The sequence below is a fragment of the Bacillus sp. FSL P4-0248 genome, assembly GCF_038593305.1.
GTDB lineage: Bacteria > Bacillota > Bacilli > Bacillales > Bacillaceae > Bacillus > Bacillus safensis.
In genome coordinates this window covers 3,048,300-3,105,970 of the sequence record NZ_CP151983.1, presented here as the reverse complement: position 1 = coordinate 3,105,970, position 57,671 = coordinate 3,048,300, and the positions used below count along the sequence as shown (strand labels likewise).

55 protein-coding genes and 1 tRNA gene (2 of these 56 cut by a window edge) are annotated in these 57,671 nt (G+C 43.3%); 48 read left to right on the top strand and 8 right to left on the bottom strand.

The annotated features are described in order from the left end of the window. From NST65_RS16075 to NST65_RS16035, 9 genes are all read left to right on the top strand, one after another. A protein-coding gene (locus NST65_RS16075) for a tetratricopeptide repeat protein (RefSeq protein WP_024423555.1) crosses the window boundary here: on the top strand, window positions 1-53 show its final stretch. It extends 1,405 nt beyond the left edge of the window; 53 of the gene's 1,458 nt are visible here — the last part of the coding sequence; its start codon lies beyond the left edge, outside the window; the stop codon is at window positions 51-53. A gap of 364 nt (window positions 54-417) precedes the next feature. After that, window positions 418-1,803 (top strand): C40 family peptidase, encoded by a 1,386-nt coding sequence (locus tag NST65_RS16070; protein ID WP_101676505.1) that lies wholly within the window; start codon window positions 418-420, stop codon window positions 1,801-1,803. Between the two features lie 234 nt (window positions 1,804-2,037). Continuing rightward, window positions 2,038-2,988 (top strand): thioredoxin-disulfide reductase, encoded by a 951-nt coding sequence (trxB, locus tag NST65_RS16065; RefSeq protein WP_087976242.1) that lies wholly within the window; start codon window positions 2,038-2,040, stop codon window positions 2,986-2,988. Between the two features lie 357 nt (window positions 2,989-3,345). Further along, the gene (locus tag NST65_RS16060; RefSeq protein WP_034281027.1) at window positions 3,346-3,810 is read left to right on the top strand and encodes an 8-oxo-dGTP diphosphatase; all 465 of its coding nucleotides are present in this window, start codon (window positions 3,346-3,348) and stop codon (window positions 3,808-3,810) included. A gap of 39 nt (window positions 3,811-3,849) precedes the next feature. Next, window positions 3,850-4,737, top strand: a complete 888-nt coding sequence (rapZ, locus tag NST65_RS16055) for an RNase adapter RapZ (RefSeq protein WP_034281443.1) — start codon at window positions 3,850-3,852, stop codon at window positions 4,735-4,737. After that, window positions 4,738-5,697 (top strand): YvcK family protein, encoded by a 960-nt coding sequence (locus tag NST65_RS16050; RefSeq protein ID WP_034281026.1) that lies wholly within the window; start codon window positions 4,738-4,740, stop codon window positions 5,695-5,697. A 17-nt stretch (window positions 5,698-5,714) separates the two neighbouring features. Beyond that, window positions 5,715-6,665, top strand: a complete 951-nt coding sequence (whiA, locus tag NST65_RS16045; RefSeq protein WP_034281025.1) for a DNA-binding protein WhiA — start codon at window positions 5,715-5,717, stop codon at window positions 6,663-6,665. Between the two features lie 26 nt (window positions 6,666-6,691). Then, on the top strand, window positions 6,692-6,949 hold the full coding sequence (locus NST65_RS16040; protein ID WP_024423549.1) for an HPr family phosphocarrier protein: 258 nt from the start codon (window positions 6,692-6,694) through the stop codon (window positions 6,947-6,949). Between the two features lie 38 nt (window positions 6,950-6,987). Next, entirely contained in the window at window positions 6,988-7,731 is a 744-nt protein-coding gene (locus NST65_RS16035; RefSeq protein ID WP_101676503.1) for an arylamine N-acetyltransferase, read from the top strand. A gap of 50 nt (window positions 7,732-7,781) precedes the next feature. Here NST65_RS16035 and NST65_RS16030 read toward each other — a convergent pair whose 3' ends face one another. Together NST65_RS16030 and NST65_RS16025 are read right to left on the bottom strand one after the other, a co-directional pair. Next, window positions 7,782-8,270, bottom strand: a complete 489-nt coding sequence (locus NST65_RS16030; protein ID WP_041115611.1) for a ribonuclease — start codon at window positions 8,268-8,270, stop codon at window positions 7,782-7,784. Window positions 8,271-8,646: 376 nt separating this feature from the next. Further along, window positions 8,647-9,624 (bottom strand): D-glycerate dehydrogenase, encoded by a 978-nt coding sequence (locus NST65_RS16025; protein WP_065214804.1) that lies wholly within the window; start codon window positions 9,622-9,624, stop codon window positions 8,647-8,649. 553 nt (window positions 9,625-10,177) lie between these two features. Here NST65_RS16025 and NST65_RS16020 point away from each other — a divergent pair. Together NST65_RS16020 and NST65_RS16015 are read left to right on the top strand one after the other, a co-directional pair. Next, window positions 10,178-10,759 (top strand): carbonic anhydrase, encoded by a 582-nt coding sequence (locus NST65_RS16020; RefSeq protein WP_065215043.1) that lies wholly within the window; start codon window positions 10,178-10,180, stop codon window positions 10,757-10,759. Between the two features lie 37 nt (window positions 10,760-10,796). Further along, window positions 10,797-12,419 carry a SulP family inorganic anion transporter gene (locus tag NST65_RS16015; protein WP_034281022.1) on the top strand — a complete coding sequence of 541 codons (1,623 nt, stop codon included), beginning with the start codon at window positions 10,797-10,799 and terminating at the stop codon, window positions 12,417-12,419. A gap of 26 nt (window positions 12,420-12,445) precedes the next feature. Here NST65_RS16015 and NST65_RS16010 read toward each other — a convergent pair whose 3' ends face one another. Then, window positions 12,446-12,787 (bottom strand): MazG-like family protein, encoded by a 342-nt coding sequence (locus NST65_RS16010; protein ID WP_111926782.1) that lies wholly within the window; start codon window positions 12,785-12,787, stop codon window positions 12,446-12,448. A 137-nt stretch (window positions 12,788-12,924) separates the two neighbouring features. On the opposite strand from NST65_RS16010, the gene NST65_RS16005 reads away from it, so the two are divergent. After that, window positions 12,925-13,503: a TIGR00730 family Rossman fold protein gene (locus NST65_RS16005; RefSeq protein WP_041107909.1), complete on the top strand. Its 579-nt coding sequence runs from the start codon at window positions 12,925-12,927 to the stop codon at window positions 13,501-13,503. A 57-nt stretch (window positions 13,504-13,560) separates the two neighbouring features. On the opposite strand, the gene clpP is transcribed toward NST65_RS16005, so the two are convergent. After that, window positions 13,561-14,157 carry an ATP-dependent Clp endopeptidase proteolytic subunit ClpP gene (clpP, locus tag NST65_RS16000; protein ID WP_024427684.1) on the bottom strand — a complete coding sequence of 199 codons (597 nt, stop codon included), beginning with the start codon at window positions 14,155-14,157 and terminating at the stop codon, window positions 13,561-13,563. A 253-nt stretch (window positions 14,158-14,410) separates the two neighbouring features. On the opposite strand from clpP, the gene NST65_RS15995 reads away from it, so the two are divergent. The 8 genes from NST65_RS15995 to abc-f all read left to right on the top strand — a co-directional run bounded on the left by NST65_RS15995 (window position 14,411) and on the right by abc-f (window position 23,310). Beyond that, a tRNA-Arg gene (locus tag NST65_RS15995) sits at window positions 14,411-14,486 on the top strand. Between the two features lie 616 nt (window positions 14,487-15,102). After that, on the top strand, window positions 15,103-16,272 hold the full coding sequence (locus NST65_RS15990; RefSeq protein WP_111926778.1) for a macrolide family glycosyltransferase: 1,170 nt from the start codon (window positions 15,103-15,105) through the stop codon (window positions 16,270-16,272). 121 nt (window positions 16,273-16,393) lie between these two features. Further along, window positions 16,394-18,034 carry a nickel ABC transporter substrate-binding protein gene (gene nikA / locus NST65_RS15985; RefSeq protein WP_111926776.1) on the top strand — a complete coding sequence of 547 codons (1,641 nt, stop codon included), beginning with the start codon at window positions 16,394-16,396 and terminating at the stop codon, window positions 18,032-18,034. Window positions 18,035-18,049: 15 nt separating this feature from the next. Then, window positions 18,050-18,979 carry a nickel/cobalt ABC transporter permease gene (gene opp1B, locus NST65_RS15980; RefSeq protein ID WP_034281013.1) on the top strand — a complete coding sequence of 310 codons (930 nt, stop codon included), beginning with the start codon at window positions 18,050-18,052 and terminating at the stop codon, window positions 18,977-18,979. Window positions 18,980-18,984: 5 nt separating this feature from the next. Next, complete coding sequence (gene opp1C / locus NST65_RS15975; RefSeq protein ID WP_034281011.1) at window positions 18,985-19,872, top strand: nickel/cobalt ABC transporter permease; 888 nt, start codon at window positions 18,985-18,987, stop codon at window positions 19,870-19,872. After that, complete coding sequence (locus tag NST65_RS15970) at window positions 19,835-20,653, top strand: ABC transporter ATP-binding protein (protein ID WP_111926774.1); 819 nt, start codon at window positions 19,835-19,837, stop codon at window positions 20,651-20,653. Before opp1C ends, NST65_RS15970 begins: the two co-directional genes overlap by 38 nt. After that, window positions 20,647-21,417, top strand: coding sequence for a dipeptide/oligopeptide/nickel ABC transporter ATP-binding protein (locus NST65_RS15965; RefSeq protein ID WP_041115617.1), 771 nt, complete (start codon window positions 20,647-20,649; stop codon window positions 21,415-21,417). Before NST65_RS15970 ends, NST65_RS15965 begins: the two co-directional genes overlap by 7 nt. 333 nt (window positions 21,418-21,750) lie before the next feature. Then, window positions 21,751-23,310, top strand: a complete 1,560-nt coding sequence (abc-f, locus tag NST65_RS15960; protein ID WP_181566859.1) for an ABC-F type ribosomal protection protein — start codon at window positions 21,751-21,753, stop codon at window positions 23,308-23,310. Window positions 23,311-23,527: 217 nt separating this feature from the next. Here abc-f and NST65_RS15955 read toward each other — a convergent pair whose 3' ends face one another. Continuing rightward, window positions 23,528-24,937 (bottom strand): polysaccharide deacetylase family protein, encoded by a 1,410-nt coding sequence (locus NST65_RS15955; RefSeq protein WP_070326043.1) that lies wholly within the window; start codon window positions 24,935-24,937, stop codon window positions 23,528-23,530. A 323-nt stretch (window positions 24,938-25,260) separates the two neighbouring features. Here NST65_RS15955 and NST65_RS15950 point away from each other — a divergent pair, with 323 nt between their 5' ends. From NST65_RS15950 to NST65_RS15935, 4 genes are all read left to right on the top strand, one after another. Continuing rightward, on the top strand, window positions 25,261-26,289 hold the full coding sequence (locus NST65_RS15950) for an iron ABC transporter permease (protein WP_181566858.1): 1,029 nt from the start codon (window positions 25,261-25,263) through the stop codon (window positions 26,287-26,289). Further along, window positions 26,286-27,287 carry an iron ABC transporter permease gene (locus NST65_RS15945; protein ID WP_061110110.1) on the top strand — a complete coding sequence of 334 codons (1,002 nt, stop codon included), beginning with the start codon at window positions 26,286-26,288 and terminating at the stop codon, window positions 27,285-27,287. Before NST65_RS15950 ends, NST65_RS15945 begins: the two co-directional genes overlap by 4 nt. Window positions 27,288-27,307: 20 nt before the next feature. Beyond that, on the top strand, window positions 27,308-28,207 hold the full coding sequence (locus NST65_RS15940) for an iron-hydroxamate ABC transporter substrate-binding protein (RefSeq protein ID WP_080701164.1): 900 nt from the start codon (window positions 27,308-27,310) through the stop codon (window positions 28,205-28,207). 143 nt (window positions 28,208-28,350) lie between these two features. Then, window positions 28,351-28,575, top strand: coding sequence for a phage holin (locus NST65_RS15935; RefSeq protein ID WP_024423530.1), 225 nt, complete (start codon window positions 28,351-28,353; stop codon window positions 28,573-28,575). An 86-nt stretch (window positions 28,576-28,661) separates the two neighbouring features. Here the strand turns inward: NST65_RS15935 and NST65_RS15930 are convergent, their stop codons facing one another. Continuing rightward, entirely contained in the window at window positions 28,662-29,132 is a 471-nt protein-coding gene (locus NST65_RS15930; RefSeq protein ID WP_024426096.1) for a helix-turn-helix domain-containing protein, read from the bottom strand. 257 nt (window positions 29,133-29,389) lie between these two features. Between NST65_RS15930 and NST65_RS15925 the strand changes: the two genes are divergently transcribed. The 19 genes from NST65_RS15925 (at window position 29,390) to NST65_RS15835 (ending at window position 49,688) form a co-directional block, all read left to right on the top strand. Then, entirely contained in the window at window positions 29,390-30,121 is a 732-nt protein-coding gene (locus NST65_RS15925) for a Wzz/FepE/Etk N-terminal domain-containing protein (protein WP_024423528.1), read from the top strand. Further along, window positions 30,111-30,794, top strand: a complete 684-nt coding sequence (locus NST65_RS15920) for a CpsD/CapB family tyrosine-protein kinase (protein ID WP_024423527.1) — start codon at window positions 30,111-30,113, stop codon at window positions 30,792-30,794. The genes NST65_RS15925 and NST65_RS15920 overlap by 11 nt, the downstream gene beginning before the upstream one ends. A 165-nt stretch (window positions 30,795-30,959) precedes the next feature. Continuing rightward, window positions 30,960-32,834: a nucleoside-diphosphate sugar epimerase/dehydratase gene (locus tag NST65_RS15915; RefSeq protein WP_061110108.1), complete on the top strand. Its 1,875-nt coding sequence runs from the start codon at window positions 30,960-30,962 to the stop codon at window positions 32,832-32,834. Beyond that, window positions 32,800-33,948 carry a glycosyltransferase family 4 protein gene (locus NST65_RS15910; protein ID WP_111926768.1) on the top strand — a complete coding sequence of 383 codons (1,149 nt, stop codon included), beginning with the start codon at window positions 32,800-32,802 and terminating at the stop codon, window positions 33,946-33,948. Before NST65_RS15915 ends, NST65_RS15910 begins: the two co-directional genes overlap by 35 nt. Then, complete coding sequence (locus tag NST65_RS15905) at window positions 33,941-34,780, top strand: glycosyltransferase (protein WP_111926766.1); 840 nt, start codon at window positions 33,941-33,943, stop codon at window positions 34,778-34,780. The genes NST65_RS15910 and NST65_RS15905 overlap by 8 nt, the downstream gene beginning before the upstream one ends. Beyond that, the gene (locus tag NST65_RS15900) at window positions 34,773-35,903 is read left to right on the top strand and encodes a glycosyltransferase family 1 protein (RefSeq protein ID WP_041115625.1); all 1,131 of its coding nucleotides are present in this window, start codon (window positions 34,773-34,775) and stop codon (window positions 35,901-35,903) included. Before NST65_RS15905 ends, NST65_RS15900 begins: the two co-directional genes overlap by 8 nt. A gap of 14 nt (window positions 35,904-35,917) precedes the next feature. After that, on the top strand, window positions 35,918-37,021 hold the full coding sequence (locus tag NST65_RS15895; protein ID WP_034280988.1) for an EpsG family protein: 1,104 nt from the start codon (window positions 35,918-35,920) through the stop codon (window positions 37,019-37,021). A gap of 27 nt (window positions 37,022-37,048) precedes the next feature. Beyond that, window positions 37,049-38,071 (top strand): glycosyltransferase, encoded by a 1,023-nt coding sequence (locus NST65_RS15890; protein ID WP_034280986.1) that lies wholly within the window; start codon window positions 37,049-37,051, stop codon window positions 38,069-38,071. 11 nt (window positions 38,072-38,082) lie between these two features. Then, on the top strand, window positions 38,083-39,105 hold the full coding sequence (locus NST65_RS15885; protein ID WP_258521764.1) for a polysaccharide pyruvyl transferase family protein: 1,023 nt from the start codon (window positions 38,083-38,085) through the stop codon (window positions 39,103-39,105). Between the two features lie 28 nt (window positions 39,106-39,133). Continuing rightward, the gene (locus NST65_RS15880) at window positions 39,134-40,648 is read left to right on the top strand and encodes an MATE family efflux transporter (RefSeq protein WP_061110103.1); all 1,515 of its coding nucleotides are present in this window, start codon (window positions 39,134-39,136) and stop codon (window positions 40,646-40,648) included. Between the two features lie 20 nt (window positions 40,649-40,668). Then, window positions 40,669-41,262 carry a sugar transferase gene (locus NST65_RS15875; protein WP_080943491.1) on the top strand — a complete coding sequence of 198 codons (594 nt, stop codon included), beginning with the start codon at window positions 40,669-40,671 and terminating at the stop codon, window positions 41,260-41,262. Then, window positions 41,225-41,911 carry an acetyltransferase gene (locus NST65_RS15870; RefSeq protein WP_046313145.1) on the top strand — a complete coding sequence of 229 codons (687 nt, stop codon included), beginning with the start codon at window positions 41,225-41,227 and terminating at the stop codon, window positions 41,909-41,911. Before NST65_RS15875 ends, NST65_RS15870 begins: the two co-directional genes overlap by 38 nt. Further along, window positions 41,911-43,089, top strand: a complete 1,179-nt coding sequence (locus NST65_RS15865) for an aminotransferase class I/II-fold pyridoxal phosphate-dependent enzyme (RefSeq protein WP_111926762.1) — start codon at window positions 41,911-41,913, stop codon at window positions 43,087-43,089. The genes NST65_RS15870 and NST65_RS15865 overlap by 1 nt, the downstream gene beginning before the upstream one ends. A gap of 148 nt (window positions 43,090-43,237) precedes the next feature. After that, window positions 43,238-44,860 (top strand): nickel ABC transporter substrate-binding protein, encoded by a 1,623-nt coding sequence (nikA, locus tag NST65_RS15860; RefSeq protein WP_111926760.1) that lies wholly within the window; start codon window positions 43,238-43,240, stop codon window positions 44,858-44,860. Between the two features lie 18 nt (window positions 44,861-44,878). Beyond that, on the top strand, window positions 44,879-45,823 hold the full coding sequence (gene nikB / locus NST65_RS15855; protein WP_111926758.1) for a nickel ABC transporter permease subunit NikB: 945 nt from the start codon (window positions 44,879-44,881) through the stop codon (window positions 45,821-45,823). Beyond that, window positions 45,820-46,653: a nickel ABC transporter permease subunit NikC gene (nikC, locus tag NST65_RS15850; RefSeq protein ID WP_070326035.1), complete on the top strand. Its 834-nt coding sequence runs from the start codon at window positions 45,820-45,822 to the stop codon at window positions 46,651-46,653. Before nikB ends, nikC begins: the two co-directional genes overlap by 4 nt. A 4-nt stretch (window positions 46,654-46,657) precedes the next feature. Continuing rightward, entirely contained in the window at window positions 46,658-47,473 is an 816-nt protein-coding gene (nikD, locus tag NST65_RS15845; protein ID WP_181566857.1) for a nickel import ATP-binding protein NikD, read from the top strand. Window positions 47,474-47,486: 13 nt separating this feature from the next. After that, window positions 47,487-48,302, top strand: a complete 816-nt coding sequence (gene nikE / locus NST65_RS15840; protein WP_342489088.1) for a nickel import ATP-binding protein NikE — start codon at window positions 47,487-47,489, stop codon at window positions 48,300-48,302. Between the two features lie 60 nt (window positions 48,303-48,362). Then, window positions 48,363-49,688, top strand: a complete 1,326-nt coding sequence (locus NST65_RS15835; RefSeq protein ID WP_342489086.1) for an MATE family efflux transporter — start codon at window positions 48,363-48,365, stop codon at window positions 49,686-49,688. Between the two features lie 20 nt (window positions 49,689-49,708). Here NST65_RS15835 and yvfG read toward each other — a convergent pair whose 3' ends face one another. Beyond that, on the bottom strand, window positions 49,709-49,924 hold the full coding sequence (gene yvfG, locus NST65_RS15830; protein ID WP_075621749.1) for a protein YvfG: 216 nt from the start codon (window positions 49,922-49,924) through the stop codon (window positions 49,709-49,711). A 70-nt stretch (window positions 49,925-49,994) separates the two neighbouring features. On the opposite strand from yvfG, the gene rpoN reads away from it, so the two are divergent. Continuing rightward, the gene (gene rpoN / locus NST65_RS15825; protein WP_342489084.1) at window positions 49,995-51,293 is read left to right on the top strand and encodes an RNA polymerase factor sigma-54; all 1,299 of its coding nucleotides are present in this window, start codon (window positions 49,995-49,997) and stop codon (window positions 51,291-51,293) included. 171 nt (window positions 51,294-51,464) lie between these two features. Beyond that, the gene (locus NST65_RS15820) at window positions 51,465-52,202 is read left to right on the top strand and encodes a FadR/GntR family transcriptional regulator (protein WP_342489083.1); all 738 of its coding nucleotides are present in this window, start codon (window positions 51,465-51,467) and stop codon (window positions 52,200-52,202) included. A gap of 27 nt (window positions 52,203-52,229) precedes the next feature. Here NST65_RS15820 and NST65_RS15815 read toward each other — a convergent pair whose 3' ends face one another. Then, the gene (locus tag NST65_RS15815) at window positions 52,230-53,669 is read right to left on the bottom strand and encodes a sigma 54-interacting transcriptional regulator (RefSeq protein WP_342489081.1); all 1,440 of its coding nucleotides are present in this window, start codon (window positions 53,667-53,669) and stop codon (window positions 52,230-52,232) included. Between the two features lie 209 nt (window positions 53,670-53,878). Here NST65_RS15815 and NST65_RS15810 point away from each other — a divergent pair, with 209 nt between their 5' ends. The 3 genes from NST65_RS15810 to NST65_RS15800 all read left to right on the top strand — a co-directional run. After that, window positions 53,879-55,072: an ornithine--oxo-acid transaminase gene (locus tag NST65_RS15810; RefSeq protein WP_025094034.1), complete on the top strand. Its 1,194-nt coding sequence runs from the start codon at window positions 53,879-53,881 to the stop codon at window positions 55,070-55,072. A 139-nt stretch (window positions 55,073-55,211) separates the two neighbouring features. After that, the gene (locus NST65_RS15805; protein WP_051627329.1) at window positions 55,212-56,585 is read left to right on the top strand and encodes an amino acid permease; all 1,374 of its coding nucleotides are present in this window, start codon (window positions 55,212-55,214) and stop codon (window positions 56,583-56,585) included. 309 nt (window positions 56,586-56,894) lie between these two features. Then, window positions 56,895-57,671, top strand: partial view of a sugar-binding transcriptional regulator gene (locus NST65_RS15800; protein ID WP_034280955.1) — the 5' portion only. Its footprint extends 261 nt past the window's final position; 777 of the gene's 1,038 nt are visible here — the first part of the coding sequence; the start codon lies at window positions 56,895-56,897; its stop codon lies off the right edge, out of view.

Genomic DNA, 57,671 nt, shown 5'->3' with positions numbered 1-57,671 from the left:
GTGTTCAAACACTGTCTAAATACGAACGAGAGATCTGTACGTTAATCGATTAAATAGGTAAATAGATTCAGAACATCCCAGCATGGCCGAAAAGGTCATGCTTTTTTCTTGGATAAAAAGGTGGGATTTGCAAGGAATTGGCGAAGTATGACAATCACGACATGTTTTTGAAACATAAATGTAATAAAAATATTAGCTCATTTTGTCGATGTCTCATGTATAATGAAACTCGTGGATTAAAACAAAGATAGATATTTAAATATTTTACTATACATAATGAAACACCTAGTGATAGAAACAATCTGGTCAACATCTGACTGAACAATCAGGAAGAAAGACATAGAGAGCACAGATTGATCGCAGAGAATTTGCTGCTTTCTAATGTCGCTTGGGAAATTGTCAAAGGAGGAACTATTCGTGAAAAAGTTTATTACTTTCGGTTTAGCTTCGGTGATCGGAGCGAGCGGTTTATTTATTCCATTTACGCATGAAGCAAACGCACAGAACTTTGAACAAAAGAAACAAGAACTAGACAGCAAGCAATCTGAGGTAAACAAGAATCTTCAAAAGAAAAAAGAAGAGCTTTCAAAGCTTGAAGCAAAACAAGAGGCACTTGCACAAAAGCTTAAAGATATTGATGAGAAAGCTTTAAAAACAAGTGATCAAATCGAAGAAAAACAAAAAGAAAATGAAAAAACAAAAAAAGAAATCAAAGCATTGAAAAAAGAAATTGCTGATACAGAAAAACGTATTGAGGATAGAAACAAATTCTTGAAAAAGCGTGTACGTGCACTCCAAGAGAGCGGCGGTTCTACGAAATACATAGATGTATTACTAGGAGCAAAAAGCTTTAGCGATTTCATCAGTCGTGCAGGTGCAGTATCTACATTGATCAACGCAGACAGTGAAATCATTAAAGAGCAGGAAAAAGACAAAGCAGAACTTCAAAAGTCTGAAAACGAATTAAACACAAAGCTTGAAAATGTGCAAAACACACTTGCCAAGCTTGAAACGCTTCAATCAGACTTGAATAAACAGCTTGATGAAAAAGACAAGCTATTCAAGCAAGTGAAAAAGCAAAAAGGAAGTGCTTTTTCTGAAATCAGTGAGTTAAACAGTGAGGCTAACAGCATCGCATCTGAAAAAGACGCAACAGTAGCTGCACAAAAACAAGCTGAAAAAGAAGCAAGAGAAGCAGCTCAAAAAGCAAAAGAAGAAAAAGCGCAAAGACAACAGCAGCAGCGTCAAGCTAGTGTCCAAGCGGAAGACAACAGCTCAAATAACGATAGCAGCCCGTCTTCAAGTAACAGTGGATCATCTAATGACAACAATAACAGCAACAGCAGTTCACCAAGCAAGAAGCCATCTTCTGGCGGTGGATCACCTGTCAGCAGTAACGTAGGCGGAATTGAAGGTGCGATCAGCACAGGTTCTACGATTGTTGGACAATCTCCATATAAATGGGGCGGCGGCAGATCACAAGCCGATATTGACGCACGTCGTTTTGACTGTTCTTCATTCGTTCGCTGGGCATTTGCATCAGCAGGCATCAACCTTGGACCAGTTGGCGGTACAACAACAGATACGCTTGTAGGTAAAGGAAGAGCTGTAAGTGCATCTGACATGAAACGCGGAGACCTTGTGTTCTTTGATACGTATAAAGTAAATGGACACGTTGGTATTTACTTAGGAAACGGTTCATTCTTGAACGACAACAGCTCTCGCGGTGTTTCAGTTGACTCAATGAACAACGTATACTGGAAAAAAGCTTTCAATGGCGTTGTAAGAAGAGTCGTTGAATAAATCATTACTTTTTATATAACCGTAAACAGGCTTCCTTAAACAGCAGTTTAAGGAAGCTTTTTCTTTTTTTGAAGATATGAGCAAATGATTCGCTTATTCCCCGCAGATTTAATAGGATATGGGTAAGGAATAAAAGCTAAGAGTGGAAATGATGCTCTCTGTCATGAATGGAAGCATCACCCAAGGGCATTCTAATAAGAAATGCGAGCAGCAATTGAAGAGGGAGTGACAGTTGTGTCAGAAGAAAAAATCTACGATACGATCATCATTGGAGCGGGTCCTGCCGGAATGACAGCCGCTGTTTATACATCACGGGGAAATCTTTCAACATTAATGATTGAAAGAGGAATTCCAGGCGGACAAATGGCGAATACGGAAGATGTCGAGAACTATCCTGGCTTTGAAAGCATTTTGGGGCCGGAACTTTCAAATAAAATGTTTGAGCATGCGAAGAAATTCGGTGCAGAGTATGCATATGGCGATATTAAAGAAATCGTGAACGGTGAAGAATACAAAATCGTCAAAGCCGGCTCAAAAGAATACAAAGGACGCTCTGTCATTATCGCGGCAGGGGCTGAATACAAAAAAATCGGGGCACCAGGTGAAAAAGAACTTGGCGGCCGCGGCGTATCATATTGTGCAGTATGTGACGGGGCTTTCTTTAAAAACAAAGAGCTTGTCGTCATTGGCGGCGGTGATTCTGCGGTAGAAGAGGGTGTGTATCTCACACGCTTCGCTTCTAAAGTAACGATTATCCATAGACGCGATAAACTTCGTGCACAAAGCATTTTACAAGCGCGTGCCTTTGATAATGAAAAAATTGACTTCAAGTGGAACAAAACCGTCAAACAGATCAATGAAGAAAACGGGAAAGTCGGCAGTGTGACATTGGTTGATACGGTGACTGGTGAAGAAGAAGAGTTTAAAACAGACGGTGCCTTCATCTATATCGGAATGCTGCCGCTGTCTAAACCATTTGAAAATCTCGGCATTACAAATAAAGAAGGCTACATCGAGACAAACGAAAGAATGGAAACAAGAGTGGAAGGTATTTTCGCAGCTGGTGACATTCGTGAAAAAACACTTCGTCAAATTGTGACAGCAACAGGTGACGGAAGTATTGCAGCACAAAGCGCACAGCATTATGTAGAAGAGCTTGCTGAAAAACTCAAAGCAACGAAATAAAAGGCTGTCGTAAATCCTTAATATAGCGTCATGGGCTTTTAACTGGAATGTAACACGGGTGAAATAATTTTCCGTTATGATGAAACTAGTAATTGACCCCCTTTTATAAGGAATACATGTTTGGCACGGATGTGAATCCGTGTCCTTTTTTTTGCCTGAAATCAGAAATTCACGAGATGTTCACAAATGACGCATGGAGAACCATTAGATGCTGTAAAATAAAGAGTAGAGAAATTGCCCGTTACACGATTCAAACGAAAACCGGTCTGTTTTCGGGGAAGAACGGGCATGTTCATTGTGGGAGTCAGGTTGAACCTGTATAATAAGTTAAAGACATAAAAGAGTAGGTGACAGCTGATGCAACGAGTAACCAATTGTGTGCTGCATCACGAAGATCAAGTTCTCTTGCTGCAAAAGCCAAGACGGGGCTGGTGGGTAGCACCGGGCGGTAAAATGGAAAGCGGAGAATCGGTCAAGGATTCAGTCGTTCGAGAATATAGAGAAGAAACAGGTATTTATATTTTAAATCCGCAGCTGAAAGGTGTTTTTACCTTTATCATAAAAGAAGGCGATCAAATCGTTCAAGAGTGGATGATGTTCACCTTCATGGCAGATTCATTTACCGGAAAAAACGTAACAGAGTCAGAGGAAGGCGTTTTAAAATGGCATGACGTAAAGGATGTGCCTGATTTGCCGATGGCCCCAGGAGATTCCCATATTCTTGATTTCATGCTTAAAGGAAAAGGACTACTGCACGGCACTTTTACGTATACACCCGACTTTGAGCTGATTGCTTATCGGTTAGATCCTCAGGGAGAATAATACATGAACCGTTTTCATAAAGAAGGAGAGGAAGCAGGCATGAATACACACAAACAAGAAGATATTCAGCTTGTGATTATTACAGGAATGTCAGGTGCGGGGAAAACCGTCGCCATTCAAAGCTTTGAAGATTTAGGCTACTTTTGTGTTGATAACCTGCCGCCATCACTTTTACCGAAGTTCTTAGAGCTCATGAAGGAATCGAATTCCAAGATGAGCAAGGTCGCTCTTGTGATGGATTTGCGCGGACGCGAATTTTTTGACAGCTTAATTGCCGCCTTAGATGAAATGAGTGATCTTGACTGGATCACGCCAAGAATTCTATTTTTAGATGCAAATGATAAGGTGCTTGTCTCAAGATACAAAGAAACGAGACGTTCGCATCCCCTTGCGACAACAGGTTTGCCGCTCGAAGGAATTGAAATGGAGCGCGAGCTGTTAGAGGAGCTAAAAGGCCGGTCTCAAATGATTTTTGATACATCGGATTTAAAACCGAAACAGCTGCGAGAAAAAATTGTCACGCATTTTGCCACCAATCAAGGACAGGTGTTTACAGTAAATGTGATGTCCTTTGGTTTTAAATACGGCCTGCCGATTGATGCTGATCTTGTCTTTGACGTGAGATTCCTGCCGAATCCTTACTATATTGAGAGCATGCGTCCACAGACTGGAAACGATGAAGAAGTGCGCTCCTATGTGATGAAATGGAGTGAAACGCAAAAATTCACAGAGAAATTAATCGATCTCCTCAGCTTTATGCTTCCGTCCTATAAACGGGAAGGAAAAAGCCAGCTTGTGATTGCCATCGGCTGTACAGGCGGACAGCATCGATCTGTGACACTGGCCAACTATTTATCGGAGTATTTTAAAAACGATTACTATACACATGTCACTCACCGGGACATTGAAAAGAGAAGCAGAAAATAGATGACGACACTACCAAAGGTGGTCATTCTTGGCGGGGGCACTGGCTTATCTGTTTTGCTCAGAGGGCTTAAAACGAAGCCAGTGGACATTACCGCTATTGTAACGGTTGCTGACGACGGAGGCAGCTCAGGCAGACTGCGGCATGATTTGAATATTCCCCCTCCAGGAGATATTCGAAACGTCCTTGCGGCTCTCTCTGATGTGGAACCGCTAGTAGAAGATCTATTTCAGCACCGTTTTAACAAAGGGAATGACTTAACAGGCCACTCACTCGGCAACCTCATTCTTGCGGCCATGACAAATATAACCGGTGATTTTTTTCATGCCGTCACTGAAATGAGTAAGGTTTTAAATGTGAGAGGAAAAGTATTGCCAGCAGCAAATTCAAGTGTTGTTCTTCATGCTGAATTAGAAAATGGGCAAATGGTGACAGGAGAATCGAAAATTCCCACCTATGGTGAGCGAATCAAACGAGTGTTCCTCACACCCGATACGATTGAACCGCTGCCAGAATCCATTCAAGTCATTCGGGAGGCGGATTTGATCGTCATTGGGCCCGGCAGCCTGTATACAAGTATTTTACCAAACTTGCTTGTCCCGCATATTGGAGAAGAAGTGATTCGCTCTAAGGCGAAAAAAGTATATATTTGCAATGTCATGACGCAGCCGGGGGAAACGCTTTCCTACAGTGCAGCTGATCATGTTCAGGCATTAAATGATCATATGGATCGTCCATTTATCGATACGATTTTTGTGAACAATAAAGAAATTCCAGAAGAAATCAAAGCAAAATATGCAGAAGAACAGGCACAGCCTGTCCAATTCGACACAGATGCACTGAAAGCAATGGGACTAGAAGTGATTCCTGGAGAAATCATTACATATGACCAGCATGTCATTCGTCATGACACGCTGAAAGTAGCCTCGCTGCTTGTCGACCTGCTGCATCAGAAAAAATAGGAATGGGGGTGGCAAGGATGTCATTTGCATCCGAAACAAAAAAAGAGCTGACTAATCTGGACGTGAAGGACTGCTGCACAAAAGCAGAGCTTTCTGCCCTCATCCGTATGAACGGTTCATTATCTTTCTCTAATCGAAAATTGATTTTAGATATACAGACAGAGAACGCAGCCATTGCAAGACGGATTTATACGCTGCTCAAGAAGAAATACGATGTGACAGTCGAACTGCTCGTCCGTAAAAAAATGAGATTGAAAAAGAATAACGTGTATATTGTCAGACTGGTAGAACGAGCGAGAACCATTTTAGAGGATTTAAAAATATTAGGTGAGCAATTTGTATTTGAGCGCAATATTTCAGAAGAGCTTGTGAAGAAAAGATGCTGCAAGCGCTCCTATATGAGAGGTGCTTTTTTAGCAGGCGGTTCTGTGAATAACCCAGAAACGTCCTCCTATCACCTTGAGATTTTTTCACTATATAAAGAACATAATGATGCCCTTTGTGAGCTGATGAATCAATTTCATCTCAATAGTAAAACACTTGAGCGCAAAAAAGGGTACATTACGTACATGAAGGAAGCAGAAAAAATCACGGAATTCTTAAGTGTTGTGGGCGCTCATAACTCACTGCTCCGCTTTGAAGATGTGCGGATCGTCCGAGATATGAGGAACTCCGTCAACCGGCTCGTCAATTGTGAAACAGCAAACTTGAATAAAACGATTGGTGCATCACTGCGTCAGGTCGAGAACATTCAATTCATTGATGAAAAAATTGGACTTGATGCCCTGCCGGAAAAGCTTCGTGAAATTGCCAAACTGCGAGTCGACTATCAAGAGGTCACGCTGAAGGAACTTGGAGAAATGGTAGAAAGCGGAAAGATCAGCAAGTCAGGGATTAACCACCGTTTAAGAAAGCTAGATCAAATCGCAGAACAATTACGAAACGGACAAGCTGTTACACTCAAATAGGAGAATGAAAAAGGGAGGCAGATCATATGGTGGAAAAAACGGTCACCATCCAGCTGAAAACAGGCTTGCAGGCACGTCCAGCTGCTTTGTTCGTACAAGAAGCCAATCGCTTTGGTGCTGATATTTTTCTAGAGAAAGATGGGAAAAAAGTCAATGCGAAAAGCATTATGGGTCTCATGAGTCTTGCGATCAGTTCTGGGGTTACTGTCACACTGATTGCAGATGGTGCGGATGAGCAAGAAGCCATTGAGGCGTTAACGGATTTTATCAATCAAGAAAACTGAGTCTCTTCAAAGGCTCAGTTTTTTTAGGAGGGAATGTCATGATTCAATCAGCTTTTTTACAGAAGATCGAATATGAAGGCCAGTCCATCACCTTTGATGACTTGCCTGTAGTATTAAAAAAAATGGCCTTTACCTTTCCGTTTGAAAATAGAGCTGTTCTGAACAAACAATCCTACGCTTTGAATCAAGAAGGGTTGAAGCAGCATCTACTTGAAGGAAACAGAGGAGGTCTTTGTTACGATCTCAATCCTCTCTTATACTATGTGTTAAAAGAGGCTGGGCTCTCTGTACAGCTTCTTCAAGGAACAGTGTATATCAAAGAAGCGGATACGTGGGCCATTGATGGCACGCATGTAGCCATCATGTTGAAGCATCATAACGAACGCTTTCTCATTGATGCGGGATTTGGTGTGAATTTACCTCTCCAGCCTGTGCCTTTTACAGAAGATTGGGTGGAAGGAGCGTCTATTCGGTTTCGCGTCAAAGCAAAGGAAACCGAAAAAGGGACACATCTGCTCCAATTAGATAAAGGAGATGGCGCTGAAACAGGCTATGCGTTCACTTTGAACGAGGTGGATGAGGATGCATTGTGCCAATTGAGACACGAGATTTATGAAAATGAATCCTCTACTTTTAACAAAAGACCGCTTGCCTCAAAGCTCACGCCAACAGGACGTGTGGTCGTTACTGAGGATCATGTCACCACACATGAGCATGAAGAAGTGTCGAAAAAGCCGCTGCCGATTCCTTTTGAGGATTACGTGAAAAACCTGATACCGTAAACCACCATACGAAAAGACAGCCCCAGATCAAATAGGGCTGTCTTTTTTGATTATCGAATACGGGTGAAAGTCGCATAATGGTCTGTTGTTTTGTAAATGAGCCAGTCGCTTGAATACACAAGACGGTCAGCATTGCGGAAGCCTGAAACGTAGTTGATGTCTGCCTCACGCCATGTTCGGCCGCTTGCTGAAGGAAGACGTCCCTCCCGGTTTGAGAAAATATCTCCACCAATGCTTTTACCTGGCGCCACCTCGGCTAGATTTCCCTTAGATGCCACCCATCCGAGAGCACTTGCTTGTGATTTCGTAATGTAGTTATCAGGCAGTCGTTTGTAGCGAATTAAATAATCTGCTACACCATCAAATGTATTAATGACGGCAAGGGTACGCACATCCGGCGTGAGCTGAATAGAAGCAGTTTCAGTTGTGGCTGTTGGTGTAAGAGGTGTTTCTGCATGAGCTTGCTGCGGGACAAATCCAGAAAACAGAATAGCAGCGATCAGAGCGAACATAGTAAAAATCGAACTTAATCTTTTCATCTTCATCCTCCTATTAAGGAAATCGGATGCCGTCCTCTTGATGCTTGTCTAGCTCATATTATAGCACCCGAACATAAAGGAAATGTAAAGAATCAGGATATTTGCTAAAATGAGTCTTTTCTCCTGATGTCTCCTAAAAGAAATAAATAAAAAGACGCAGTTTCTGCGTCTTTCAGCGTGTAGACAAACCCTCGCATTCTTTGTCAGTCCTGCGCGCTGGTGCTCACGAATGTCAAATTCGCTCCGCAAAAGTAGCCGTCCTTCCTAGACTGCAAAGGTTTTCTATCACGCTGAAAAGAAGACAAAGAGCTAAAATAAAGATCATTTTAGCCCTTTGTCAACCATCTGAAAGACGAAGTTTCTGCGTCTTTTCTGTTCAAGATGAAGCAAGCTCCTTCACAACATCAACAGGCGCCTTCCCATCTATTCCATGAATCACATTATGAATGGCTCGTTTCAGCATGAGATCCCTTGTTGTTTCAGTAGCGGAACCGATGTGAGGGGCTAGGGTGACATTGTTCATCTCTTTGAAAGGATGATCCTCTTGAAGCGGTTCCTGCTCATACACATCAAGACCAGCGCCTTTGATCCATCCCTCCTGAAGTGCTTGAATGAGGCTTTTTTCATCCACTGTTTTCCCGCGGGAAATGTTTACAAATAAAGCCGTTTGCTTCATTAACTTCAATTCTCGTTCCCCAATCATATGATACGTTTCCTCGGTCAGCGGTGTAATCAACACGATGATATCAGCTTGTTTTAAAAGTTCATCAAGTGCACAATAGACAGCGCCATACGCCGTTTCAGCCTTTTCATTCCGGCTTCGGTTATGATAAAGAACGTTCATATCAAAACCATGTGCTGCCCGTTTGGCCACTTGTTCTCCGATACGTCCCATGCCAATAATACCAAGCGTTTGGTGATGTACGTCGATGCCAAAGATCTCTTCCTCCTGTACGAATTTCGTCCATTTTCCTTCACGGATAAAACGGTCAAGCTCGGCGATTCTTCGCGCAGAGGAGAGAATGAGCGAAAAGGCAAGGTCAGCCACGGTATGATCGAGGGTATAAGGAGTGTGCGTACCAATCACGCCTCTTTGCCTCATCGCTTCTATATCGAAATTGTCATAGCCGACAGAGTTATTACTCACCACCTTGAGTTTTGGTGCGTGATCTAACAGCTCTTGATCGATTTTTGTTCCAGACGTTAAAAGACCATCAGCGTGCTGCAGCTTCTCAAACAAAATGTCTCTTGGAATAGGGTCTTTGGATTGCCATATCTCGTATGTACAATGTTCCTTTAGCATTTCTTCAAAAGAGGCAGGTAAGGGTTTGGCGACAAAAATGTGTGGTGTCACAGTCAATTCGCTCCTTTCACATGGTCATCTTACTCCTTTTATTATATAGCAACGTTTTCGGCAGAACACGTTTGAATGTTAGCAGCTCAATATTTAATATACTGAAATAACGGTAAAGAAAGACATTTTCTTAGTGAAAAAGTAGATTCTTATGCCATCTGATGCATTTTTTATCTATATAAAAATAAGCTGATAGTAGATGAGACATGTGAAATTGCAAAATTTTACGAGAGATTATCTGACAAGCTGGAAAATAGATCGAGACTTTTTGATAGAAAATTTATTATATTTGAAATGTATTAAACGGGATGGTCATTTTCTACTAAACCATTTTATTGTCTTTTGGTGTGATGAGAACAATAGATTGAAAACAAACCCGCGAAGCCGTTGGGATGCAGCGTAAAATAGAGAAAATGATGATATTTCTTCTCATCGTTTTCTCATTTTTTTCTTTTTTTTCTATCATTTTTCTTCTCTATTCTTGAGAACACAAGAAAGAAAAGGAGGACAGGCACGAGCTTACGTTACTTAAAAAAAGATGGGAGATGGCAAAATGGGATCAAAATTAGAACAGATTCTTCAGCACAATTCAGAGTTTGTGAATGAGAGACATTATGAGCCTTACAAAGCGGGGAAATTTCCTGAGAAAAAACTGGTTATTTTAACGTGCATGGATACCCGTCTTTTGGAATTATTGCCGCAATCTATGGGACTGCGCAACGGGGATGCAAAAATCATTAAGAATGCAGGCGCCATCGTGACACATCCGTTCGGCAGTGTGATGCGGAGTATCCTGCTAGCCATCTATGAACTAAAGGCAGAGGAAGTATGCATTGTAGGGCATCATGAATGCGGAATGGCAGGTCTTGCGGCGGACCCTTTACTTGAAAAGGCGAAAGCACGCGGAATCGAAGAGAAATGCTTAAGCATTGTGAAAAACTCAGGAGTTGATTTAAAGGGCTGGCTGACAGGCTTTGATTCAGTTGAAGAGAGCGTGGCCCAAAGTGTGAAATTAGTGAAAGATCATCCACTGATGCCAAGTGATGTGGCTGTTCATGGACTGGTGATTCACCCAGCAACAGGAAAGCTAGATGTCGTTGTGAAAGATAAACTGATTGACCCGCAGTATACCTAAATCATCTACACATACTTGAAGGAGGCCAACACATACCATGCGTTTTTATGGAAGATTTGAAGGGTACAATTCATCAAAGTTTAGACGCGATTTAATCGCTGGGCTTGTCGTGGGGGTTGTGGCAATTCCTTTAGGCATGGCATTTGCCATAGCATCTGGTGTCGGACCAGAATATGGATTATACACAGTCATCGTTGCCGGCATTTTGATTTCATTGTTTGGTGGTTCAAAGTATCAGATCGGCGGGCCGACCGGGGCGTTTGTTCCCATTTTATTCGGGATCGTCAGCCAGTACGGCATTGAAAACTTGCTCATTGCCGGTTTTATGGCAGGCTGTATGCTTGTATTATTCGGAATATTCAAACTAGGAAAGCTCATGAAATTTATTCCTCGTCCGGTTATCATCGGTTTTACTGCTGGCATTGCTGTCATTATTTTTTCAGGACAGATTGCCAACTTCCTCGGATTAAAGGGTGTTGAAAAACATGAAAGCTTTTTCCTCAATATGAGAGAAATCGTGGTCCATCTTGGGACCTCAAACAGTCTCGCCATCATCACAGCCGTCATCGGGCTCATCGTGATTTTGGCGGCACAAAAATACATTCCCAAAATACCTGGTGCTCTATTAGGTCTATTGGCTTCTACGTTTCTAGCCGTTCTCTTTTTTCAAGGACAAGTTGAAACGATTGGCTCTGCATATGGTGAAATCCCTCGTCAGCTGCCAACCTTCGCTTTTCCTGAATTGACGATTGAAAAAATGATATACCTCCTGCCTCCAGCAATTGTCATTGCGCTTTTAGGCGGCGTGGAATCAATTTTATCCGCAATGGTCGCTGATAATATGAAAGGCTCTAAGCATGACAGCAATAAAGAGCTTGTGGGGCAAGGAATTGCCAATATGGCGGCACCGCTTTTCGGAGGAATTCCAGCGACAGGTGCTATTGCCCGAACGGCCACGAACATAAAAAATGGCGGGGCAAGTCCGATTTCTGGTGTGGTGCATGGCGTTGTCGTCTTGCTGATCTTAATGGTATTTGCGCCGTATGCGTCGATGATTCCACTTGCTGCAATGGCACCGATTTTAATGTTTGTTGCTTGGAATATGAGTGAGAGAAAAGAGTTTATCAATATTTTGAAAGTGAAAAATGCTGATTCGCTTGTACTGGTCGTGACCTTCCTGCTCACAGTCATCGGTGATTTGATTATTGGCGTCACTGCTGGTCTCATTTTAGCGTTTATCGCCTTTATCAAAAAAATGAGCCAGACGACCAATATTCATACCAATGTCGCTGTTCCTCAAATGGAAACAGCAGCTGCTTTAGAAAAACAGACAGAGGAGAAAGGGATCAGTATGTATTCCATTGAAGGGCCGCTCTTTTTCGGAACAACAGATTCATTAGAAAATTCGATATTGGATCATGTCCAAACAAAACCGAAAACGCTCATTCTGCTTATGAATAAAGTCAATTATATGGACACATCGGCAGAAGCGGTTCTAATGAATATCTCCAATCGGTTAAAGCATCATAATGGAAAGCTGATGATCGTTGGACTTCAATCACAGCCTAAGGAGCTTTTGCATCGAACAGGTCTATTCCATCATATCGGAAAACAGCATTTCTTTGAACGAACGGATGACATCTCACCACAGCATCTTTAAGGCGTAAAAAACACGTGACAGCTTGGTCACGTGTTTTTTACTGGCTCTTTTTCTCCAGAAAAGCGTTTGTTGAGTTTTTGTTGATGAGCGCTGAAGACCTCTTCTACTGTGACATCATATTGATCCGCTAAAATGAGGAGATTTGCTAAAACATCTCCCATTTCTTCAATGAGTTCTTTCTTAAGCTCAGATGATTCCTGTCTCTGCTCATCAGGCCGGTCTCGTCCGATTTCTATTGCTCTAACAGCGCAAGCGAGTTCTCCCGTTTCTTCCATTAAGAAGCCTAACCGGATAAACGGTCCGTATTCTGTCCAGTTTCTCGTTTGATAAAAATCCTTGATCCACTTCTCCATCTCAGTTGTTTGCATTCTCTCTATACAGCTCCTTATATGGTGTTCACTCTTTTGATTTTACACTATATATAGAAGAAACGGCTGTTTCTTTACAAATCATTATAGTAGAATGAGTGGGTGAAGAAATCATAGAGAGAGATGGAGCTGTTTTGATGAAAACGATTTGTGTGTTTGCTGGTTCGAATCCAGGTGTAAATGATGTCTACAAACAAAAGGCTGTAGAGCTGGGTGCTTATATGGCGAAGCAGGGCATTCGTCTTGTTTACGGCGGATCGCGTATTGGGTTAATGGGCGCGATTGCCGATGAGGTCATGAGACATGGCGGGCAAGTGATCGGGGTCATGCCTAAGGGGCTTTTTAGAGGAGAAGTCGTGCATCAAGAGCTGACAGAGCTAATTGAGGTAACAGGCATGCATGAACGAAAAGCGAAAATGAGCGAGCTGGCCGATGGGTTTATTGCGATGCCAGGCGGCTTTGGTACATATGAAGAATTATTTGAGGTGCTGTGCTGGGCACAAATCGGCATCCATCAAAAGCCGATTGGATTGTATCAAGTGAATGACTACTTCAACCCGCTCATAGACATGGTGAAATTCAGTGTACAGGAAGGTTTTTCGAATGAATCTCACCTTCAATTGTTACATGCTTCGAGTGAACCGGAGGAATTAATCACGCAGATGGCTTCTTATCAAACACCGTCTCTTCAGCAGAAATGGACGGAGCTGTCTTAAAGTATGATGAAAACAAAAAACCGTCTGTTCAGGTACAGACGGTTTGTGTTGTGATGATTATTTTTGGTCTTCTGTATTACGGGTCAAGACTTTGTCAATGAGTCCGTATTGAAGTGCTTCTTCCGCTGTTTTGAAGTTGTCACGATCTGTATCGCGCTCAATGACTTCAATTGGCTGACCAGTACGTTCAGCAAGTACTTGGTTCAGTTTATCGCGTAAAGAAAGGATTCGTTTTGCCGCAATTTCAATTTCAGTTGCTTGACCTTGGGCACCGCCGAGTGGTTGGTGAATCATGACTTCACTGTTTGGAAGAGCATAACGCTTACCTTTTTCACCAGCAGCAAGCAGGAACGCACCCATAGATGCAGCCATACCAATACAAATAGTTGATACCTTTGGTTTAATAAATTGCATCGTATCGTAAATGGCCATACCAGCTGTGATTGAACCGCCAGGGCTGTTAATGTAGATAGAAATATCTTTTTCTGGATCTTCAGCTTCTAAGAAAAGCAGCTGTGACACGATGGAGTTGGCAACATTGTCATCGATCGCAGAACCAAGCATGATAATACGGTCTTTTAAAAGACGAGAATAAATGTCGTAAGCTCTTTCCCCACGATTTGTTTGCTCAATGACTGTAGGTATTAAATTCATAATGTTCCTCCTTCACCTTTTAGGTAAGTATGTAATTCAATGATACATTTTTGGTCAATAAAGGTCAAACAAAACGCTGACCTAAATTCAAATACCCCTATCCATTTTCCCCAAAATCATTCCACTTCAAACCATCATATTAGTGTATGAATACAAAGTAAGAAAATACATCATCATGACGAATGATTAATCATTGCTTTCTTGCAGCATTTCCCTTATAATTTGATATGCTGACGTTCAAAAAACATATCGTGCGCTCGTAGCTCAGTTGGATAGAGCGGTGGTTTCCGGTACCACGTCTGCCGGGGGTTCGAATCCCTCCGAGCGCGTACTTGATCTTGCTTACGATGTTAAAGGTCTTTCATGAACCCCTCTTCATATGGAGAGAGGTTTTTTGTTTTCATTCGGGTTTATCGTTCACTAGGGTGAGGGAAGTGAAAAAATGATCTGATTGCAAGCCAGCAACATCTATCCGAATATAATAAAATAACCCCCACTCTTAACATAAGAATGGGGGTTATTGCTATAAAGGAGTTACCTGCCTTTCTGGTCTTTCCTGTAAATAGCCGCAGGTATAATTGTTAGAAGAACGATGATACTTCCGATCACTGATACAGTATTTTTTATTGTATTGTCATTCACGGTGAAATTTGTCACAATCATTGCTGCCAGACAAAGAATGATGATTAAATAACTGTATTTCTCCAAGTCTTTCACAAAATATCCCTCCAATATGAAGCTGAAAATAATATTATGACTAATTATACAAAATTAAATAATAAAGGGTTATATTGGATGTTTGCTCATGAGAAGGCGTTATGTTCATGTCCCTCCATGAAATACTGGACGTAAGCCTCATTTCTTCCCTTTTCAGGCGTATTTGTTGAGCCAGTTCGCTGTATAAGATTAACATGGAAGAGAATTGACAATGAGGAGGAATTTCTTGTGGCGAAGATTTTATTGATTACGTTTCCAGCTGAAGGACATGTGAACCCTATGTTAGGAATGATTAAAGCATGGGCTGATCGAGGCGATGAAGTGCATGCGGTCACAACTGTACATTATGAGGAACGAATCAAACGCTTAGGCGCTCACGTACATATACATCCAGACTATATTCGGACATTACATGTGGAAGAAGGAGATTTAGATTCTATGCAGCCGTTCTTTCATGCCATGCTGCAAACATCCTATGATATTTTAGAGGTGGTGGAAACACTTTCCGGGAAGCATTCATTTGATTTGGTCTACTTTGATATGTTTGGGGCAGGGGAGCTTGTTCGAGATTATTTGCACATTCCAAGCATCGGTTCCAACCCATCTTTTGTGCTGCAAGAGGCACATTTTGATACACCGCTATACAGAAAGGATGAGAAAGCCGATCATCTGTTAGAAAAAATACAAGAGCGTTTTGGCGTTCAGCCGACGCGTTTGATGCAATTTATGAAAAACCGTGGAGAACTGAATATCGTCTATACAAGTGAATATTTCCAGCCTTCTGTTGATTCATTAAATGATTCGTTTGTTTTCATTGGACCGAGCTTTCTAAAAAGAGCCGACCAGCATGATTTCCCGCTGGAAGCACTTGAGCAAGAAAAAGTCGTTTTTATTTCCATGGGCACCGTTCTTGGGGATACAGAAGCATTTTTTAATATGTGTATAGATGCTTTCGAAGACTTTGACGGAAAAGTGATTATCGCAACAGGTGAAAAAGTAGATCGTTCTCTCTTAAAAGAGGCGCCTGCTCATTTTCTGATCGAGCCTTATGTGCCGCAGCTTGAAGTGCTCGAACTGACAGATGTGTTTATAACGCACGGCGGGATGAATAGTGTCAATGAAGGTATTCATTACCACGTTCCGATGGTCGTCATTCCAGTCGATAAAGATCAGCCGATGGTGGCACAAAGACTGACCGAATTATCTGCTGCCTGTACACTTGATAAAGATCAGCTGACACCAAAGCAGCTAAGAGAAACTATTGAGAAGGTTTTAGGCAGTGACACGTACCGTGCGGGGATTGAGAAAATTGAAGAAAGCTTCCAAGCAGCAGGTGGAACAGAAAAAGCATTAAAGGTGATCGATCAATTTATACAAGCGAAACAGACTCAATCATGAGTCTGTTTTTTTTTATGAAAAGACGTTGTATTTCCCATTTCTGTATGCTAATATTCAATTCGTAATCATTTCGATTAATAATCGTAATGATTACGATAATGTTGAATTGGGGGAAGTACATATGAATGATCAACCTGTTTACATAAAAAAGAAATATGAGAAAAGGCATCCCTATGTGACATACACCTTGATGCTGTTTTCAGTGATGGCTTGTTTTTTATTGGCATCATGCTCTGAAAACAAAGCATCTTCCAGCAATGATAGAGAAGAAGATGAGCTCGTGTATGCAAGTACAAAAGATATCAGGGACATCAATCCCCATCTATACGGCGGAGAGATGGCTGCTCAAAATATGGTGTTTGAATCGCTTGTCGTTAATACAGAGAAGGGCGTTCAGCCTGCCTTAGCGAAAAGCTGGGACATATCAAAGGATGGAAGGACCTACACCTTTCATCTTCGAAAAGGTGTGACTTTTTCAGATGGTGAGCCTTTTAATGCAAAGGCAGTGAAATTGAATATTGATGCTGTCGTCAAAAATATTGAAAAGAACGCTTGGCTTAATCTCGTATCTGAAATCAAATCCACAAAGGCGGTAGATGACGATACATTTGTTCTCACGTTGAAAGAGCCTTATTATCCTGCGTTAGAAGAGCTGGGCTTAACACGCCCCTTCCGTTTTATTTCTCCAAAAAGCTTCATTGATGGAACGACTGCAAAAGGAGTTAAAAGCTATGCAGGTACAGGTCCTTATGTACTAAAGGAACATAAGAAAAATCAATATGCCGTTTTTGAAATGAATGACCACTATTGGGGGCAAAAGCCGAAAATTTCAACTGTGAAATGGAAAGTCATGCCGGATCACCAAACCATCTTACTTGCGCTTCAAAAAGGAGAGATTGATCTTTTATTTGGAGCAGATGGTGACATGATTGATGGAGACTCATTCCAGGCTTTAAAAGAAGCAGGGCAATATGGTGTCACCATGAGCCCTCCTGTTGGTTCAAGATCGATTGTGATTAATTCAAACCAGACAATCACAAAAGATCCGAAAATAAGAGAAGCTTTTCAATACGCCATTCAAAAGGACATGATCACTGAAGGCATTTTAAATGGAACGGAAAAGGTGGCACACACATTGCTTGCTCCTTCTGTCCCTTACGCAGATATTCCACTGAAAAAGAAAACTTATCAAAAGAAGAAAGCAGAGGCAATATTGGATGAGGCAGGCTGGAGGATGAAAGAAGACGGGTATCGCTATCAAAATGGCAAACTGCTGAGTGTGGCTATTTACTATAATTCCGATAATGCAGGGGAAAGAACGATCAGTGAATCGATTCAACAAGACTTCAAGCAGGTGGGGATCAAGCTGGATATTAGAGGAGAAGAAAAACAGGCATTCTTAGATCGCCAAAAAACAGGAAAGTTCGATCTGATGTACTCGCTGTCTTGGGGGCTTCCTTATGATCCACAAACTTATGTCTCTTCATTCCGTGTAGCATCCCATGCTGATTATCAAGCTCAATTAGGACTGAAAAAGAAAAAGTGGCTGGACGAGACGATTACGGAAGTATTAGTAGAACCAGATGAGCAAAAGCGGAAACAAATGTATCAAGAAATATTAACGTATATCCATGATGAAAATGTCTACCTCCCAATCTCTTATTCTGTGACAAAGGCTGTTTATAATAAGCGCCTGAAAGGCGTAGGTTTTCATGTGTCTCAGTATGAAATCCCATTTGACCGTATGTATTTTGCGTCATAAAACGGAGGTAGAGACATGACTCGCTATCTCTTAAAACGAATAATGATGCTTTTCCCGCTTATGATCTTCATCACCTTCTTTGCTTTTGTACTGCTGACGATGCGGGCAAGTGATCCAGCAGAGGTCGCTTTGCGGGTGAATCAAGTCACTCCAACAGAAGAAATGATTGAATCGATGCGGCAGGAGTTAGGCTTAGACCAGCCATTTTTCATCCGATATGCGACATGGCTTAAAAATGGATTAACAGGTGATTTTGGCAGGAGCTATGTCACGCAGGAGCCCGTTTTTGATCTTATCATGGAGGCGCTGCCTGCGACATTGCAGCTTGCAGGAGCAGCGCTCTTTTTTATCATAGTGCTCAGTTTATTGTTCGGGGGGATCTGTGCATATGCTGCTCACACTTGGGTGGACCGTTTATTGAGAGCCTTTGTGTTTATCGCCGCTTCAATGCCTAGTTTTTGGCTGGGAATTTTGTTGATTTGGCTTTTTTCTGTCAAATTCAATTGGGTTAATACGAGTGGAATGGAAGGGTTCAAATCGATTCTTCTTCCAGCTGTCACATTATCATTAGGCTACTTATCGACCTATGTGAGACTCATACGTAATCAAATTCTAAAATTTCAGCACGAGCCCTTTGTTTTTTATGCAAGAGCACGTGGTTTAAAGGAACGAACCGTTCAACTGAAAGTCATGAGGCATGCCCTGCAATTAGCGGTAACAGCACTTGGCATGTCTATTCCAAAGCTCATTGCGGGAACCGTCATTATTGAGAACCTTTTTGCTTGGCCAGGGGTTGGCCGGTTGTGTGTAACGGCTATTTTCCATGCTGACTTCCCTATTATTCAAGCCTATTTGTTTGTGATGGGGTTCCTGTTTGTTATGTGCAATCTCATCGCTGATATGATGCAAATGACCATGAATCCGCAATTGCGAAAGGAGGTATGACAACAATGATAGGGTGGCATCAATTAAGAAAAGACCGTATGGCGATTCTTTCAATCTGGCTGTTAGCGCTTGTCGCATTAGCTGGACTGTTTGCTCCAATGTTAGCACCACATGACCCAACAAATACGAACATTCTTCAAAAATATGCCGGTATCAGTCTTACTTACCCACTCGGAACGGATCATCTGGGGAGATGTGTATTATCGCGGCTTTTATATGGCATTCGGACAACAATGCTTGCTGCTATGCTGACGATGTGTATCACGATGCTCATTGGCAGCGCACTTGGACTCATGGCAGGCTTCTTTCGAGGAAAGGTGGATGGGGTTTTGATGAGGCTGTGTGATGTCATGCTGTCCTTTCCAGCAGAGGTGATGATTCTTGCGGTTGTGGGAATACTCGGACCTGGACTATTCAATATTATTTTGGCCAATGTCCTAGCGAAATGGGCCTGGTATACAAGAATGATTCGGTCGTCTGTCCTTCAATATGCGAATGAACCTTCTGTTCAATTTGCAAAGGTGACAGGCGGCAAACCCCTTTACATATTGAGGAGACATCTATTTCCTCGCATCTCAGGAGAAATGGCTGTTTTTGCGACACTTGATGCGGGCTGGGTGATCTTAAATATATCAGCACTGTCTTTTCTTGGATTAGGTGTGAGTGCACCTACACCAGAATGGGGCATGATGCTCAACGAGGCGAAGAATGTCATGGTGACACATCCAGCTCATATGCTTGCGCCTGGACTTGCCATCTTGTTTGTGGTCATGGCGTTGAGCTTTTTAGGAGACAGCCTTCAGCATGCCGCGAATCCTGCCATGCATCATACCAGAAAGAAAGGGGTGAGGCCATTTGCCTTTAATCGCCGTAAAAAATCTGTCCGTACATGATCCACAGCAGCAAAAGAATATAGTGACGAATATCACATTTTCTTTACATCAACAACGCTGTTTAGCCATCATTGGGGAAAGTGGCAGTGGAAAATCAACTGTCGCCAAAGCGTTAATTGATCTTGTCGCTCCTTCGCTAGAAGTGGAAGGAACGATCATTTTTGACGGCAAAACATTAACAAATCAAGAAGCGCATCAATGGCGGGGGAAACGAATAGGTTTCATCTCACAGGATGTCATGAATGCATTCAACCCTATCGAAACGATTGGTCATCAAATGGTGGAAACATTTCAGCAGCATTTGGGCTTACGAGGGAAAGAAGGGAAAGCACATGCTATGGCTGGGCTTACACGTGTCCATTTAAAAAATCCATATGATTTGATGAAAAAATATCCGTATGAACTGTCTGGAGGAATGCTTCAGCGTGTGATGATTGGCATCACGATGATGCTTTCTCCAGATGTGATCATTGCAGACGAGCCAACTGCATCACTTGATGCCTTTAATCGGCGTGAAGTCATCAGACAATTACACAGTTTAAAGGAAGAAACGGGTGTTACCTTAATCGTCATAACGCATGATCTAGGCATCGTTCTGGAAATCGCTGATGAATTGATGGTTATGCACCAAGGAGTAATGCTTGAGCATGGGTCAGCCAAGGAAGTGTTCACATCACCCGAGCATCCCCAAACAAAGCATTTACTTGAGACGAGGCTTCGATTATCTGCCCCTACTGAAGCACTGCGGCAGCAGAAGAGAGTGGAGGCGTTTCCATGTTGATCACAGCTATCGATCTAGTCAAACACGGTGAGAAGAAAGGTCTTTTTTCAAATCAAAGGAAATCAAAAGACCGCATATCAAATGTTTCGTTTCAAATCGAAAAAGGACAATGTGCCGGATTAGTCGGTGAGAGCGGCAGTGGCAAAAGTACATTGGCACGTATCCTGCTCGGTTTAGAAAAAATAGATGGAGGAGAGGTACAGATTGATGGTATGACAGCTGACAAATGGCGGAGGGTGAATCGGGGGAAAATGAGTGTTGTCTTTCAAGATTATCTATCTTCTGTTCATCCTTCCTTTACCGTGAAAGAGATCATAGCAGAGCCGATGCGTTTGTTAAAGCAGAATCAGAATCTGGATCAGAAGGTTTTGTCATTACTTGAGCAAGTCAGGCTGCCCTCGTCTGTACTGAATCAATATGCTCATCAGCTAAGCGGCGGTCAGCTCCAGCGAGTGTGCATCGCACGAGCCATATCGACGCATCCAGCCATTCTCATACTAGATGAAGTCTTGAGCTCACTGGATGTCTCTGTTCAAGTACAAATATTGGAGCTGCTTGAGACATTAAAACAAGAGTTAGACATGACCATGCTTCTCATTACTCATGATGTAGAAGCAGCGGTGTATCTATGTGACCGCCTCCTATTTTTACATGAAGGAAGCCTAGTGGAAGAATGCAAAAAGGACGAACTGTTTGAAGTGTCCCATCCATTTACACTCCAGTTAATTGACTCACTTATGCCATTTCAGCTTGACAAAAAATAACCAATCTTTTATCGTATACGTAACAAACGACGGAAGGGTGACCCAATGCAATGAAGTACTAATCCTATGACCTGTAAGCAAAATGAACGAACGAAGGCAGTGAGCAAACGATCCGTTTGCCATGTTTGCTGCGTTTTCATTTTTTAGCTTCGGAATAGGATGGTACAGCTTGGGAATCAAAAAATGAAGTGATTGATACGCGGGATGTGTGTGTTCAAATAGGAACAGCACTCCATACTGGATCAATCCGCTTATTTTTGTACACCATTTTGCCTCCTATTCTGAGAATGGGAGGCTTTTTCATGTCTCCTGAATATGAAAGGAGAGGATTGGATGTTATTAAAAGCCAATCAGTTAAAGGTATTTCGAAAAGATCGCTTGTTATTTGATATTGAGGAGCTCGCCATCCATCAAGGTGATCGCATTGGTCTTGTAGGGACAAATGGCAGCGGAAAAACGACTTTATTGCATGTGCTGGCGGGGCAGGAAACACCAGACAGCGGCACGGTTGCCGCCACAGCGGTCTGTACGCTGCTTCCTCAATTGAAACAAGGAGACGGCAGACAGAGTGGCGGTGAAATGACCCAGACTTATATTGAAAGAGCATTAAGCCGGCCGTCTGCCCTTTTATTAGCAGATGAACCGACCACTCATTTGGATACGGAGCATATTGAGTGGCTGGAAGATAAGCTGCGTCATTATCAAGGAGCTCTCATTGTTGTTTCACATGATCGTGCTTTTTTAGATGCAATATGTACGGAGATTTGGGAGCTGGATCATGGGAAGCTTCATCATTACAAAGGCAATTACACACATTTTGCACAGCAAAAAGAGCTGGCACATCGTCAGCAGGTGGAAGCGTATGAAGCCTATACACAAAAGAAAAAACAGTTAGAGCATGCCCTGGAAAAGAAAAAGAAAAAGGCAGACAAAGCGACAAAGCCCTCCCAAAAGGTGAAATCCTCAGGGCCTAAAATTGCAAAGCCCTACTATGCAAATAAGCAAAAAAAGCTGCAAAAAACAGCCAAATCCATTGAAACAAGGATGGAGAAATTAGAAAAGGTGGAGAAGGTAAAGGACATTCAGCCGATTCAAATGTCTCAGCATACGATGAAGGAAGTAGCAAGCCGTACCATTTTGCGAGTGAAAAATGTAGATGGCAAGGCGGGCGATAAAGTGCTTTGGAAGCAGGCGAATGTGGAAGTGAGGGGCGGAGACAAGGTTGCGATTATCGGAAAGAACGGGAGCGGCAAAACGACATTTCTCCGCATGTTAGTGAATGGACACCTCGGAGTTACTCGTTCAGAGGCTGTCAAGCTAGCCTATTTTCGTCAGGATCTTTCAGGACTGAAGGCAGATGAATCGATTTTACAAAATGCGCTCAAAGAGGCGGTTCAAGATGAGACAGTGGTTCGAACGGTTTTGGCGAGACTAGGATTTAGAGGGGATGATGTGCACAAGCCTGTTGAGGTATTAAGCGGGGGAGAACGGGTGAAGACGATGCTTGCGTCCTTACTCGTCAGTGATGCCAATGTTCTCATGCTGGATGAACCGACGAACTTTTTAGATCTGGCGGCAGTTGAAGCACTTGAAGGTCTATTGAAGGATTACCCAGGTACCGTTGTGTTTGTTTCCCACGATCGCAGGCTGATTGAAGAGGTTGCCACTCGTATTTTCCATATTCATGAGGAACGTATTGAAGCATTTGACGGCACATATGAAGCCTATAAACAAAAGGAAGAAAAACCAGCTGTGACAAATAGAGAAGAGGAGCTTCTGTTAATTGATATGCAGCTGTCTGAAGTGCTCAGCCGTTTAAGTATTGAGCCGTCGCAAGAGCTTGAAGAGACATTTCAAGCATTATTGAAACAAAAAAAGTCTTTGGAGTCATAAAAGAAAACCCCTGTTTACTCTACGGGGGTTTCAGCGCGCGGACAAACCCTCGCATTCTTTGTCAGTCCTGTGTGCCGGTGCTCACGAATGTACAATTCGCTCCGCTCCGGTACTCGTCCTTCCTAGGGCTGCAAAGGTTTTCCATCACGCTGAAAAGAAGACAAAGGGCTAAAATAAAGATCATTTTAGCCCTTTGTCAACAATTTGAGACCCCTGTTTACTCTACAGGGGTTTGTTCATGTCGTTCTTTTTTTAATTGTTCAAGTTCACTCACTGTGACGAGCTGGTAGCCTTGTTTGGTGAGTTCATGGATGATCTTTACGGCTGCTTGGGCTGAGCTTTCATAAATATCGTGCATTAACACTGTTCTGCCATCGGCTGCATGTGAGAGAACGCGGTTTGTGATCTGCTGGCTGTTGCGGATTTTCCAATCCTCAGGATCAACATCCCACAAAGTGACCTTCATCCCAATTGCATGATTGATATCTTGATTTGTACCGCCATATGGCGGTCTAAAGTGCGTAGGTGTATATCCGCTTGCTTTCTCAATCAGCTGCTGGGTGTCCTTCACTTGTTTCACGGCTTCTTCTAAAGGCAGTCTTGTTAATAAAGGGTGATTGTAGGAATGGTTTCCGATCTCATTCCCGCCTTTTAAAATATCGGCAAGCATTCCAGGATAATATTGCACCCTGCTGCCTAATACGAAAAAGGTAGCATGTCCTTTATTTGCCTTCAGCGCATCTAAAATTTTTGAGGTTGTCGCTGGATTCGGTCCATCATCAAATGTGAGTGCGATGGCTTTTTTATTCGGGTCAAGCTTTGATTTTTGCGGCAGCTTGACGGCTTTTCTTTTTGGATTCGGTTCTTTCATTTCATTTTTATTTTTGAGTTTATCCATATATTTTGGCTTTAATATGTCCTTCAGCAATGTCTTTTTGATTGCGAGTGTTTGCGGACCAAGATCCTCTGCGGCTACTTGAGATGCAGGGAAATAAAATTCTACATATTTGTCTTTCAAGGCAAATTGACTGAAGTTTTGAGCATCAGGGGCTGTTCCTTTCTGAAGGAGAGGCTGATCCTTAGATAAGGTTTTGTCCTTCCGAAGCTCTGTATATGTAATATAGGATAATTTCTTTAAATAATTGGTTTTAGGCAGAAATAAATCTTTGGTGTCAAGAAAGGTTTTCTTCTGAAAATCAAAGTTAATCGTGAGATGATTGGTGGTTCCACTTTGCTGGCCAGTATACGTATAGGTCGTAAAGCGAATGGCAGCAGACTGCTTCGCATAATGCACCATTTCATAATCAATATTCAGTTCATAGCGTTTATTTTCATCAATATCCTTTGCTTCACTGAATGTTTTTTTGAAATGCTCTAATGCTGAATTGGCATAGCTTTGAATCTTGTCATCTAGCTCTTTTTGATGAAAAAGAGGATAGTTGACTGCATATCTCATAAATTTCCCGTCATTTACGAGAGTGACAATTTCTACGTCTTTATAGTTCGTATCCTGCTTTACATTTTTCTTCTCTGTACCGCTTGCTTGTTGATTTTGAAAGAAAGCAACTGCTCCAATGACGACTGCAAGCGCAAATAGGACGATACTCCATTTTCCCTTTACTGACACAACTTTCAAATCTCCTCTCATGACGGGTCATTCTTTATTAGTTTGACATCTGTTTGTAATATTTTTATAACATTTGACTTACTTTTGTAATTTTAGGGGATGTTCATGCGAACTGTCAACTATTTTCCTATTAAACTATGAGAAAAAATGATAGGCCGTACTGAGCGGCAAAAAGAATCTCCCATCCCGATGCTCCGCACATACCTTCATTAATTAAAAAAAGGGGTGTACATTGATTTTTTAGAGGCTGACGGCTATAATTTTGTTGATTATGATTCTCATTTTCAAACTGACTTTTAATGAAGAAAAGGATGACACCGATTTTGCAGGATAAGCGAAAACCTCAACAAAAACGATCATCACATATTCTGTTCTTTTTGATATTTTTTCTCGCCGTCATTGGTTTAGCGGCTGCCATGTTTTTTGCTGTGTCATACGGTGCAAAAACATTGTCTCTGCAAACGGTTTGGACAGCTGTATTTGACTACCAGTCAAATGTTACAGAGCAGCAGATCATCCATGAATTAAGACTTCCACGTGTTTTAGGGGCAGCTCTAGTGGGAGCGGCGTTTGCCGTAGCGGGTGCTCTTATGCAGGGCATCACAAGAAATCCACTGGCAGATGCGGGGATTTTGGGCATTAATGGCGGTGCGATGTTTGTGGTCGCTCTCTGTTTTGCTTTTTTCCCAGGAATGCCTTATTCAGCACTGATGTTTTTTTCCTTTATTGGTGCTGTGCTCAGTACGCTGCTGATCTTTGCGATTGGAGCGGCTGGCGGCGTATTGACACCGCTGCGCCTCACTGTAGCAGGAGCGGTTGTAGCTGCTTTGCTTCATGCGCTCAGCTCTGGGATCGCGATTTATTTTGACCTGAGTCAGGATCTGGCTTTTTGGTATGCAGGCGGGGTAGCTGGTGTGAAATGGCCGCAGCTGACGATTCTCACCCCGGTTATTCTGATTGTGATCGTATGGGCCATGCTATTAGGCCGGTCACTTTCCTTACTATCGCTCGGTGAAGATACAGCGGCAAATTTAGGGGTGAAAACACGACAAGTGCGAATACTAGGAATGGCCGCTGCTGTGTTATTAGCAGGGGTTTCTGTATCAGCAGTTGGATCGATTGGGTTTGTCGGTCTCGTCATCCCGCATATTGCACGAAAGCTTGTTGGTGTAGACTATCGTTTCGTCATTCCAATGTCAGCGATATTAGGCGCAATGCTGCTTGTCTTTGCAGACCTTGCCAGCCGTACAGTCAATCCGCCAAGAGAGCTTGCCATTGGCGTGATGGTGGCACTTGTTGGTGTTCCTTTCTTCTTATACATTGCCAGAAAAGAAGGGAGGAACCTGTCATGAGAGAGAAACAGCGTGCTCTTGTCGTGACAGTCGTTTTGCTTTGCCTGAGTGCGGCTGTTGTGCTGTATAGTTTAAATACCGGTACGCTGAAACTAAACCCTGTCATGGTCGTCAAGACGTTATTTGGCTTTGGAGATTTTCAAAGTGAAACGGTGCTGTTTGACTATCGTCTGCCTCGAATTGTGGTGACGATGTTAGCTGGTATTGGTCTTGGCATTGCGGGCGGCATTTTGCAGAGCTTATCCCGTAACCCGCTGGCCGATCCTGGGATAATTGGACTGAATGCAGGGGCGGCATTTGGCTTAATTGTGTTTGTGACATATTTTCACGCACTTGAAGGCAATCCGTCTCTTCTTATTCCGCTCTTTACGTTTGGCGGCGGACTGCTCGCGGCAGCGGTCATCGTGCTTCTTGCATATGACCGGCATGAAGGGCTTGTTCCTATCCGGCTGATCTTAGTTGGCATTGCGGTTGCTGCGGGATTTAGTGCACTCACCTTATATTTGTCATTGAAGCTGGATGAAGATACATATACGTTTGCTTCAAGATGGCTTGTGGGCAATGTATGGGGGAGAGACTGGATTCATGTGCTGGCGCTTCTGCCTTGGATTGTATGCCTTGTGCCGCTTACGCTGATGCAGTCAAACACGCTCAATGCATTGACATTAGGAGATGCTGTCGCCTCAAGTGTAGGTGTACGTGTCCAGCGTAAACGTCTCCTTTTGCTGACCTTAGCGGTAGGCCTCGCGAGTGCAAGTGTTTCAATGACAGGCGGTATTGGCTTTATAGGCCTAGTCGCCCCGCATTTGGCTAGACGGCTTGTCGGTTCATTGCATCAGTATTTTTTACCAGTTAGTGCGCTGCTTGGCTTGTTGATTTTGGTCAGTGCCGATACAATCGGACGTTCCATCTTTGCTCCAAATGCGATACCGGCGGGTGTGGTCGTGGCCTTTATCGGTGCCCCATATTTTCTTTATTTATTAACTAAAACGAAATAAACACGAAAGAGGAACTCATCATGAAAAAATTACTAGTGTTTGGATTAACGCTCTGTTTCTTGCTGCTTGCCGCTTGCGGCGGACAACAGGAAACAAAGAATACAACAAATGAAAAGACCAATGGAACACCAAAGATTGCTTCCTTGTCTATTCATTTAACAAATGACTTATTAGCACTAGGTATCAAGCCGGCGGGCTCTGTTGTAGGAGGAGACTTAAAAGATTTCCTTCCACATGCGAAAAAGCAGCTGAGTCAGACGAAGAAGCTCGGCATTGCAGCTGATCCAGATATGGAATCACTGCTTGCGTTACAACCAGATGTCATTTATGTTGATGAAGAATTAGCCGGACAAGACTTATCGAAATATAAAAAGATCGCTAAAACAGAAGTGTTTAATTTAAATGATGGCACATGGCGGGATCATTTGAAAAAAATCGCCAAACACGTCAATAAAGAAAAAGAAGCGGATCAATATATTAAGAATTACAATCAAGAAGCAAAAGAAGTCAAATCGCTCATCAAGAAAAAGATTGGAAACGGGAAAGTCATGGCGATCCGTGTGACAGCAAAGGAGCTTCGTGTATTTAGCATGAAGCGCCCAATGGGTCCTATTTTATACGAGGATTTAGGCTTGACACCTGTCGATGGTGTGAAAAAGCTGGACAGCAAGCGCCCATTTGAAGTGATTTCTCAAGAGGTTCTTCCTGATTATGATGCTGATGCGATCTTTGTCGTTGTCAACCGTGATGATAAAGCGCAGCAGGCATTCAAGCAATTAGAAAAGACTCCGATTTGGAAGGGTCTAAAAGCAGTGAAGAAAAACCAAGTCTATCCGATTGCCGATCAGCCGTGGCTCGATTATTCAGCTCTAGGCAATAAAATGGCATTGGATGAAGCAAAAGAGATGTTTTCTAAATAATAGCAAATGAAATCAGGCATCATTCCGCATGTAGGAATGATGTCTCTTTTTTTGATTCGTTCTTCTATTCATTCGGCGGCTGCATACATATGAGAGAGAACAAGCAATACCGCCCGTAAGAAGAGGAAAGGGAGGGGTTACAGTTGGAGGTTCAAAAAATTAGTGCAGGTACAATTGCAAGGCTTGTGCTGCTTTTACTGGCGCTTGTTAACAGTGCGCTAACCGCTGCGGGAAAAAGCCCAATTCCTATTGATGAAGAAGGCGTTCAGCAATTCATCACGCTGGCTTTTCTGGGAATTACATCACTATGGGCCTATTGGAAAAACAATGATATAACGAAAAAAGCACGAACAAAAAAAGAAGAATAAAAGAAAAAAGAGCCTTTCATGAATCAAAGGCTCTTTTTCATCGAAGCGTCAAACGCCTCTCCCCGCAATCATTCTTCCTGAAAGGCTTACGCCCGGCGTTCTCCCATGTTGTTGAGGAAAGCTTTTACTTCCTCAATGCTTAAACCAATTGCCTTCGCTTCACTCATTAGACGCTTCCACTCTGCGATATTTGAATCGGTCAGCTTTCTATGGGTGACATGTAACGACTTTTCTTCCTGCTCCTTTCGGTACGTTTGGAGCAGCTGATAGAGCTCTTCTTTAGGCATGCCTGATTGGACGGCACTCACAATATGCTCCCGCCATTCGTGTTCACCACCCTCAGCGTAATGAAACATCATCGTCTCTGCATCAAACAGCTCTTGTAAATCGATCTCTAATGAAGAGGATACCTTTTTTAAGAACTGGACAGATGGATTTCTGTGGACACCACGCTCAATTTTGCTCAAATATGACTTAGAGACATGAGCATCCTCAGCCAGCTGCTGAATCGAGTATCCTTTTCTCTTTCGGTAAATGCGTATCACCTTGCCTATCATTCGATCAATGATCTCCCTTCTCCCCGGCGAATAGTTCTGCGACCTTTTCGTTCATTATAAGAAATAAATTGTTCTTTATAAAATTCAAAAACGTAAGAATCAGGAAGTAAACAAAAGAAAACGAACGATTTCGTTCTTTAAAAAGAACTATAAGACCTATTATGACATTTTTCTTTGCGGGTATTATCTTTTATAATCCAATCATTAACAAAAAGAAACCATATATAACCTTTTTATGATGAAATCGGGAGGTATCTATGAATGAGAATATAGGTTTTAAGCAGCTGTTTTCTGTCATTAAAGAGAAAATGGCCCTTCTGATCCTGATTGTCCTGATCGTAACGGGCATTTCAGCCTATTATCAGTTCTATGTCTCGACTCCTGTATATCAGGCAACCACTCAAATTCTTGTTCATAAACGCAGCAATGACGCACAAGCAGATTTAAACGATATTCAGATGAACCTTCAATATACACGTACCTTTCAAGTTTTATTAAAAAGCCCAATCGTCATTGAAAAAGTAAAAGAAACACTCCATCTCACAGAATCAGCTGAAGGACTAAAGCACAAAATTGCCACAAGTACAGAAAATGAGTCTGAGGTCATCAATATTTCTGTACAAGATGAGGATCGCGCGAAGGCAGTCGCCATTGCGAATACCGCAACAGAGGTGCTGCAAGAAGAAATCAAAAAAACAATGAATATGGATCGCATTAATGTTTTGTCTGAAGCCAAGCTGTCCAACACGATTCTGATGAATTCAAGGAAATTCGTTCATATCGTTCTGGCACTAGGCGCCTCTTTATTAGGAGGCATGACACTCATTTTCTTAATGAATTTACTCGATGATACTGTAAAACGAACACATCAAATAAGAGAAGAGATCGGATTGCCGTCGCTTGGCAGTGTCTATCAGATGCAGGCAGACAGGAGGGCCAAAAAAGACAAGCAGTCCGTCATAACGGGAGGACAGAACATTGATCTTTAAGAGGAAGAAAAGAGAAAAGAGAGATTTATCCTGTATTTCTGTATTAAATCCTCACTCTGTCATTGCGGAACAATTCCGTACGATCCGAACAAACATCGAATTCACATCGATCCAAACAAGGCTGAAATCGATATTAGTGACCTCCTCCTTACCGAAGGAAGGGAAATCATTTACGGCTGCAAACTTAGCAGCTGTTTTTGCACAGCAGAACAAGCGGGTACTGCTCATGGACGCTGATTTGCGAAAGCCGGCCGTCCATGAATATTTTGATCTGAGTCATCATACCGGTTTGACGAATGTGCTATTAAATAATTGCAGCTTGGAAGAAGCCATTTTACCGACACCGATCGAGCATTTAGAGCTGCTTCCGAGTGGAACCATTCCGCCGAATCCAGCTGAGCTGCTCTCCTCTTCTGTGATGAAGCAGCTCTTTTATGAGATTGAACAGCAATATGACATGGTGATTGTTGATTCCACGCCGCTTCTGCCAGTTGCAGATGCAAAGATCTTGGCGAACCGGACGGATGGGAGCATTCTCGTTGTCTTAAGCGGCAAAACAAAGATTGCTGCTGTGAAGAAATCAAAAGAAGTATTAGAAGGAACAACAAGTAAACTGCTTGGAGCTATGCTAAATGGCAAGAAAGAGAAAAAGGGCAGGCTGTATATGTATTAAAAAGATTGATAGGTGATGTCTCCTAATCTTTAACAATGGAGGCACTCGATCCTGCTGTGGGCATAACCGGTGCCTTAGATGCTCGTCATCAGTAGTGGGATGTGAGGACGGGTTTGATGCCCATGTTACGTAAGAATAGTGATGCTTTAAAAAGGGGGAGGAGCGTTGACTTACGCCCAAAGATTATCAATCATCGTAGCACTAGATTCATATCTCATCTTAGTTGCCGTCTTTTTTGGTTTTCAATTTGTCCAAGAGGCGGCTTTAACCGTTTATACATTTGAAATGCTCGCCATTTCTTCACTCAGTCTGCTCATTGGGCACCATATATTTGCCTGCATGTTTCATGTGTACAAGCAAGTATGGGCTTATACAGGAGTAAGAGAGTTATTTTCTTTAATGAAGACCTTTGTGTGTTCTTTTTTATTTTCGATGACGATGCTGTACCTTTTCGTGCAGACATGGCCATTTCGGTTTTTATTCATCGTGTGGCTTTTTCATATCTTATTCATCGGTGCATCTCGTATGGCTTCTAGGCTATTTCATGATGGGGCAAAACGGCTTCAAGCAGAAAAAGAGCGGGCATTAATTATTGGCGCCGGATCAGCGGGGACCATGCTCGTTCGTCAGCTTCAGCAATCGAGTGATGTACATATTGAGCCAGTCGCCTTCATCGATGATGACAAGACGAAACATCGGCTTGAAATTATGGGTCTGCCTGTCATAGGAGGAAAAGAACAAATTCAAACAGCTGTCGTCATGATGGATATTCAGAAGATCATCATCGCCATTCCGTCCAAAAGCAGCCACACCTTAAAAGGGCTGTATAAGGAATGTGTCGCGACCGGAGTCAAAACACAGATCATGCCGGAAATGGAGCAGATTTTAAAAGGAACCCATGCGCTGAATCAATTACGGGATGTACAGCCAGAGGATTTACTAGGGAGAGAACCGATTCAATTAGATACGAGCCGTCTATCTGCTCATTTAAAGGGAAAAACGATCATGGTCACAGGGGCAGGCGGATCAATTGGATCAGAAATCTGCCGTCAAATTTGTGTGTTTGCTCCTCAAGCGATTGTACTTGTGGGACATGGAGAATTTAGCATTCATTCTATTTTACTAGAGCTGAAAGAATTATATGGAGGCAGCATCAGACTCTATCCACAAATTGCGGATATTCAAGATAAACAGAAAATGAGTGAAATCGTTGGTCAATTTCAGCCGGATATGATTTATCATGCTGCGGCACATAAGCATGTCCCGCTCATGGAGATCAGTCCGAAAGAAGCTGTGAAAAACAATATTATCGGGACAAAAAATGTCGCAGAAGCCGCACACGAGCACGGCATTGAAACATTCGTCCTCATCTCATCTGACAAAGCGGTCAACCCTGCCAATGTGATGGGAGCCACAAAGCGGTTTGCTGAGATGCTGATCATGCAAATGGGGGCAAGCAGCGAAACAAAATTTGTTGCCGTTCGATTTGGAAATGTACTCGGAAGCAGAGGGAGCGTCATCCCTATTTTTAAGAAACAAATCGAGCAAGGCGGGCCGGTGACGGTCACGCACCCAGCCATGACAAGATATTTTATGACCATCCCAGAAGCATCAAGGCTTGTGATTCAGGCAGGTGCACTGGCAGAAGGAAGACAGATTTTTGTTTTAGATATGGGGGAGCCAGTGAAAATCGTGGACCTCGCAGAAAACCTCATTCACCTCTCAGGCTACACCACAGACCAGATTCCGATCACTTTCACAGGCATTCGTCCTGGAGAGAAAATGTACGAGGAATTACTCAACCAGCATGAAAAAGCACAGGAGCAAATCTTCCCGAAAATTCATATCGGCCATGCGCTGGATGGTGACCCATATGTGCTGAACCGCTTTATCCATGAATTTGACATGATGAGCGAAGAGCAAATGAGACAAGCATTATTTGCTGCCATTGAGTCACATGATATGTTGTCCGAACAGATGAAACGAGAGGAGGAGCCGCTTGTCAATGAAGAAAAAAGTCTTGTTTTGCGCAACGGTTGATTATCACTTTAAAGCCTTTCATCTTCCGTATTTCCGGTGGTTTCAGGAACAAGGATGGGAAGTGCATACAGCGGCAAACGGCCAGCTGAAGCTTCCCTATGTGAATCAAGCTCACTCAATTCCGATTCAGCGCTCTCCTTTTCATGTACGCAACCGGCTTGCGTATGTAGAACTGAAGAACCTGTTAGCGAAAGAGCACTATGATTTCATCCATTGCCACACACCAATGGGAAGTGTCATTGGCAGGCTCGCAGCCAAAGGTACGCGCAAAAAAGGAACGAAGGTTCTTTACACGGCACATGGCTTTCACTTTTGGGAGGGGGCGCCGCTTCAAAACTGGCTGCTCTATTATCCAATAGAGAGATTTCTAGCCCGCTATACAGACGCTCTGATCACCATTAATGGAGAAGATTTTAAAAGAGCCGATCGTCTATCAAAAGAGCGGACATCTGTTTATTATGTGCCCGGTATGGGTGTGGATATGAAGCGGTTCGCACCTGTCGATGAAAAAGAGAAGCAGCGCCTTCGCGCAGCCTATGGCTTTTCCTCGGAAGATTTTATCGTGCTGTGTGCTGGTGAATTAAATACGAATAAAAATCAAGGGATGCTCATCAAAGCATGTGCACAGCTGTCTAGAAAAATACCAAATATAAAGATTGTGTTTGCCGGGGAAGGGACAATGAGGCCGAACTATGAAAAGCTTACCCGCCAGCTCCATCTTGAAAATCATGTCCACTTTGCTGGGTTTTGCAAACAAATGGAGGAATGGATGCATATGAGCGATGTATGTGTTTCCACCAGCTTGAGAGAAGGGCTCGGCATGAACCTGCTTGAAGCGATGTCGGCAGAAAAACCTGTGGTTGCAACGGAGAATAGAGGACATTGTGAGCTTGTCAAACATGGCGTCAATGGTTTTTTAGTTAAACCGCAAGATGTGAATAGTTTAGCTGATTACTTGCAGCAGCTCTACGACAAAAAAGATCAGCTGCCCCTCATGGGAAAAGCGGGACGTTCTATGGCTCATGCATTTGCACAGGAGCAGACGGTCAGGGCAATGGAAGAAATTTATACAATCTATATGGATCAAGCAGAGAAGGTGATACAGCATGCATAAACCAAAGGTGTCTATGATCATGGGCGTCTACAATTGCCAAGAAACAGTAGAAGAAAGCATTGAATCTATTCTTCATCAAACATATGAAAACTGGGAGCTCATCATATGTGATGACGCATCAACAGATGGCACTTATGAGAAAGTGCTGTCTTATACAAAACGACATCCTGAAAGAATTCGCCTGATCCGCAATAAACAAAATCAAAGGCTCGCTGCCAGTCTTAATCGCTGCCTGGCTGAAGCGAGGGGAGAGTTGATTGCAAGGCAGGATGGCGACGATCTATCAGTGCCTGTTCGTTTAGAAAAACAGGTTCATTTCCTCGATACATATCCTGAATATGATGTGGTCGGTACGGCGATGACGGTTTTTGATGAATCTGGAACAAAGGGTGTACGGGCACTTGTGTCAGAGCCCGATCGGAAGGTGATGGCAAGAGGGACTCCTTTTTGTCATGGGACCATTATGATGAGGGCTTCTGCTTACAAGGCTTTACATGGATATCGCTCTATGAAAACAACAAGGCGGATGGAAGATATCGATCTTTGGATCCGCTTTTTTGCTGCTGGGAGAAAAGGCTTTAATTTACAAGAGCCATTATATCTGGTGAGAGAGGATGATGCGGCTTTTCAGCGGCGGAAGTTTCGATATTCGATAGATAATGCCTGGCTCGTTTTGAAAGCATGCTGGCTATTAAAGCTGTCGCCGCTTGACTATTTATTTGCTCTAAAGCCGGTGGTCCGTGCCTGCTTGTCACCGAAGATCATGAAGCTTTATCATCGCCGGAAGCTGGCGTCGTCTATGCTGAAGAGGAGGGCGGTTCGGGATGAGTGAGCCAAAGCGCGTGCTTCATATTGTGGGCGGGATGAACCGCGGCGGAGCTGAAACGATGATTATGAATATCTATCGTGCACTCGACAGGAATGTCCTTCAATTTGATTTCATTACCCACCGGCAGGACGTCTGTGATTATGATGAGGAAATTCGCCGGCTTGGGGGACGCATCTTTTACGTCCCAAGTATTGGGGCGTCCTCTCCGGTTGCTTTTGTGAAAACATTGACCAAGACAATTAGGCAAACAGGGCCCTATCAGGCAGTGCATGCACATACGGATTTTCAGACAGGCTTCTCCGCACTTGCTGCCAAACTAGCGGGGGTGAAGGTGCGCATTTGCCATTCACATAATACAGCGTGGAAGCCGTCGCCAAACTGGCTGGATCATATGATGCTCAAAGGGTTTCGCCAGCTGATCTTTACATTCTCTACACAGCTTGTTGCATGCGGCGAGGATGCCGGTGTCTTTTTATTTGGACAGAAAAAAATGCAGAACGGGCAAGTTGAGGTGCTGCCAAATGGGATTGATTTATCCCTTTTTTTTCAGCCCAATCCAGAAGAAAAGGCGGAGATCAAAAAGCACCTCCATCTTCGCGAAAAAAACATGGTCATTGGTCATATTGGACGGTTCCATGAGCAAAAAAATCATGTTTTTTTTATGGAGCTGGCACAGACCTTAAAGAAGCAAGGAGTTTCATTTCAGCTTGTCCTCGTAGGGGATGGACCGCTGAAGCAAGTAGTCGAATCGTATGCGGAGAAGGCAGGCTTGATGGATGACGTTGTCTTTACAGGTGTCGTATCAGACGTTCCACAGTATATGAAAGCATTTGATGTATTTGTGATGCCTTCCTTGTTTGAAGGTCTTCCGCTTGTATTAGTGGAAGCACAGGCGTCTGGTCTGCCTTGTGTGATTTCAGATCATATTACAGAGGAAGTAGATTTAGGCTGCGGGCTTGTGAAAAGGAAGTCGCTGCGAGATTCCGCGCATGAATGGATGAAGGCGGTGCTTGAAGCATATCATGCAGAACCTCCTCTTCAAGAGACCATTACCTCTCAGCTTGAAAAAAGAGGATTTGATGTGAAACAGAATATTACACGTGTGATGAATCTATACGGACTGTAAGGAAGGAAGAGCAGATGGCGGTTTATTTGGTGAACATGATCATGGTCTATTTATGGTCGAGCTTTGCCGCATTCTACGGCAGGCGTGATGATACCATTCAAAGCGGATGGCGGCCTAATAAGCTTCTGGTGTTTTTTCCGTTTCTGTTTCTTTGTATCGTAGCTGGTATTCGGTATAAAGTAGGAACCGATTTTGTCACATATGGCCAGATGTATGAGTTCTCCATCAATTACGAAAAGCCTTGGCATATATTTGGATTCGGTGTGGATAAGGCCGCAACGGATCCAGGGTTTACGTTTATTTTATGGATGCTTAATCAACTGTCTCATGATCCGCAAATCATGTATATCTCAGTCGGGGCCATTACTTATTTTTTTATCATCAAGACGCTTATTCAATATGGCCGTCCATTTGAGCTGAGTATGCTGCTTTTTCTTGGGACCTTTCATTATTATGCGTCATTTAATGGCATGCGTCAGTATATGGTGGCAGCGATTCTTTTTTATGCCGTCCGGTTGGTGATCAATGGACAGTGGAAATTGTATTTTCCGCTCGTCCTTGTATGTTCATTGTTTCATTCATCCGCTCTCATCATGATTCCTGTGTATTTTATTGTGAGAACAAAGGCTTGGTCTTGGATGATGCTGGTCTTATGCCTGGTGTTCTTAGGCTTAACCGCTCTTTATGACCGTTTTGTCTCAGTGTTTGTCGTGATGCTGCAAGGCAGTTCATATGGTCATTACGAGGAATGGCTCACAACGAATACGAATGGAATGAATGTGACAAAAATCGGTGTCTTGATTTTGCCGCTTCTGCTTGCTTTTTTTTATCGAAAACGACTTCGTGAGCTGACGCCTGAGAGTGATTACATTGTGAATTTTTGTTTGCTTGGTTTCTTGTTTGGCATCCTTGCAACGAAGGATGTCATTTATGCAAGATTTCATATTTATTTTGGCTTGTATCAGCTCATTTTACTGCCATATTTCACACGCATTTTTGATCAGCGGTCTAATGTGTTTATGTATGTAGGGATTGCTGTTTGCTATATTCTGTACAGCATCATGCTGATGCCGTTTGATTCTTCGGTTTTGCCGTATAGAACGATATTTACAAAGTAGATTTGAAGAAAGGTGGGGCATGCTGTAATGCCAGCTATCAGTCTATTGGTCGCAGTTTACAATACGAGTCAATATGTGGAGCAATGTCTTCAATCAATTGCAGATCAAAGCTTTTCTGATATAGAAGTCATTCTTATCAATGATGGATCGACCGACCGCAGCGGTGAATGGCTTGAAGCATTTGCTGAGCGTGATGAGCGTTTCCGGGTAATCCATCAACCCAATCAAGGGTTAGGCGCTGTGAGAAACCGGGGCATCGAGGAAGCGAAGGGGACGTATCTCGCCTTTGTGGATTCAGATGATATTCTCGCTCCTCATTACTGTGAAGCTATGTATGAAAAAGCCGAAATGACCGGGGCAGATCTTATTGTGAGCGAGTATTGGATTCAATTTGAACAGTCAAAGCGAACGATAGGAACGACGCTGTTAGACAAGCGCTCAGCCGAAAAAACGGATTTAATCAAAGCGTTATTACACGGAGACTTGACTGGATTCTCATGGAATAAGCTGTATCGGCGTGCCTTTATGGAGGAACACCACATTCGATTTCCGCTGCGGGGTGAACTTGAGAACATTGAAGATCAATATGTGACGCTGCGCTGTTTTTCTTTATCACGCAGCATCGCCTTTGTTCATGAGCCTCTTTATTATTACAGGGTTCATCTGTCATCTATTGTGCAGCGATATCAGAAGCAGTATTTTCATCATGGACTGAGCTTTTATCATGCACAGCGCTCTTTTTTAAAAGAGCATGATGACATCTCTCTGTATGAGAAAGCATTAGACTTTTTTATCGTCAATCATACGCTTCATTGTATGCTCAACGAATGGAAGAGCCAAAATGATCTCTCTATTCAGGAAAAGCTTGATCACATGCGTGAAATGATCACACATGATGCTTTTCAGCATGCCGTCAAACAGGTGGAACTATCGAAGCTCACGGTTCGAAAGCGAATGATTTTATTTCTTGCTAAGTGCCGATTGGTTTATCCGCTTTCTGCCGCGGCTTCTAGCTATCAAAAATGGATCGAATATCAGACAAGGAAATAGGGGTGATGGGATTGACAGTGCAGCAATTGAAGGCAAAAACCGCAGAGTGGCTGCTTTTAAAGGTCAAATATCCGCTTGAGTATAGACTGAGCCGCCAAAGGCTGCCAGAGCTGAGTCATCAGAAGAAAATCATTCTCACGCTGCTGCCGGGCCATGATAATTTAGGGGATCATGCGATTGCCTATGCGAGTTATTGTTTTTTAAAGAAACACTTTCCAGCCTATGACATCATAGAAGTGGACATGAAGGATATCTATCGCCTTGCCCGTCCGCTAAAGCGCAGCCGGCATCCAGAAGACATCGTCTGTATGATCGGCGGGGGCAATATGGGGGATTTATACCGGTACGAAGAATGGACGAGACAATTTATCATCAAGACCTTCAAGTCCTATCCCATGATCCAGCTGCCTGCTACTGTACATTTTACAGAAACAAAGAGAGGGAAACGAGAGGAGCGCCGCGCCATTCACACGTATAGTCAGCATCCAAGAATGCTTCTCATGGCAAGAGATCAAACAACCTATGAATGGATGAAGCTTCATTTTCCTGATCAAGATGTGTGGAAACAGCCTGATATGGTGCTGTCATTAGACGAATCATCAAAGGATGAAACACGTGAAGGGGTTCTGCTTTGTCTGCGTGAGGATCAAGAAGCGTATCTCACAAAGAAGGAGCGCCAGCAGCTGCAGCAGCATATCCAAGAGACATATGATCAAGTCGGTTTGATCACAACGACAATTGGCAGACGAGTCGATCGAACGACTCGCTTGGAGGAGTTAACGTCTTTGTGGACGGAGTTAAAACAAGCGCAGGTCGTCGTGACAGATCGTCTGCATGGCATGATCTTTTGTGCGATCACTCATACACCGTGTGTTGTCCTTAGATCGTTTGATCATAAGGTGATGGAGGGATTTGAGTGGGTGGCTCACCTTCCGTTTATGACCCTTTTAAAAGAACCAAATGAGGTAGCTGTGAAAGAGGCCGTTCATCAGCTGATGAAAACAAGCGGTCAAAAGGGAGAGGAAGCTGGATGAGGGCTCTTAAACGCTGCGTGAAAGCACAATGAATCGGGCGTTTCTTTACAATGCCAGTGCGAACTTAATTACGTTTGTTCTAATGATGCTCATGTCTGTTTGTTTAACACCTTATATTGTTCATACGCTTGGGGTGGAAGCATTCGGCTTAATCCATCTGACGCAAAATATGATCAACTATTTATCGGTCATTACGGCTTCGTTAAGTGCCGTTGTTGTGCGATTTTTTTCTGTGGCGGCTCATAAAGGAGAGATGGAGAAGGCGCAGCGCTATCTCGCTTCCTATTTCGTCAGTTCGTTTTTACTATCGATCAGTCTCTTTTTGCTTTGTCTTTTCATGTCTCAACAGCTGGTTGAGTGGCTTCATGTGCCTGTTCATCTCGCGAAAGACACACAGACCGCCTTTATTTTAGGGGGTCTTTTATTTATGCTCAATTTCGTCATGTCTGGCATTGGGGCTGCACCGTTTTATGCAAATAAGCTCTATGTATCAAGTGTTGGACAGGCGATTCAAATGTTTTTGAGGGCGCTGATGATTGTCATCCTGTTTACATGGACGACACCAGCCATTTGGCATATCCCGCTTGCGGCCGTTATTGGAAGCTTAGCGGCTATGGGAATCGGTATCTATTATTTTAAGAAACTCATCCCTTGGTTTTCGTTCAAGTGGCGGCACGTCTCATTATCGTCTAGTCTCACTCTTGTTCGATCAGGGGTCTGGCATTCATTTGAGCAAATGGGGATATTGTTGTTTTTACAAATTGATTTATTGATGACCAACTTGCTCATTGGAGCGGAAGCGACGGGCCAGTATGCGGCAATTTTACAGTTCCCATTATTATTACGCACACTGGCAGGGACACTGGCCGTTGTGTTTGCACCAACGATCACGAAATTTTATTCGAATCAGGACAAAGAGGGACTCATTCAATATGCTGCAAACGCCATTAAGTGGAGCGGCTTATTTGTTGCGTTCCCAGCCGCACTTCTAGGAGGTCTCGCTGGTCCGCTCATGCTTTTATGGCTTGGGCCTGACTTTGAAGAGCTGAAATGGCTTCTTATGATTCATGCGGCTTATTTATGTTTGACCTTGATGTTTTTACCGCTCACATATGTGCCGACTGTGTTTAATCGATTGAAAATTCCTGCGGTTGTCACCCTTATATTAGGTGTCTCTAATGTGCTTTTTGCCTATGGATTGACTCATATGCTGCAGCTTGGTTTATATGGCATTGCATCAGCGGGGGCAATGGTTTTATTGATTAAAAATATTGTGTTTCTGCCATTTTATACAGCCAGGATCACGAATCAGAAACGCACTATCTTTTACAAGCATACACTGGTTCCACTTGCTGGAGGGCTATTTATTTGGGGCATCTGTGCGGGGATTCAGGCGGTATATAACGTGACTTCATGGTGGGAGCTGTTTTGTATTGGCGGGCTTTGTTTCATTCTCTATATGGGCTACTTGTATCTGTTTGCAGGAACGAAACGAGAGCGGATGCAGCTGATGCGTAAGGTAAAACATGCGGTCTCCCGCTAATATGAAAAGGAGATGCAATGATGAAAAGAATGATAGATGTGACGGTGGCATTGACGCTGCTCATCGCAGGCAGTCTTCTTTTTCTTCTCATCTATGGACTGATTAGATGGAAAATTGGAACGCCTGTGGTGTTTCGGCAGAAGCGGCCTGGTCTGTATGGCCGGCCTTTTATGCTATATAAATTTCGGACGATGACCGATGAACGCGATGAACATGGGGTGCTGCTGCCAGATCATCTGCGATTAACAAAAACCGGCGCCTTAATTCGAAAGCTTAGTCTTGATGAATTGCCGCAGCTTGTCAATGTACTCAAAGGAGAGCTTAGTCTTGTAGGGCCAAGACCGCTTTTGATGGAGTATTTGCCTATGTATACAGAAGAACAAGCAAGGCGTCATCTTGTGAAGCCAGGCATAACAGGATGGGCACAGGTGAACGGCCGGAACAAGCTTACCTGGGAGGAGAAATTCACCTATGATCTTTGGTATGTCGAGCATCAATCGTTTTGGCTCGATATGAAAATTTTATGGATGACCTTGCTGAAGGTCATGAAAACAGAGGGGGTGCAGCAGCCGGATCATGCCACAGCTGAAAAATTCAAAGGAACCGATATATAAGAAGAAAACCATTGGTTTAATTGGGGCCGGAGGACATAGCAAAGTCATCCAAGATCTCATTTTTGCACATGCCGATTACTCATTATGTGCGGTGTTAGATGATCAATTTGAAGAGGCGGTCACTCAAAGCGGGATTTTGTATGGACCGATCTCCATGAGTGAGCAGCTGAGAGAGACAATGCCTCATATGAAATGGCTGATTGCGATCGGACAAAATGAGATCAGACAGCTCATCAAGGAACGCCTCTCATTTGAAAATACAGCATTTGCCACACTCATTCACCCAGAGGCGGTGATGAGTCCGTCAGCTGTCATTGGAAGGGGGACTGTCGTGATGGCAAGGGCAGTGGTTCAAGCAGATGCAGCCATCAGTGAGCATACGATTATAAATACAGGGTCTATCGTCGAGCATGACTGCAAACTCGAATCGTTTGTGCACCTGTCACCAGGCGCGGTGCTGACTGGCGGTGTTTCCGTGCGGGAAGGTGCCCATATTGGGGCTGGTGCCGTGGTGACACCCGGTACAACGATCGGAAGCTGGACGGTCATTGGCGCTGGAGCGGCAGTGACAAGAGATATACATGATCATAAGGTCGCTGTAGGAATTCCTGCAATTGAAATCAAAGACCGGAGAGAAGGTGGGAAGTGATGAAAGAAAGGAAGCGAATTTACTTATCTCCTCCGCATATGAGCGGAAAAGAGTCTCTCAAAATAGAGGAAGCCTTCAAGAGCAACTGGATTGCGCCGCTTGGACCGCTTGTGAATGAATTTGAACAGGCAGTGGCGGACTATGCAGGAGTGAAGTCAGGAGCGGCTTTATCCTCAGGAACAGCAGCGATTCACCTTGCTTTAAAGCTGATAGGTGTACAAAAAGGAGACATTGTCTTTTGTTCCACCCTCACGTTTGTTGCAACGGCAAATCCGATTTTATATGAACAAGCGGAGCCCGTTTTTATTGATTCTGAAAGGGAGACATGGAATATGTGCCCGCTTGCTTTAGAGAAAGCCTTTGTTGAATCAAAACGTCTTGGTAAAAAACCTCGCGCGGTCATCGTTGTCCATTTATATGGGCAAAGTGCAAAAATGGACGAGATCATGGCTTTGTGTGAAGCATATGATGTACCAGTCATTGAGGATGCGGCTGAATCGTTAGGCGCGCTTTATAAAGGAAGAAAAAGCGGCTCAATGGGCAGGTTCGGTATCTATTCTTTTAATGGAAATAAAATCATTACAACATCAGGGGGCGGAATGCTTGTGAGTGATGATGAAGCTGCGATTGAACGATGCCGCTTTCTTGCTTCACAGGCCAGAGAACAAGCGATGCACTATGAGCATCAAGAGATGGGATACAACTATCGCATGAGCAACCTCTTAGCAGGGGTCGGGATTGCTCAAATGGAAGTGCTGGACGAGCGTGTTGAACAAAAGCGCCGCATTTTCCAGCGTTATCAGGACGCTTTATCAAAATCAGAGGGTCTTCATTTGATGCCAGAATATCAAGAAACGAAATCCAACCGCTGGCTGACGGCCTTGACCATTGAACGTGACACACAATTGTCTCCAGCAGATATCATTGGTGCTTTAGAAAAAGAACAAATCGAATCAAGGCGTGTATGGAAGCCGCTGCACCAGCAGCCGCTCTTTCGTCATTGCCCTTTTTATACTGCGGAAAAAGGCACTCCTGTATCTGAGCTGTTATTTGAGCGGGGGCTTTGTCTTCCGTCTGGAACGAGCATGACAGATGCAGATCAGGAGCGTATCATCCATATACTCCATGACATGCTGCGAGAAAAAACATTTACCTCTTCACAGGCTGCTCATTTGTAAGCAGCCTGCCTCTCTTTCTATCAAATTCCTCAATTTATGGAATAAAAGGAATAAGTGTTGTCGTTTCGTATCAAATATGATATTGACAACAGGTGCCTTCCTCCTTAAAATGAAAATGATTATCAGCATCAATTAGGAGGAACAACTTATGTCTATTTGGAGAAATTTTCCGAAAATTAAAATAAATTCAGCATTACCATTCCTGCTTATTTTCTTTTTACTGGTAGGATGCTCTCAAACAAACAATGGAGCAGAAGGCAATAAGGATCATCCTGATATGATCACAATGGCGTGGCCAAGAGATATTGGTGAAATGAATCCACACGTATACAACCCATCACAATTATTTGCGCAATCAATGATTTATGAGCCATTGGTCAGCTATCAAAAGAATGGTAAGCTGAAACCTGAATTAGCGAAATCATGGGATGTTTCAAAGGATGGCAAAGTGTATACGTTCCATTTAAGAGACGGAGTGACATTCTCAGACGGCTCTAAATTTAATGCGGACATTGTCAAAAAGAACTTCGATACGATTTTAAAAAATAAAGATTTACATAGCTGGTTAGGTGTCATTAAGAAAATCAAAAAGACAGAAGCCGTTGATAAAAAGACATTTAAACTCACATTAACAGCACCATATTATCCAACTGTGCAAGAATTAGCCGTTGTTCGTCCAGTTCGTTTCTTAGGTGAAGCAGGTTTCCCTAAAAACGGAGATACGTCAAAAGGAATTGAAAAACCAGTGGGGACAGGCCCTTGGGTTTTAAAAACATATAAGAAAGATGATTATGCCATTTTCGAACGAAACAATCATTATTGGGGAGAAAAACCAAAGGTAAAAGAAATCAAGGTAAAGGTCATCCCAGATGCGGAAACGAGAGTCATGGCATTTGAAAAAGGTGATGTGGATTTACTTTACGGAGAAGGAACCATTAGCCTTGATTCCTACAAACAGCTTGAGGCAAGCGGCAAGTATGAAACGAAAATGTCAGAGCCTGTTGCAACGAGACAGCTTGTTATGAACACAAAAGTGGATCAGCTGTCAGATGAGAAAGTGCGTCATGCCCTTCAATATGCCTTCAATAAAAAATCAATGGTAGAAGGGGTCACCTCAGGTTTAGAGGATGAAGCAGATCACATCCTGCCGACTAACATGCCGTATACGTCACACATTCAAGTGAAGTCTTTCAAATATGATGTGGACAAAGCCAAAGCATTGCTGGATGAAGCGGGCTGGACACTTCCAAAAGGAAAATCCGTTCGTGAAAAAGATGGGAAAAAGCTTGAGTTTAGTATGATGTATGACTCAGCGGAATCGATTCAAAAAGCGATGGCGGAAACGCTGCAAGCAGAATGGGCAGCCGTTGGTGTCGGCGTTAAGCTTGAGGGTGTGGATTTGGCAACACAGGTTCAGCGCTTTAAAGCCAATAAGTTTGATATGAACTTCTTTAGCAACTACGGAGCGCCGTATGATCCGCATACATTTATGAACGTTCTCTCATCAGATGGTTTTGGATTCAAAGAAGCCATTTCAGCCTACCCAAATAAGGAAAAGCTGATCAAAGAAATGACGGAAATTCCATCCACAACAAATGAAAAGAAACGCAAAGCACTGTATTCGTCTGTCTTATCCTCTTTACAGGATCAAGGGGCAATTGTGCCAATCTCTTATTTTAAAAAGACAGCCGTTTATCAAAAAGCTGTGAAGGACTTTGAATTCCCTGCAAATCGTGATGAACATCCTTTCACAGGCATTAAGCTGAAGTAACAGAAGGAAGGTAAGGAAATGGGCCGCTATATCGTCAAACGAGTGCTATCAATTATTCCTGTATTTTTATTAGCCACACTGCTCACAACTGGTATGATTCACCTCTCGCCAGTTGACCCGGCTGAGGCATATTTAGCAGCGGCTCATATCCAGCCTACGGATGAAATATTAGCGCAAAAACGAAGTGAATTCGGCTTAGATGAGCCGTTTTATATGCAGTATCTTCATACCATTGAAAAAGTCATTCACCTTGATTTCGGCCGGTCGTATATGTCCAATCAGCCTGTCGTTGATGAGGTGATTTATCGAATACCGGCGACAATTCAATTGGCGCTTACCAGTCTGCTGATCGCTATTTGTGTCAGCATTCCGCTCGGCTTTTTCAGCGGCATGAGGAAAAATGGTGCCGTGGATCATGTGAGCCGGCTCATTTCTTTCTTAGGAGCATCTATCCCGACGTTTGTCTTGGGGTATTTGCTCATCTTCTTTTTTTCAGTGAAGCTTGACCTCTTACCAGTTGAAGGGATTGGAACATGGGAGCATCTCATTCTGCCGTCGATCACATTGGCAGTCCCTTTAATTGCTACGTATACAAGGCTGTTACGGTCAAGTGTGAGTGAGGCGCTTCAAGAGCCTTTCGTTCAATATGCGAGAATCAGAGGATTGAAGGAACAATCGATCATATTCAAGCATGTGTTCAGAATGGCGATATCGCCGATGCTGACCGGACTAGGGGTGAACCTTGGCAAGCTGTTAACCGGAACCATTATTGTAGAGGCCGTTTTCTCATGGCCGGGGTTTGGCCGCTTTTTTATTGAAGCGATCTTTAACCGGGATCTGCCTGTCATTCAATTTTATGTCCTCATGTCAGCCTGTATTTTTATCTTGAGCAGCTTGATCGTTGACTTAGTTCAGCTGATCATAGACCCCCGTATTTCTAGAAAGGAAGGCCGCCAGCAATGATGACAAAAGTAAAACATCTCTTCTCTCATCAAAAGATGATCTCGATCTGCGCTTTGCTGCTCGGTCTCCTGCTGATTGTGACAATATGTGCACCATGGATCGCTCCACATGATCCGGCAGCTGTCAATCTAGCGATGAAGCTAAAGGGGTCTTCGTGGGAGTATCCTCTTGGGACAGATCAATTAGGGCGATGCAATTTATCTCGTATTTTATATGGTGCGCGCGTTTCGCTCGGCTGTGCGTTATTAATCTTTCTTTCTTCGTTATTCATTGGTTTAATTGTCGGCCTGTTTTCAGGATACAAAGGCGGCTGGATCGATCACGTATTGATGAGAATCTGTGACGGCGTCATGGCATTTCCCAACCTGGTGCTGATCCTTGGATTAGTCGGCATCTTCGGTCCGGGACTTTCTCAAGTCGTACTTGCCTTGATGCTAGTGCAATGGGTGTATTATGCCCGCGTCTTCCGAGGAATGGTGCTCAGTTTAAAAGAACAGAACTTTATTGCAGCTGCGAAGATCAGTGGAACCTCGCACTGGAACATTATGAGAAAGCATATGATTCCCAATGTTCTGCCGCCATTAGCAGTCATTGGAACACTTGAAATGGGCTGGGCGATTATGGACATATCAGCGATGTCCTTTCTCGGATTAGGCGTTCAGCCTCCTATGCCTGAATGGGGAGCGATGATTCATGAAGGAAAGTCGTACATTCAAACGAATCCTCAGTTAATGCTGTACCCAGGTCTTGTGATCATGGCTGTGGTGGTTCTGTTTAATTTACTAGGAGAAGCCCTTTCAGAGAAATATGGCATCAAACGCCGTGTGTAAAGGAATGATCAATGTGCAAGAGTCCATTTTACAAGTAGAGAACCTGCATGTACAGACGAAAACTCCTCAAGGGCCAACCCCTCTTATTCAAGAAGTCTCGTTTGAAGTAGGGCGTGGTCAAATTCTTGGATTAATCGGTGAGAGCGGCTGCGGGAAAACAGTAACAAGTATGTCGATCTTACGGATGCTTGATCGAAAAACAACTGAAGTCACTGGCAGTATCACATTACAGGGACGAGAATTGATCGGTATAAGTGAAAAGGATATGCGTTCCATTCGGGGCAAAGACATCTCGTATATTATGCAAAATCCAATGAACAGCTTTACGCCGGTATGGACAATCGGCCATCAGCTGGTTGAAACCATCCGCCGGCATACTGCTGTCAGTAAAAGGCAGGCACGATCACAGGCAATAGATGCGTTAGCGCAAATGAATCTGCCGCAGCCAGACCAGCTGTTCAATAAGTATCCTTTTGAATTAAGCGGAGGGATGCTGCAGCGTGTCATGATTGCCATGGCTGCCTGTATGCACCCGCCCCTCATCATTGCAGATGAGCCGACAACCGCATTAGATGTACACAATCAGAAACGGGTGCTTCAGCATCTGAACCAAATTCGTCATGAACATGGAACGGCCATTTTACTCATTACCCACGATCTTGGTGTCATTGCTGAAATGGCAGATCAAGTTGTCGTCATGAAACAAGGAGAAATAGTTGAAAAGGCGGGAGTTCTTGAACTTTTTGAACAACCAAAGCATGATTATACAAAAAAACTATTAGCAGCTCGTCCATCCATCCCAGCTGTTTGTCCGATTTGAGGTGAGAAGTCCCTTGCATTTATTAGAAGTGAAAGCAGTCAGTCATACATACAACAGCCGGTCGTTTCTAATGAGAAATAAAGGCGCAGCCCCTGTTCTGAAAAGCGTCGATTTAACTATTGAAGAAGGCACCTGCCTTGGGCTGCTGGGACAAAGCGGCGCAGGAAAAAGTACACTTGGCCGCCTCATACTTGGTTTAGAGAAACCAAGAGCTGGACAGGTTCTTTTTGAAGGTCAGGATGTCTATTGTTTAGATCAGCCAACACGTAAGCATTTTCGCCGGCATGTGCAAGCAGTGTTTCAGGATTCCTATTCCGCGGTAAATCCAAGGTGGACAGTTGAACAAATTTTATCTGAACCGCTTGAAAACTATGAATCTATGAGCCGGAAGGAACGTAAAAACGTACTGATTCACTGGCTGGAAAGAGTCGGGCTCGGTGAAAAGGATTTGTCTAAATATCCGCACCAATTCAGCGGCGGCCAGCTGCAAAGGATCAACATCGCTAGAGCTTTATTGCTCCAGCCAAAGCTCATTGTACTTGATGAATCTGTCAGCAGCTTAGACATGGTGACGCAGGCTGTCATTTTAGATTTATTAGTAGAATTAAAGAAGGAGCTGGGTGTGGCTTACTTATTTATTACACATGATATAACAGCAGCCTATCACTTATGTGATCAATTGGCGATTCTTGATCAAGGAGAGCTTGCTGCCCAATTTCAATCAAAGGATGAATTTTTTTCATCAGAAAAGGAAGCGGTGCGGAAAATGAGAAATGCAATGCTCGCAGACCATCCTTTGTCACGAACGATTGGCAGATCGGTTCGGTAAAGCTTTATTATCAACGCCTCTTTGAGAAGAGGCTATTTTTCATGAAAGGCAGGTGGCGTCGTGAACCATCGAGCGTATTTGGCTTTGGCCATTCCTTTAACAATTTCAACGATGACCACCCCATTACTGGGAGCTGTTGATACAGCAGTTGTCGGTCAGCTCGCAAATCCCGCTTATATTGGAGGCGTTGCGGTTGGCAGTCTCATTTTCAGTACATTATATTGGCTGTTTGGTTTTTTGCGGGTCAGTACATCTGCTTTTGCCGCCCAGGCAAACGGTGCACAGAATGAGGAGCAGGGCGTTCTTGCTTTTCTAAGACCTTTTTTCGTTGCCATCATTGTCGGACTTTGTTTTATTGCCCTGCAATGGCCGATCATTCAATCTGCTTTTCTAGTGATCTCTCCTGATGCTGATGTCCGTCAATTCGCCGCAGACTATTTTCATATTCGCATTTGGGGAGCGCCATTTACTTTAATGAATTATGTCATATTGGGCTGGCTGATGGGGATGGCAAAAATGAAAGAAGCTCTTTCATTACAAATCTTGATCAATGTTATGAATATGGCCCTCGCATTTCTGCTGGCTCATGTGTTTTCGTTTGCAGTCAAAGGAGTTGCGGCTGCGACATTGATATCTGAAATAACCGCTTTTGTGTTAGGGGCATGGATCATCATGAAGCATTCGTCAAACGGATTCCAGATGCCTTCCATCAAGAAAATCATGGATACTCAGGCAGTGCAGAAAATGTTTCATGTGAATAAGGATTTGTTTATTCGTACGATCTGTCTGCTAGTGGTCATCAATATGTTTACGGCAAAAGGTGCTTCTTTTGGTACAGAGCTGCTGGCAGCCAATGCCATCTTATTTCAAATTCACTACATCATGGCTTATTTGTTCGATGGTTTTGCCAATGCGTCCAGCATCCTAGTTGGCAGATCAGTTGGTGCAAATGACCGCACCCTCTATGAAAAAACCATAACCCTTTCGAGGCAGTGGGCACTTGTCATGGCATGTGTCATTGCGGCGGTTTATTTTTTATTAAAAGAGCCGATATTGAGCTTGTTTACAAATCTCCCTCAGCTGCTAGATGTGACATTACGCTATGCAAACTGGCTCGTTCTTTATCCGTTTGCGGCTTGTTTCGGTTTGGTCATTTACGGCGTATTTACAGGTGCGACAGAAATTGCCCCTGTTAGAAATTCAATGCTGTTTGCGATGATTTTGTTTATCGTCGTTCAAACCGCGGTCACGCCCCTTTGGCACAATCATGGCCTATGGTTTGCCTTTATCATTTATACTGTCGGGCGGTCTGGCTTTTTGATGATGTATAAATCGAGGCTGGATCAGAAACTTTTCGCATATGATAAACACCCTTTGTCACCTTGACAAAGGGTGTTCTTTTTCGTTCATTTGCTTTCTTTTTTCACCTTTTGATAGGCTTCATCAAGATGCTGAATTCGCTTCAATACAACCGCATTTTTGGTCAGCTGGTCTTGAACAAGCGTTGACACCACTGAGCGGTAATAGGCATTCATGGCATGAACCTTGTCTTCATTTTGGTTCATGGCGATGTGCTGCTTCAAGTTGTCGACAAAGTATGGAACGGAAAAAAGTTCAGACATAGAAATCACTCCTATTTCGTATATACGGTCCGTCAATCTTCATGTAAAATGATGAGAGGGAGGGGAGACAATGAGCCTTAAACTGCAACAAGAACAGGTATTAAAGCAGGTGCTCACACCAGAACTCAGGCAGGCCATTACGCTGCTGCAGCTGAATTGCACAGAGCTCGGCGAGTATCTTGACCAGTTAGCACTTGAGAACCCTCTGATTGAGCGGAAAGACACGGACAGCTATCAACCAGTTTATCATAAAAAATCACACGATCGAATGACAGAGCCGTATCGAACGCATCAAAAAGAAAGCCTGCAAATGTTTTTAAAGAGACAGGCGATTGATTTAAATTTAAGTGAAAAGAATCAAAAAATCTTTTACTTTATGATTGAGTCCATTGATTCCAATGGTTATCTAAATGAACCGATTGACGCAATGGCAACTGTCTTAGAGGTGCCAGCTGAAGAAGTAGAAGCTGTCCTTCATCAGCTGCAATCGCTGGAGCCTGCCGGGATTGGCGCAAGATCATTGCAGGAATGCATCCTCCTTCAGCTGAGAAGGAAAAAGAAGCGCTGGTATGAAGCCGAGCTGATCATCGAAGAACATTTCTTTCTTTTTGCCAGAAAGGCTTGGAAGGAAATTGCGGCCAAAACAGGTGTTTCAATGAAAACACTACAGGCGGTACAAGATGAAGTGTCTCAGCTTGAACCAAGACCAGGCCTTCATTTCTCATATGATGAAGAGCATGTGTATATAGAGCCTGATGTGACGATTACTGTGGTGCAGGATCACATCACATTTGAGCTGAATCAGCGCGCTTTTCCAGACGTAGAAATGAATGAAGGCTACTTCGCCATGATTCAAGATCAAAAGCGGCATGAAGCATATGCGTATTTAAAGGAAAAAGAGCAGCAGTACAATTGGCTTGTCCAAGCGCTGAAGCAAAGAAAGCAAACGATGACTCATGTCATTCGTGAGATTATCTCACATCAGACCGATTTTTTCCTAACAGGGAAACATAAAATGAAACCGCTTACGATGAAGCGGATCGCAGATATACTGCAAGTCCATGAGTCAACAGTCAGCCGGACTGTAAAAGGGAAAATGGTGCAAACCCCTTATGGTCTTATGGAAATGAAACAGTTTTTCCAAGCGAAATTAGAAGGGCATTCGCTAGAAGAGGCGTCCAGCTACACAGTCAAAACGCACATTGCAGAGCTCATCCAAACGGAAAACAAGAAAAAACCGTATTCAGATCAGCAAATCATGACGCTGCTTCAGCAAACCTTTGGTATCCGCGCGTCGCGCAGAACCATTGCAAAATATCGCGAACAAATGAATCTTCCGTCCTCTACGCTGCGGAAGCGATACGATTAAAAAGAAGTACTTGCCAGAACATGGCACGTGCTTCTTTTTTGTTGAAAGCAAGGCAGCTCGAAGATTTCTTGAAAATTAAAGAGGGGAGACGTGTGATCAGAAATTTTGGGGTAAAGTATAAGATAGGGCATGAGCCGATAGGGATAGACAACAGTGATGAGGTGAGACCAATTGAAATATAAACAAATCAAAACGAAAAAAATATATGAAGAAATTGCGGATGCATTAATTGAATCCATTCGTACAGGTGAGCTTCTTCCGGGGGGAAAATTAGATTCGGTTCAAGCGCTCTCAGAAAGCTTTCAAGTCAGCCGTTCTGCTGTAAGAGAGGCGCTGTCTGCTCTCAAAGCGATCGGATTAATAGAGATGAAGCAAGGGGAAGGTACATATGTGAAGCAGTTCGATCCTGAGCAGCTCACATTTAGTCTGTCTCCTGCATTTTTGATGAAGCAGCATGATATCACGCAGCTCCTTGAATTAAGATCCATTATTGAGACGGGTGCTGTTAAAAAGGCAGCGCTGCTCCGAACGGACGATGACCTTCATGAGCTGCGTGAGGCACTTGAACAAATGAAACTCGCAGAAGCACATAAAGAAACTGGTGAAGAAGCAGACTTCTCCTTCCATCTCTCCTTAGCAAAAGCTTCAAAGAATGATTTATTAAAGGCGTTAATGAATCAGGTCTCCACCTTGCTGGTAGAAACAATGCGGGAAACGAGAAAAGTCGTCTTATTTTCAAGGAAAGCCTCCATTCGGCAGCTTTACAAAGAACATGAACACATTTACAAAGCCGTCATGGCAAGACAGCCAGAAGAAGCAGAAAGAGCGATGCTCACGCATTTAAAAAATGTAGAAAAACTGCTGAGTGATGTGAGTCAAGAACCGGCAGAAGAGTCAGAACCACAGTAAGCTGTGCCGAATGAGGGCACAGCTCTATTATGAACGAGAAATATGCAGTTTTTTCATGCGATATTGCAGACTTTGCCTGCTCATGCCCAATAACTTTGCAGTCTGTGAAATATTATCGTCCATTTTTTCTAAGTAATGGACGATGTATTGTTTTTCGAATCGTTCCATTTGGGTTTGAAAATCAGTCGTATGTTCTGGGCTTGTATAAATAAACGTGTCAGCTGCGGTATGCTGTAAAGGGTTCGTCTGTAATTGCGCTGCAGGACGGCCTTCCCTATGTTTAAATCTAAAATGATATGGAAGGTGATGCATGCATAAGTAATCCTCATCCATCATCATATTCATCCCCGCTTCAATCACATGCTCCAGTTCTCGTACATTACCCGGCCAATCATACGCTTGAAAAAGGGCTAGTACCTCTTCGTCAGCCGCCTTCACCTTCATTTGAAACAGCTCATTATATTTTTGAATAAAATGACTGACAAATGTAGGAATGTCTTTTTTTCTTTCAGAAAGCGGCGGAATAAATAAGGTGACAATACCCAGCCGATAAAATAAATCCTTTCGCATGCGTCCGCCTGCGATTGCATCAACAGGATCCTCATTCATATTGGCAATGACTCTTACATCAACAGCGATTTCTTTTGTGCTGCCAAGCCTTCTGACACGTTTCTCCTGTAATACGCGCAGCAGTTTTGCTTGAAGACCAGGATTTAATGAGTTGATCTCATCAAGCAGCAGTGTACCTCCCTGCGCCTGTTCAAATAAGCCGGGCTGATCAGTTGCGCCTGTAAAAGCCCCTTTTTGTGTACCAAAGAGCAGACTTTCAATGAGATTATCAGGCAGTGCCGCGCAATTCTGGGTAATAAATGGTCCAGATGATCGGCTGCTGCCGTTATGAATGCTTTGCGCAAATAGTTCTTTTCCTGTCCCTGTTTCTCCAACAATGAGCACATAGGAAGAGGTGCGTGTCGCTCGTTTTGCATGCTCAATTACCTCTAAAAACGCAGGACTTTGTCCAATAATGGAATCAAAGGTAAAGCGTGTGCTTCCTTTTTTCTTCATATTGTGGTGGATCAGCCGTTCCAGCTTGGTCACATCATTCGAAATTTCAACCGCTCCTTGGATGAGGCCGTCTCGAACGAGCGGGTATGTATGATTAATCGTTGTGATTTCTTTTCCGTTGTAATTATGATACGTCTGCTTTGCATGAACGGTTTGTTTCCCAGTACGCAGCGCTTGGACAAGCGTACTGTGCATGTCGTCTTGGAAGACGAAGAGGTCTAATACATTTTTATGGAGAACATCAGAGCGTTTCAAAGACTCAATCTCCATCATTTTTTTATTATAGACAACAGTATTGCCATTCTCGTCAATTGCATGAACCCCGACATCTATTAAATCGAGCATTTGTTTATACAGATCAATCTCATTTTCGAGCTTTGCAGTATACGAATCTTCTTTCATTGCGCCACCTCCAGACGTTACCTCTATTTTACATGAAAAATTTTGCGGTTTCCTCTAAAAAATTTGGCAGAAGCAAAAATATTTTGCATAAAAAACCAGATCAATCACCGCCATAATGCAGGCAGAAAGTTGGCACGATCCTTGCATATCATATGTGTGTAGATGAACCTAATGAAAAAGAGGCTAGCTTATAGAAGGAGGAATAGACGATGACACAGACAAATGAATTGATTCAACAAACCGAACAATACGGTGCGGCAAACTATCATCCACTGCCAATTGTGATTTCAGAGGCTGAAGGAGTTTGGGTGACAGACCCTGAAGGCAATCGATATATGGATATGCTGAGTGCATATTCCGCAGTGAACCAAGGGCATCGCCATCCCCGCATTATTGAAGCGCTCAAAAAACAGGCAGACCGGGTTACACTGACCTCAAGAGCTTTTCACAATGATCAGCTTGGTCCTTGGTATGAGAAAATTTGTCAACTGACGAATAAAGAGATGGCACTCCCGATGAATACTGGAGCTGAGGCTGTAGAAACAGCTGTCAAAGCAGCAAGACGCTGGGGCTATGACGTCAAGGGAATCGAAGACAATCGCGCAGAAATCATTGCGTGCGTCGGTAACTTCCATGGCAGAACGATGACGGCTGTTTCCCTTTCTTCTGAAGCAGAATATCAAAGAGGTTTCGGTCCAATGCTTCCAGGCATTAAACTGATTCCTTACGGAGATATTGAAGCGTTACGTGAAGCCATCACACCACAAACAGCGGCTTTTCTGATCGAACCTATTCAAGGAGAAGCGGGAATTGTCATGCCGCCAGAAGGCTTCTTGAAGGAAGCGAAGGCGCTTTGTGAAAAAGAACATGTGCTGTTCATTGCGGATGAAATTCAGGTCGGATTAGCGCGAACAGGTAAGATGTTTGCATGTGACTGGGAAGACATTGAGCCAGATATGCTGATTCTTGGAAAAGCTTTAGGCGGCGGTGTATTCCCAATCTCGTGTGTGGTCGCAAACCGCGATATATTAGGTGTGTTTAACCCTGGATCTCATGGCTCTACCTTCGGCGGAAATCCTCTTGCGTGTGCGGTGTCGCTGGCTGCACTGGATGTCTTAATCGACGAAAACCTTGCAGCGCGTTCTTTGGAGCTTGGCGAATACTTAAAAGACAAACTCACGCGCATTCAAAGTCCTGTCATCAAGGAAGTGCGGGGCCGCGGATTATTTATCGGCATGGAGCTGACAGAGGCAGCGAGACCTTATTGTGAGAAGCTAAAACAAGCAGGGCTGTTATGTAAGGAAACTCATGAGACCGTCATCCGCTTTGCACCGCCTCTCACGATATCTAAAGAAGATTTAGACTGGGCGATTGGTCATATTGAAGCATTATTTCAAGCATAAATGTCAAAGGGGGAGAAACCTTCACTTTCTCCCTTTCTCTTTCAACGAACAGCGAATTTTGTCAAAGGATGATGAATAGAAGAGTGAAAGTGGGGAAGCGGATTTGAACCAAGAACAGCATAATGAACTAGAACGTTCCATGAAAAGCAGGCATCTCTTTATGATTGCCTTAGGCGGCGTCATTGGTACTGGTCTTTTCCTTGGGTCAGGACTCATTATCCATCAGGCTGGACCCGGGGGAGCCATTCTATCCTTTATCATTGGCGGATTGTTAATGTATTTGGTGATGCTCTGTCTTGGAGAATTAGCGGTGGCGATGCCGACAGCGGGTTCCTTTCAGGAGTATGCAACCAAATATATAGGTCCGTCCACAGGCTTTATGATCGGCTGGCTTTATTGGTTTAGCTGGGCATGTACAATAGGACTGGAGTTTACGTCAGCAGGCATTTTGCTCCAAAGGTGGTTCCCAGATATCCCTGTTTGGCTTTGGTGTCTTGCATTTAGCGTGATTTTATTTGCCGTGAATGCCATCTCAGCTCGCAGCTTTGCTGAAACCGAGTTTTGGTTTTCAGCCATTAAGGTCGCTGCCATCCTATTATTTATTATCATTGGAATTGGCGCAATTTTCGGAATGATTCATCTGAAAGATGGAGAACCAGCCCCTCTATTTCGTCATTTGACGGATCATGGCGGACTATTTCCTAACGGCGTTTTTGCTATTTTATTAACCATGGTCACGGTCAATTTCTCCTTTCAAGGAACAGAACTTGTAGGGATTGCAGCAGGAGAGAGTGAAAACCCTGAAAAAACATTGCCTCGTTCTATACGAAATATTATTTGGAGAACGATGGTCTTTTTCGTTTTATCCATTGCGGTTCTGGCCGCACTTCTTCCATGGCAGACAGCAGGCACCGTCGACAGCCCGTTTGTCGTCGTGCTGGACAAGGTCGGTATACCGTATGCTGCAGATATCATGAATTTTATCATCATCACAGCGGTCTTATCTGTAGCAAACTCTGGATTATATGCATCATCACGTATGCTTTGGGCACTTTCGAAAGACGGGAAAGGACCTGACTTTACGAAAAAGCTGTCCAAGCGTAAAATTCCGATCAATGCACTATTGGTCACAATGGGCGTATCTGCACTATCTCTGCTGACAAGTGTTGTGGCACCAAAAACGGTGTATGTGTGGCTCATTTCTATTTCTGGTATGGTTCTTGTTGTGGTGTGGATGTCTATTTGCTTGTCTCAGTATTTCTTTAGAAAACAATTCATAAAGGCGGGTGGAGATGTAAAGGATCTCGTCTTCCGAACACCGCTCTATCCATTTGTCCCATTAGCAGGCTTTATCGCATTTGGCATTGTCCTCATCAGCTTGTTTTTTATCGAGGATCAGCGGATCGGTCTTTATTGCGGAATTCCGTTCATGGCTGCCTGTTACATCATTTATTATCTTAAAATCAAACCGAAGGAAGAGGCAAAACAGTTTGGAACCATCACAAAAACATAAGCAAATCCTGAAAAAAATGTGCATGCTGATCTCACCAGCATGCACATTTTTCATCGTGAATACATTCTATATAAAAGAAAATAAATATTTTGAAAAGAAATATCATAGCAAGAACCTTGATGACAAGCAGGTTATCGGCGAAAATGTGTCTATTTTTTGTCTAAATGTGTTTGTAAGAGTTGAAAATGCAAGATTATCCTGTTAAAATAATTAAAGAAAGCAGGGATTGATTTTTTTTGGCTGTGGCGGGACGTTTTTTGTCACAGTGGGACGTTTTTGGTCCAACGTGAAAAGAAAGGGTCGTTAGCCATGAATCATTTATTGGAAGCTCAAAAAAAATTATTGCCAGATCTTCTCATTGTTATGCAAAAACGCTACGACATTTTGCAGTACATCAGATTAGCTGAACCAATTGGCCGCAGAAGCCTTGCGACGAGTCTTGGTCTCAGCGAGCGCATCTTACGTGCTGAAGTTCAGTTTTTAAAAGAACAAAATCTGCTGGATGTCAAAACGAGCGGCATGATGCTGACGAGTGAGGGTCACGCTTTGCTTGAAATGCTTGAAGGAATGATGAAGGACGTTTTAGGTTTAACCTTTTTGGAAAATACATTAAAGAGAAAGTTAGGCCTGGAAGAAGTCATGATCGTTTCTGGTGACAGTGACGAATCCCCGTGGGTGAAGCAAGAAATGGGAAGAGCTGCTGTCCAATGCATGAAAAAAAGGTTTACTGGAAATAATATCGTCGCCGTCACTGGCGGAACGACAATGGAAGCCGTTGCCGAAATGATGACCCCTGATGCCAAAAACCGCGATATGATGTTTGTCCCTGCGAGAGGCGGTCTTGGGGAGAATGTAAAAAATCAGGCAAACACCATTTGTGCCCACATGGCTGAAAAAGCTTCCGGTACTTACAAACTGCTGTTTGTTCCAGGGCAGCTGTCAGAAGGTGCTTACTCTTCCATTATTGAAGAGCCGTCCGTCAAAGAAGTGCTTCAAACGATTAAATCGTCCACGATGCTTATTCATGGTATTGGTGAAGCAAAAACAATGGCGATGAGACGAAATACACCAGCTGAAGATTTAAAA

Coding starts and splice junctions, on each gene's coding strand:
- NST65_RS16060 (WP_034281027.1), top strand. CDS start 3,346: ATGCAACGAGTAACCAATTGTGTGCTGCATCACGAAGATCAAGTTCTC.
- rapZ (WP_034281443.1), top strand. CDS start 3,850: ATGAATACACACAAACAAGAAGATATTCAGCTTGTGATTATTACAGGA.
- NST65_RS16050 (WP_034281026.1), top strand. CDS start 4,738: ATGACGACACTACCAAAGGTGGTCATTCTTGGCGGGGGCACTGGCTTA.
- whiA (WP_034281025.1), top strand. CDS start 5,715: ATGTCATTTGCATCCGAAACAAAAAAAGAGCTGACTAATCTGGACGTG.
- NST65_RS16040 (WP_024423549.1), top strand. CDS start 6,692: ATGGTGGAAAAAACGGTCACCATCCAGCTGAAAACAGGCTTGCAGGCA.
- NST65_RS16035 (WP_101676503.1), top strand. CDS start 6,988: ATGATTCAATCAGCTTTTTTACAGAAGATCGAATATGAAGGCCAGTCC.
- NST65_RS16030 (WP_041115611.1), bottom strand. CDS start 8,270: ATGAAAAGATTAAGTTCGATTTTTACTATGTTCGCTCTGATCGCTGCT.
- NST65_RS16020 (WP_065215043.1), top strand. CDS start 10,178: ATGGGATCAAAATTAGAACAGATTCTTCAGCACAATTCAGAGTTTGTG.
- NST65_RS16015 (WP_034281022.1), top strand. CDS start 10,797: ATGCGTTTTTATGGAAGATTTGAAGGGTACAATTCATCAAAGTTTAGA.
- NST65_RS16010 (WP_111926782.1), bottom strand. CDS start 12,787: ATGCAAACAACTGAGATGGAGAAGTGGATCAAGGATTTTTATCAAACG.
- NST65_RS16005 (WP_041107909.1), top strand. CDS start 12,925: ATGAAAACGATTTGTGTGTTTGCTGGTTCGAATCCAGGTGTAAATGAT.
- clpP (WP_024427684.1), bottom strand. CDS start 14,157: ATGAATTTAATACCTACAGTCATTGAGCAAACAAATCGTGGGGAAAGA.
- nikA (WP_111926776.1), top strand. CDS start 16,394: ATGAATGATCAACCTGTTTACATAAAAAAGAAATATGAGAAAAGGCAT.
- opp1B (WP_034281013.1), top strand. CDS start 18,050: ATGACTCGCTATCTCTTAAAACGAATAATGATGCTTTTCCCGCTTATG.
- opp1C (WP_034281011.1), top strand. CDS start 18,985: ATGATAGGGTGGCATCAATTAAGAAAAGACCGTATGGCGATTCTTTCA.
- NST65_RS15965 (WP_041115617.1), top strand. CDS start 20,647: ATGTTGATCACAGCTATCGATCTAGTCAAACACGGTGAGAAGAAAGGT.
- abc-f (WP_181566859.1), top strand. CDS start 21,751: ATGTTATTAAAAGCCAATCAGTTAAAGGTATTTCGAAAAGATCGCTTG.
- NST65_RS15945 (WP_061110110.1), top strand. CDS start 26,286: ATGAGAGAGAAACAGCGTGCTCTTGTCGTGACAGTCGTTTTGCTTTGC.
- NST65_RS15940 (WP_080701164.1), top strand. CDS start 27,308: ATGAAAAAATTACTAGTGTTTGGATTAACGCTCTGTTTCTTGCTGCTT.
- NST65_RS15930 (WP_024426096.1), bottom strand. CDS start 29,132: ATGATAGGCAAGGTGATACGCATTTACCGAAAGAGAAAAGGATACTCG.
- NST65_RS15925 (WP_024423528.1), top strand. CDS start 29,390: ATGAATGAGAATATAGGTTTTAAGCAGCTGTTTTCTGTCATTAAAGAG.
- NST65_RS15910 (WP_111926768.1), top strand. CDS start 32,800: ATGAAGAAAAAAGTCTTGTTTTGCGCAACGGTTGATTATCACTTTAAA.
- NST65_RS15905 (WP_111926766.1), top strand. CDS start 33,941: ATGCATAAACCAAAGGTGTCTATGATCATGGGCGTCTACAATTGCCAA.
- NST65_RS15900 (WP_041115625.1), top strand. CDS start 34,773: ATGAGTGAGCCAAAGCGCGTGCTTCATATTGTGGGCGGGATGAACCGC.
- NST65_RS15895 (WP_034280988.1), top strand. CDS start 35,918: ATGGCGGTTTATTTGGTGAACATGATCATGGTCTATTTATGGTCGAGC.
- NST65_RS15890 (WP_034280986.1), top strand. CDS start 37,049: ATGCCAGCTATCAGTCTATTGGTCGCAGTTTACAATACGAGTCAATAT.
- NST65_RS15880 (WP_061110103.1), top strand. CDS start 39,134: ATGAATCGGGCGTTTCTTTACAATGCCAGTGCGAACTTAATTACGTTT.
- NST65_RS15875 (WP_080943491.1), top strand. CDS start 40,669: ATGAAAAGAATGATAGATGTGACGGTGGCATTGACGCTGCTCATCGCA.
- NST65_RS15870 (WP_046313145.1), top strand. CDS start 41,225: ATGCCACAGCTGAAAAATTCAAAGGAACCGATATATAAGAAGAAAACC.
- NST65_RS15865 (WP_111926762.1), top strand. CDS start 41,911: ATGAAAGAAAGGAAGCGAATTTACTTATCTCCTCCGCATATGAGCGGA.
- nikA (WP_111926760.1), top strand. CDS start 43,238: ATGTCTATTTGGAGAAATTTTCCGAAAATTAAAATAAATTCAGCATTA.
- nikB (WP_111926758.1), top strand. CDS start 44,879: ATGGGCCGCTATATCGTCAAACGAGTGCTATCAATTATTCCTGTATTT.
- nikC (WP_070326035.1), top strand. CDS start 45,820: ATGATGACAAAAGTAAAACATCTCTTCTCTCATCAAAAGATGATCTCG.
- nikD (WP_181566857.1), top strand. CDS start 46,658: ATGATCAATGTGCAAGAGTCCATTTTACAAGTAGAGAACCTGCATGTA.
- yvfG (WP_075621749.1), bottom strand. CDS start 49,924: ATGTCTGAACTTTTTTCCGTTCCATACTTTGTCGACAACTTGAAGCAG.
- rpoN (WP_342489084.1), top strand. CDS start 49,995: ATGAGCCTTAAACTGCAACAAGAACAGGTATTAAAGCAGGTGCTCACA.
- NST65_RS15815 (WP_342489081.1), bottom strand. CDS start 53,669: ATGAAAGAAGATTCGTATACTGCAAAGCTCGAAAATGAGATTGATCTG.
- NST65_RS15810 (WP_025094034.1), top strand. CDS start 53,879: ATGACACAGACAAATGAATTGATTCAACAAACCGAACAATACGGTGCG.
- NST65_RS15805 (WP_051627329.1), top strand. CDS start 55,212: ATGAAAAGCAGGCATCTCTTTATGATTGCCTTAGGCGGCGTCATTGGT.